The organism is Streptomyces sp. NPDC002643, from assembly GCF_053592555.1.
Genome location: NZ_JBSFVY010000029.1, coordinates 1 through 57274 on the forward strand (window position 1 = coordinate 1; position 57274 = coordinate 57274).

Here is a 57274-nt window from a genome sequence, read left to right on the forward strand (position 1 = left end):
GGCCGGGTCTGCCACCGCGTCAACGACGAAGCCTCCGCGAAGATGGCACTCGGCGACATCGCCCCCGAGGCGGTCTCCGCCGCCTGCGCCATCGCTCCCGAACTGCCCGGCCTGGCCGTGGCCGGTGACACCTCCGGCGGCTGGTCACGCATCCGCACCCCGTACCTCTCCCTCGGCGACGCCGCCGAGATCTGCCGGGAGTCGGCCCACCTGGTGCCCAACCTGCCCGCGCTCAAGCCGTTCCAGCCCTACGTGCCCGTACGCCCCGTCGAGTCCCCCGCCCCGGCAGTGCAGCCGCGCCCGGTGACCGACTGAGCCTCGCTTCCCCTCCGGTCGGCGTGACCGTCTCGCGCCAAGTCCCTACCCCTGCCATGCCTGAACCAGAAAAGGAGCCGCATCATGCGCGCCCAACTGGCACGTGTCGACGCGGTGCTCGTCCAGGCGCTCATCGCCGCCGCACTGTCCTTCGCCCACCTGCACGACATCGCCCTGGCAGCGGGTCAGGACGGGTGGAAGGCGTGGGCCTACCCGGTCTCGGTCGACCTGCTGCTCGTCGCCGCCTGGCGCCGACTGCGGTCCGGTGAGGCAAAGGCGGCTGGGTGGTGCTGGTTCGTCATCGCGCTCGCCGCCTCCCTCGGCGCGAACGTCGCCACCGCCGGCCTTCTCGACCTGAGCGACGTACCCGCCTGGCTTCGCATCCTCGTCGCGGGCTGGCCCGCCGTCGCCTTCCTCGGCGGGACCCTCCTCGCCCACTCCAACCGCGCGACGACCGACGCGGACTCCAAGGACACGAACGACCCCGTGGACCAGGAGGACGCGCCCGATCCCACCCCAGGAGAACAGCCGCCCGCACAACCGGCCATCGAGCCACCGCCGCCCGAGCGCCCCGCCATCCCCGTCCCGGCCGCCCTCGTCGAACACGCCCGCAAGGTCGCCGCCGAACACCGCACCCGCACTGGAACCCCCATCGACACCCCAACCCTCCGCGCCCGCCTGGGCGTCCCCGCGCCCTTGGCCGAAGCCATCGCCGCCCAACTCTGAAGGGAAGCCTGATGTCCGCCAACCGCCGCTTCCGCAACGTCACCCGAATCGGCCCCGTCCAGGTCGGCACCTCATACGACGGCCGGGGCCGCGAGAAGCACACCGCCGCCTGTACGGCCCCGCGCTGCAACTTCTCCGCCGACTACGACAGCCGCGCCGCCGCCGAGTTGGCGGCCCGTACCCACCGCTGCCCCGTCCGCTGATCCGTTGAAAGGACCCTCCACACCGTGACCGTCAGCCTTCCGCTCGTCGTCGTCCTCGGCCTCTTCGCCTGGGGCGCGGTCAAGTTCCTCGGCGTCCGTCCCTGGGTCGTCGTCCTGATCGCTCTCTTCGGCTTCTGGCTCTCACAGACCTTCCTCGCTCCCGTCATCGAGTCCGGCACACGTTCCGGCGTGGACGTCATAAACGGCCAACATGTCTAGACGAGTAGATGAGAAAAGGCCCCTGGCCATGCCCTAACCAGAGCCCGCAACCCCGGGGCGGCACACACGACCAAGCATCTGCTGCCCCGGGGCCATCACTCCTGACCAAGCCAGTCAGAAGGAGACCGCCATCTTCACCCGCACCACCCCGCCCCCGCTACCGGAACTCGCGAAGCTGGCCGGGCACGGAACCCTGCCCGGTATCCTCCGCCAACTCTCCGGACTCGGCGGCTGCACCCACCCCATCCGCCTCGACGGCCACCGCACCGAGTACGACCTCGACACCACAACCGGCGAGATCGGCCGCATCCTCCAGCACCTCGACTCCACCGACCTCCCGGCCGGGAACCTCCTCGTCCGCTGCAACAACCGCCGCACCACCCGCTGCCCGGCCTGCTCCGAGGTCTACCGCCGCGACACCTTCCACCTGATCACCTGTGGCCTGCGCGGCGGCAAGGGCATCCCCGAACAGGTCGCCGCCCACCCTCGCGTCTTCGCCACGTTCACCGCCCCCAGCTTCGGCCCGGTCCACAACCGCCCTTCCAGCGGACGTGCCTGCCGCTGCGGTGCCCGGCACGACCAGGAGGACGCCGTACTCGGTACCGCGCTCGCCCCGGACACCTACGACTACGAAGCGGCCGTTCTCTGGAACGCCCACGCAGGTCCGCTCTGGCGACGCTTCTCCACCTACCTCCGCCGGGAGGTCGCCAAGCGCGCGGGCCTCTCACAACGTCGCTTCCGCGACCACGCCCGCGTGTCCTTCGCCAAGGTCGCCGAGTACCAAAAGCGCGGCGCCGTCCACTTCCACGCCGTCATCCGCCTCGACGGCCCCACCGGCGGCGACACCCCACCCCCGCCCTGGGCCACCGCCGAACTCCTCACCGACGCCATCCGCACCGCCGCCGCGAAGGTCCGCGTGGACGGCCCGGTCATCGACGACCGCGCCCACACCTTCACCTTCGGCCGCCAACTCGACGTACGCACCATCCGCTCGGCCGACTTCAACGACGGCCATGAACTGACCGAGCGCGCGGTCGCCGCGTACATCGCCAAGTACGCCACCAAGGGCGCCGAAACGGCGACGGGCGCCCTCGACCGCCCACTGAAGTTCGCCGCCGAACTCGCCCAACTCGACATCAGCGACCACGCCCGCCAACTCATCCGCACCGCCTGGACCCTCGGCGCCCGCAAAGACCTCGAACACCTCCGCCTGCGCGCCTGGGCTCACATGCTCGGCTTCCGCGGCCACTTCTCCACCAAGTCCCGCCGCTACTCCACCACCCTCGGCGCCCTCCGGAACGCCCGCGCCGAATGGCGCCGCGCCCAAGCCACAACAGCCAACGGCCCCGACCGCGAGAACGGCACCACATACGTCCTCGCCCACTGGTCCTTCGCCGGAACCGGCCTCTCCGACGTCGAAGCCTGGCTTGCCGCATCCCTCGAACCCGCCCCCGGAACGGAAGGAGAACCCACCACATGAACGACCGCTACCTGTCCGTGGACCAGGTCGCCGAACTGCTCGGCACGACCGCCCGGTTCCCCCGGCGGCTGATCGAGGAGCGGCGCATCCGGTACGTGAAGCTCGGCCGGCATGTGCGCATCCCGGAAAGCGCGGTCCAGGAGTTCATCCAGTCCCGCACCGTCGAGCCGATCAGGGCCCGCCGCGCCGGGCTTCGGAGGGTCGCCTGATGGCCAACAAGAAGGGCAGGAGACGCCGTTTCGGCGCGGTGCGGCAGTACCGGTCCGGCCGCTGGACGGCTTCGTACCTCGGGCCCGATGGTGAGCGCATCCGAGCAGAGGAGACCTTCGAGACCAAGACGGACGCGGAAGTCTGGCTGTCTCAGGTAGAGGCAGATCTCACGCGTGGGGACTGGCGCGCTCCCGACGCCGGGGCGGTCAACTTCCGTGTCTACGCCGAGAAGTGGGTCGAAGAGCGAGAGCTGTCCGTCCGCACCGTCGACCTCTACGAGGACCTGCTACGGCTCCACATCCTCCCGACCTTCGGCGCTCTCGACCTGGACGAGATCACCGCTCCTCGCGTCCGTGAGTGGCGCGCTGAGCGCCTACGCACCACCAAGGCAAAGACGACCATCGCCAAGGCGTACCGCCTTCTCAAGGGCATCCTTGAGACCGCCGTCGACGACGAGCTGATCAGTCGCAATCCATGCCGGATCAAGGGTGGCGGGAAGGAGTCGGCCGCCGAGCGGCGCATTGCCACCGTGGCCCAGGTCGATGCGCTCGCCGAAGCGATCGGTATCCGCTGGCGGCTCATGGTCTACCTCGGCGCGTACGGGCCGATGCGTCCCGAAGAACTCGCGGGTCTCCGCCGCCGGGACGTCGACCTCGACAGGCTGGTGATCCGCGTCCGCATCGCTGAGCCGGAACGGACCAACGGCAAGCGTGCGCCTGGCGAGACCAAAACCGACGCGGGTGTCCGGGCCGTGGTCCTCCCGGCCTTCCTGCACAAGGAGGTGAGGCAGCATCTCGCCTGGTTCGCCGAGAAGGGACCTGATGGCCTGGTCTTCGTCGGCGAGAAGGGGGCGCCGTTTCGGCGGACTTCGTTCGGCCGGAAGTGGCGGCGGGCTCGCGCAGTTGTCGGCCTCCCGGACGGCTTTCGCTTTTACGACCTTCGTCACACCGGACACACGCTCTCGACCCGTTCCGGCGCGACCCTGAAGGACACGATGGTTCGGGCTGGGCAGTCCTCCGAGAAGGCCGCGCTGATCTATCAGCACTCGGATGAGGAGCGGCAGCGGGACGTGGCGGCCGGGCTCGACGACATGGTCCGGGCCGAGCGTGCGAAGCACCACAAGGGCAACGGTGCGCACCACAACGAGGAGGCCACTGGAAGCTAGCGGCGACCTTATGGTGCGGTTGTGGTGCGCACGCCGCCCACTGGTCTAGACAACAAAGAACCCCCGGGTCTCTGACCTGGGGGTTTCGCGTGGAGCGGGTGACGAGAATCGAACTCGCGCTCTCAGCTTGGGAAGCTGATGTTCTACCATTAAACTACACCCGCGTAAGACGCCGGTTCGTGCCGGTGTCGGGACGCGTCGTTACTTTACCTCATGTCGGGCCCCCGTGTTGAAGGCGTGGGGCCCGAGGTTGTTTCGGGGGTGGGGACGGGGCTGCGGTGGGCGGGAGTTGGGGCGTACGGTGGGGGCGGGGAAGAGGGTCTGGGTGGGCCTTCGGGGGACTCGGAGTGCCGCCTGGAGGGCCGTCCCTTTCATCCCGTAATGTGGCTTTCGTCGTCCGGTCGACGTCAGGTCGGCCATCAGACGCGGCTCTTGGGGAAGGGACTCTTGGACTTGATGGAGCGCACCGTCGTCCGTTGTGCCGATGGGCACGTGTTCAGCACCGCTTCGTTCCCGATGCAGCAGGCCGAGCGCCTCGGTCCCGGTCGGCTCATCCGCTGTCCTCGCTGCGCCCGGCTCCGCAATGTCGTGCCGGTCGCCTTGGAGAAGCGGTAGCGACAGCGGTCGTAGCAGCGGTAGTAGTGCGGTAGCAGTAGCTTGGGGGCGGTGGTCGTGTGACCGCCGCCCCTCGTCTTTGCGTATCCTCGGGGCGTGCTTCTCTCAGACAAGGACATCCGGGCCGAGATCGACGCAGGCCGGGTGCGGATCGAACCGTACGACGAAACCATGGTGCAGCCGTCGAGCATCGACGTCCGGCTCGATCGGTTCTTCCGGGTGTTCGAGAATCACCGTTACCCCCATATCGATCCCGCCATCGAGCAGGCCGATCTGACGCGGCTCGTGGAGCCGGAGGGGGACGAGCCGTTCATCCTGCACCCCGGGGAGTTCGTGCTCGCCAGTACCTATGAGGTCATCACACTGCCCGACGATCTCGCTTCCCGGCTGGAGGGGAAGAGTTCTCTCGGGCGGCTCGGGCTCGTCACGCACTCCACCGCCGGGTTCATCGATCCCGGCTTCTCCGGGCATGTGACCTTGGAGCTGTCGAATCTCGCGACGCTTCCCATCAAGCTCTGGCCGGGGATGAAGATCGGGCAGCTGTGCATGTTCCGGCTCAGTTCGCCGGCCGAGCATCCGTACGGCAGCGAGCGGTACGGGTCGCGCTACCAGGGGCAGCGGGGGCCGACCGCCTCCCGGTCCTTCCGCAACTTCCACCGGACCCAGGTGTGAGCATGTCCCAGAGCATGTCCCAGCAGCCGCAATCCCCGGTGTCCGAGGGGTCCCACGCCGTCCAGGTGCGAGAGAACCTCAGTTACGACCTCTTCGGCTCCGCCGTGCGTGAGCTCGCGCAGGTCATCGCCGATGACGGGTACGAGCCGGACATCATCCTCAGCATCGCGCGCGGCGGCGTCTTCGTCGCCGGCGGGCTCGCCTACGCCCTCGACTGCAAGAATCTGCATCTGGTCAACGTCGAGTTCTATACGGGTGTGGGCACCACCCTCGACATGCCCGTCATGCTCGCGCCCGTCCCGAACGCCATCGACTTCACCGACAAGAAGGTGCTGATCGCGGACGATGTCGCCGACACCGGGAAGACGCTGAAGCTCGTCCGCGACTTCTGCCTCGACGCCGTCGCCGAGGTCCGCTCCGCCGTGATCTATGAGAAGTCCCACTCTCTCGTGAAGTGCGAGTACGTGTGGAAGCGGACCGACGAGTGGATCAACTTTCCCTGGAGCGTCGAGGCGCCGGTCGTGCGGAGAGCCGGGCAGGTTCTCGACGCCTGAGAGCGGCCGTACTCATACGCGTAGGGCCCCCGGCGGTTGTTCACCGCCGGGGGCCCTATACGTATGTGCGTCGCGCGTCGTCCCTAGAACGTGCCCAGCTTGATCAGCGACAGGATCGCGACCAGCTGGATCGCCGAGGCGCCCAGGGCCTTCGGCCAGGGGAGGTCGTGGGACTTGGAGACCATCAGGGTGAGGAGGGCGCCGGCGGCCACCCAGGTGATCCAGCCGAGGATCTGGACGAACGAGGCGTCGCCGCCCGCGAACATCGCGACGACCAGCCGGGGCGCGTCGGTCAGGGCCATGATCAGCATGGAGAGGCCGACCGTGGGCTGCCAGGCGCCGTCACCACCGAGCTGACGGGCCAGGGTGTGGGTGACCACGCCCAGGATGAACGTACTGACGACCATGGTCACGGCGGTGACGAGGACGATCGGTATGGCGTTCGACAGGGTCGCGTTGATCGCGTCCTCGCGGGCCGTGTCGAAGCCGAAGACCGCCAGCAGGCCGTACAGGAACGTCACGATCAGGGCCGGGCCCCACATCGCGTAGTCCCGCATGGCCATGAACGTCTGGCTCGGGCTGGTCACGATGCCCTTGAGCAGGGCCTTCCAGCCGAGGCGCGGACCGACCGGGGCCGCCGGGGCGTTGCCCGCGCGGTAGGTGTCGCTCTGGTGGTACGGGTCCTCGCCGACCGCGAACGTCTGGGTGTGGCCGGGGTCGTTGGCCGCGTACGGGTCCGCTTGGGCACCCGGGTGGGCGCCGTCGTCGCCGAAGTACTCGGGCTCACCGTGGTTGCCGTGGTTCCCCGGACGGCCGTGGTTGCCATAGCCGCCCGGGCGGCCGCCGCCGTGCGTCTGGGGCCAGCCTCCGCCCTGGGTTCCGCCGTACGGCGGCCCGGGGGGCGTCTGGGGGTAGCCGTACGACGGGCCGCCGGCCTGCGGGGCCTGCCGTCCGTACGGGGGGTTGTGCGGTCGCGCTTGAGGAGCGCCGTTGTCCCGGCCGCGTCCGATCCTGAATCCAGCCACGCCATCGAACGTACCTGGTCCCGGCGACCGGTGTGCCGGACCGGGGGGAACCGGTCCGGCTTTGCGGCCGAGCTGTGACATCCCCTAAGGGTTCGTCAGCGGGTGAGTCAGGGTGTGAGTCAGGGGCCGTCAGGGTCCCGCCGCGGAGCGGTCGCCGACGGCTGCCCCTGGCGCCCTTGGCTGTCCCTGGCGCCCGTGGCTGTCCCTGGGCTGCCCCTACGACCAGAACGCGTCGGCCTCTTCGATGTCCGTCTCGCACTCGTCGATGTCCGTGATCTTGTCGCCGACGATGCGGAAGATCAGGGCGCCGTACTGCTCGATCCGCTTGCCGCCGCGTTCGGCTCTGTAGAGGTGCATGGAGACGGCGTGGCCGCGGCCGTCGACGAGGACGTGCTTCAGGTCCGCCTGGAAGGTGCCGCCGGTCTCCTCGAAGAGCCTGCGGTACAGCTCCAGGACGTTGTCCTGGCCCTTGTAGTCGCCGGAGAGCGGGTTGCCGCCGGGTACGTGGTGGGCGCAGTCCGAGGTCATCAGGGTGCGCAGGGTGTCCATGTCGCCGCGTGAGAAGGCGTCGTAGCCCTTGCGGACGAGAGTGGCGTGGGGGTGCTCGGCCATGAGGATCACCGGGTTTCCATGGGTCGACGGGGCATGTGACGCGAAGCGCGATGCGCGACGGCGCGACGGTGCGACAGCGCCATGCGCGACGGTTCGACGCGAGATCGCGCGCTGCGAATTGCCTGATATCAGGGGATATTCAGCTCTATGGGGAAAATTATCCGCGCGGTCGGCCGTAGTCGCGAGCGCGCCCGGTGTGCGAGCGGGCGCACTTCCGTCGCCTTCTCGCCGATTCATTACGCTCTGCAAAGAGTTGCGTTCGCAGTGTGAGGATCGCGGTGGATCGCCATCGGGCGGGCGGGAGCCCGTGCGGCTCGTACGGAAGGGGAGGGCGCCCATGACGCGCTACCTGTTCGACAACGCGGACGATCAGGCGAAGGAGCGCTTCTCGGTCCTGGAATCGCGGTACGACCCCTGGTCGCGCAGGACGTTGGGGCTCACCGGGGTGGGGGCGGGCTGGAGATGCCTGGAGGTCGGGGGCGGGGCCGGTTCGGTCGGGGCCTGGCTGGGGGAGCGGGTCGGGGCGGACGGGGAGGTCATCGTCACCGACCTGGACCCCCGTTGGGCTGTGCAGAGGCAACTGCCCGCAAATGTACGGCTGTTGGCCCACGACATCACCCGCGACCCGATGCCCGACGACGGCTTCGACCTCGTGCACGCCCGGCTCGTCCTCGTCCATCTGCCGGAGCGGCTACGGGTATTGGAGCGGCTGGTCTCCGCCCTGAGACCCGGTGGCTGGCTGGTGCTGGAGGAGTTCGACTGCGGCTGGACCCCGGTGCTCGCCGCGCCCGACGACGAGGCCGGTGTGCTCTTCGAGCGGGTGCACGCGGCGCTGCTCCAGGCGCTGGAGAGCGTCGGGGCCGAGCCGTTGTGGGGGCGGAGTGTCGTCGGCGAGATGATCCGCGCCGGGTTGGAGGGCGTCACCGCGACGACCTACGCCGAGACCTGGGCCGGCGGCGGCGAGGGCATCCGGCTCCACCGCGCCAACATCGAACAGACGGCGCGGCGGACGGGGGAGGCGGAGGTCCGGATCGGCGCGACGCGGATCGGCGACACCTGGCTCGGGGACGGTGAACTGCGCCGGTTCATGGAGCTGTTGGACGACCCCGGATTCGTCGTCACCTCGTATCCGCTGGTCAGCGCGCGGGGGCGACGGGGTGGGGGACCGGGCGTGGGGGAGGGCCGGGTCGTGGTGGGGAGCCAGGCGATGCGGGGGCGCGGGGTGGTGGGCGGCCAGAAGAGCCGCGGAAGGGCGGCGGAGGGGATGGCGGAAGGGGTGGCAGAAGGGCTGCGGAAGGGCTACAGAGGGGCCGTAGGCGGTCTGTAGGCGGTCTGTAGGTGGTCCGTGGAAAGCCCATGGAAGGGCTGTGGCGGAAGGGAGTTCGGTCATGTCGCTTGTCCGTGTTCATAACTTCTCCATCTCTCTGGACGGCTTCGGTACCGGTGAGGGGCTGAGCCGTGACGCGCCGTTCGGGCACGCCGGGGAACGGCTGCACGAGTGGATGTTCGCGACCAAGTGGTGGCGCGAGAGGGTGGGTGAGCCCGGGGGGTCCAGTGGTCTCGACGATGTGTTCGTACGGCAGCACGAGCCCGGGATCGGTGCGGAGATCATGGGCGCGGGGAAGTTCGGTTACCCCGGATGGCACGAGGACCCGGAGTGGAAGGGCTGGTGGGGGCCGAATCCGCCCTTCCACACGCCGACCTTCGTCCTCACGCACCACCCCCGTCCGTCGATCGAGATGGAGGGCGGTACGACGTTCCACTTCCTGGACGCCTCGCCCGCCGAGGCGCTCGACGCGGCCCGTGAGGCGGCGGGCGGCCAGGACGTACGTCTCGGCGGCGGGGCCACCGTGATCCGGGACTTCCTCGCCGCCGGGCTCATCGACCATCTGCATGTCGTGGTGGTGCCGATCCTGCTGGGCCGGGGGGTACGGCTCTGGGACGGGCCGGGTGGACCGGGTGGACCGGGTGGGTTGGAGGGTGTCGAGAAGGAGTACGAGGTGGAGGCCGTGTCCTCGCCGAGCGGGGTGACACATGTGACGTTCGCTCGGGCGGGGTAACCGGATTCGTATCCCTCGACGGGTGTGGCTAGGGCTGGGTGCGGGCTATGAGGAGGATCTGGTTGGGGATGTCCAGGGTTGGGTCGGCGTGGTCCAGGGCGAGGAGGCTGTCGTAGGTCGTGAGCAGTGCTTGGACGGCTGCCCGAAGCGTCACGTCGTCCGGTGACATGGTCGAGAGGGCGGCCAGCACCGTCGTGCGAGCGCAGGCGAGTACCCGGGCGTCGGTGGGTGTTCTTCGGTCGTGCATGGCGGTGAGAAGTTCCACGGCGGCGGTGATGAGCGCCCGTGTCCGGGTGAGTTCGGGGCCGGCTGCGTCGGTTTCTGGAAGGAGGCGGCGTGCGGCGCGAAGATGCTGGACCGGATTCTCCGGACTGCGCACTCCGGCTCTTCGCCGCCACTGGGCCGTGCGCGTCGCATGGCTGTTCAGGCTCTCCATGACGGATGGCCCGGTGGCGATACGGCGGGGCATGGTGTCGAGCAGGCCGCGCAGAGCCATCAGGGCGACGTTGACCATGCCTCCCCGATGATGCCGGTCGACATCGAGGACGAGGTCGAGAGCAAGCAGCGGGTCCAGGGTGACGGAGAAGTCGTTGCCGAGGTAGGCGGCCCGCTCGGAGGTGAGTTCGAGGACGGGGGGAAGCCCCGCCCCGAGGTCGAGCGTACGAGCGCGCGCCAGGGCGTGGTCGCGGTCGGGGAGGAAGTCGGCGTCGCGATGTGTCGCGAGGTCGGGGTCCAGGTTACGGGCGTGGGACAGGCACCGCCCGCGCGCGATGCCGAGTTGGTTGGTGGCCTGGGTGGCGAGGGCGAGGGCGGTTCGCCGGTCCAGACCGATGAATGAGCCGGCGATCAGCGAGGGCTCAAGGCCGATATGAAGGCCGAGGTCCGAGAAGAGGCCGGTGGCGGGGACGAGGGCTTCGGCGAGGCCGACGACACGGTCGAAGTTGCGTTTGTAGTCGGGGCTCGGGTGCGAGGCGAAGACCAGGGCGGGAACGGTGCCCACGAACGGGCCGAACGTGGAATCGAGATGGCGTGCGAAGTCAACGGTATGGGCCAGGGCGAAGTCGAGGGCGAGCGCGGTGGCGATGGTGAGCGGCAGCTCCAAGGCGGCGAGCTGAGCCGAATCGCGAAGGTCCGGGGCCCGCTTGAGGGCCATGCTCAGGGCCCTGGCCCAGTGTTCCACCCGTGCTCGTTGCGCGGGCTCCATACCCACGAGTTCGAGGTAGGGCTTGAGCAGTTGGAGATCGGAGGCCGGTATGTGCGCGAGCGAATCGAAGACGGGTGTGTAGGGCCATGACACACCCTGCGGCTGGTGGAGGATCGGACCGAGGTCGCCCTGGGCCCAGACGGTGTGGCGGGTGAGGTCCGCCGCCATCGCCGCGGCGGGATCGCGGAGTTCGTCCGGTGTGGGCAGGCGGTACGCGGGCTCCTCGGTGACGGTGTTGAGCCAGTCGACGAAGCCTTCGGCGTCTCCGGCCTGCATGCCCACGGCCAGTGGACGCGGGCCGGGGCGGGACGAGTCGTCCGTCTGGCCGAGCCGCGGATGATGGAGCCCGGCCTCCTGCTCATGGCGGACGAACTGCTCGTAGAGATCGCGCGGTACGGCGCTCGCGCACAGCGCGGTCGTGTCGTTGAGTTGGATCTGCTCGCGCAGGGTGCGGGTCGCCAGGATTCCGGTGAGGAGGCGTTGGCGGGCGGGGTCGGGGGACGCCTCGGAGGTGAGCAGGGCGTCGAGTTCGTCCCTGACGTCCGGGTCGACGGTTCTCGCCGGGACGGCGCAGTCGAAGGCCAGGGCGAGGGCCGGGACCGTGCCTCGGGTGAGGCAGGCCGTGACGACGGGGGTCGCGTCGTTGCCCGCTGCCCAGAGCAGGACCGTCTCGCGCCACCAGGGGTCGTCGACGATGCCGTCGATCGAGGTGATGTCGGCGCGGGGAGTGCTGAGTTGGGCGGCGGCCAGATACTCCTGAAGGGTGAGATGGGCGAAGCCGTGGACGCCGTGTTCGCGTTCGACGAGGAGGCCGCTCTTGCGGGCCTCCTCCAGGAAGACCTCGGCGGTGACACCGCCCGGGACCTGCCGCAGTGCCCGGCGGATCGCCCGGGCCGCTTCCCGTAGGGGCCAGTCCCTGACCTTCGCCTTCATCATGGCCAGCGCGAGGTGCTGGGCGACGTGCTGTTTGTGCTGGCCGCCGAGGCCGGTGGCGTCCCGCAGGCCCCGGGCCTCGGAGCGGCGGTGGAGGAGGACGTCGGCCATCTCGGCGTACAACTCGGCGCGGCTGCCGGGGAGTTGGCCTCGGTAGCGGTGGACGTTCGCCGTCATCGTCAGAAGGAGGGGGTTGGCGGCGAGGTCGTAGAGAGCGCCCTGTTTGCGGAGGCGGGCGAGCAGATCGGCGGCGTTGCGGTCGGCGGCGAGGCGGACCTCGCGGCCGGTGCCGCCCCGGGCTCGGCTCTCCGTCGCGTACGACCACTGGCGCAGGAACTGGTCGATCTGCTGCCAGGTGAACCGGCGTACCTGGAGGACCTCCGCGCCGGGCAGCGGGTTCGTCTCGTAGCCGTGGGGGCGGGAGGTGACCACGTACGTGTTGTTCGGGTGGCGCTGGATCTGGCGGGTGACCCAGCCGACCACCTTCTCGCGGTCCTCGCGGGCGGCCACCTCGTCCAGGCCGTCGAGGAGGACCACGCATCCGCCCCGGTCGAGCCGGCGGTTCAGCCAGCGTTCCGCGACCTTGCCCTCCAGCCAGCCGGCGGAGACCGCGACCGATTCCAGGGGCGGCGGGTCGTCGGAGAGAAGGGTCGTGGTGTGGTCGCGGAGGTAGAGCAGGACCGGCAGACGGCGTCTCCACAGGCGCCAGTTGTGGCGGCAGAGTTCCAGGGCCGTGTTGCGGGCCAGCGTCGTCTTGCCCGAGCCGGGGCCGCCGATCACCGCCAGGACGCGGGAGGCCTCGCCCCGGTCGGCGGCTCGGAGCACCGACTCCAGGGTTCGGCGTTCACCGCCGGTCACCGAGCCCAGATACGGTTCCCGCGCCGCGTTGTGCAACGGCTGCGGGACCACGGTCACATCCACGTACACCTGGCGCATCCGGAACACGAACTCGCTCTGTGTCGCGATGCCGACCGTCTCCATGTCGCGTACGCCGGCGCGCAGTTGACGGAGGTAGACCCTCCGGCGGCCTCGGGGAGCGGGGGCCGGGGCGGGCGGCGGGGTGGGGCCCAGCTCCGAGTGGAGGAGGGTCACCACCGCCACCGCGTAGGAGACGTACAACCAGGTCCAGCTGAGGTCGCCGTCGTTCAGGACCTGGTTGCCCGTCACACCGAGGCCCAGCGTCAGGGCCCCGAGACCCAGCACTCTGAGCGCGCGCCGTCTGCCCTCCACCGACCCCACCCCCGTGTCGTACGCCTCCAGTCGGGTCTTGTCTCCGTACCCAGTTCACCGGGCTTTCTCGCGTACTTCCCGGTGGCCCGTGTTACGGCTGGAGCATCCCCGCGATGATGTCGCCCTTCACCGACTGGGCGCCCGTCGTCGTGATGCCCTTCGTCGAGCCCCTCAGCAGGACCGAGCCGTAGTTCGCGGTCACGTACAGGTCGGCCTTGCCGTCGCGGTTGGTGTCGCGCAGGCGGACCGTGCCGCCGAAGGTGTCGTCCGAGGTCAGGTCGCCGGGGACGCCTTGGGTGTTGCGGGCGAACCACTGCGCACCCGTCCCCGTCAGGCCCGACTTGGTGCCCTTCAGTACGTGGACCGCGCCCGCGTACGACTTCCCGCTCAGCGTCTCGCCGTACACGCCGATCGCCAGGTCGCGGTAACCGTCGCCGTTCACGTCGCCGGCGGACAGGGACGCGCCGAAGGAGTCGTCCGCCTCCGGGGTGTCCTTGATGCCGGTGGTGGACTGGGTGAAGCGGGCCGACCTGGAGGGGCCCGAGGCCGAGCCGTACCACACCGTCACCCGGCCCTTGTACTTGTCGTACAGCGGGGTTCCGATGGCGATGTCGCCGTAGCCGTCCTTGTTGAAGTCGGCGATCAGGCCGTCTCCGCCACGGTCGGCCTGGCCGCCGTTCGACTTGATCGACTCGATGCGCAGGGTCTTGCCGGGGTACAGCTTCTTCTCGCCGCCCGCGATGAACCACGCGTCCGACGCGAGCGTCGTGTCCGTCACCACGTCGCCGATCACGACCAGGTCCGTCTTGCCGTCCTTGTTGACCTTTCCGGGGATCAACGCGGTGGCGTAGAAGGGGGAGTTCGACTTGTCGAGGACCGTCACCGTGCCCTTGACGCCCGACTTCGAGATCGAACCCCGGTAGACGTACGCCTTGTTGTCGCGGATCAGGGCCAGGTCCTGCTTGCCGTCGCCGTTGAAGTCGCCGGTCGCCAGGTCGGAGGCGCGGCCGGCGACGCCCTTCGGGCCCTTGTTCGGGACGGTCGTGCCGCCGGAGAGGCCCTTCGACGAGCCCCACAGGATCGTCACCGTGCCGCTGTTCTTCGCGCCGGTCACGTCCTCGCCGTTCGCGGACACCGCGAGGTCGCCGTAGCCGTCCTTGTTGAAGTCGGCCGCCGTACGGAACTCGCCGAAGAAGTCGTCGGTCTCGTCGGCGCCGGGGACGCCGGCGCTCGCCTGCGAGATGAACTGGGTCTTCGTGCCGGGGCCGTTCGCCGTGCCGAACGTGACCAGGACGCCGCCGCCCTTGCTCTCGTCCAGGTCGCGGCCGTACGCGAACGCCGCGTAGTCGCGGTGGCCGTCGCCGTTGAAGTCGTCGGCGTATTTGGCGGGGGCGGCGGAGGCGGGGGCCGCGAGGGTGAGGGTGCTTGCCAGCAGGGTGGTGGCCAGGAGGCCGGCTGAGGGGAGGTGTGGGCGTGTGCGCAATGGGGGCTCCGGGAGGGGAAGTGGAGTGGGGTGCAGTCGCCTATTGGGTGGGGTGGTGGGGCTTGTTTCGCGGCTGCGGGTGGTGGGGGCTTGTCGCGCAGTTCCCCGCGCCCCTGGAAAAGCGGCCTGCGGCCTGCTTTTCCATCGGCGCGGGGCGCGACAGGGCGTCGGACTCAGTTCGCGGCGTTGCCGCCCAGCCTCGCGTCTCCGGTCGTGGAGATGCCGAGGCCCTTGGGGCCGAACAGGCGGGCGCCGGAGGTGGTGATGCGCTTGCCGTCGGAGCGGAGGTAGGTCAGGGAGCCGTTGAGCGTGTTCTCGCCCATCGCGCCGATGACGAGGTCCGCCTTGCCGTCGGCCGTGACGTCGGTGAGCTTCACGTCGGAACCGAAGATGTCGCCCTTCTCCGCCGAGTCGGGGACACCGGCCCGGTTCTGCGTGAAGTACTGGGCGTTCGACTTGAGGTTGATGCCGGAACGCGAGCCGTACAGCACGGTCACGGCGCCCGCGTCGCTCTTTCCGTTCACGTCCTCGGCGTACGCGCCCACCGCCAGGTCGGCGTACCCGTCGCCGTTGATGTCGCCGAGCGACAGCTCGCCGCCGAAGTGGTCGCCGGACTCGGACGAGTCGGGCACGCTTCCGCTGTTCTGGGTGACGGCGACCGCCTTGCCGGGCCCGGAGCCGGTGCCGTACACGATGTGCACCTTGCCGCCCTTGGCCGCGCCGGACGGGTTGCCCTCGGTCGGGTCCCACTCCTGGCCGGTGACGATGTCGCCGTAGCCGTCGCCGTTGATGTCGGCGATACCGCTGATGTAGCCGCGCTTCAGCTCCTTGACGCCGCTCGCGCGCAGGCCGTCGGACGAACCCGGGAAGTAGAAGTTGGTGTCCCAGCCGGTCGAGCTGTCGGTCTCGTAGCCGTTGACGATGAGGTCGGTCTTCTTGTCGGCGTTCACGTCACCGGCCGTGAGGACCATCGCGCCCGTGTCGCTGCCCGTCCGGATGTTCGCCTTGATCGTGTACGTACGGCCCGCCGCGCCGGACTTGGTGATGCCGCGGGAGAAGACGTACACCTTGTTTCCGGAATGGCCGACCGCCAGGTCCTCCTTGCCGTCGCCGTCGAAGTCGCCGGCGGCCAGGGACTTGCCCCACTTGGTGTGGGACGAGGGCGCCGGGTCCTTGATCGTCGTACCGCCTGACAGGCCCTTCGCCGAGCCCCAGACGACCGTCACGGTGCCGCCGTCGGCGTCCTTGCCCACACTGTCCAGGTAGGCGGAGACGGCCAGGTCGTCGTAGCCGTCGTCGTTGAAGTCGCCGTAGGCGCTGACCCAGCCGAAGCGGTCGCCGGTCTCGGCCGAGTCGGGGATGCCCGTGGTGTTCTGGCTGATCGTGGTGCGCTTCGCGGCGGTCAGGCCACTCTTGGAGCCGTACAGGGCGACGATCTGCCCGGCGTCCTTCTTGCCGCCGACGGTGGCGTTGCCGGCCGAGAACGCGACATCGCCGATGCCGTCGCCGTTGAAGTCCGCCCGGGTGTGGAGCACGCCGTCGGCCGCCGTCGCCGACGCGGCCGAGAACGTCAGCAGACCGCCCGTCAGCGCGACCGTCGTGGCCGTCGCGAGGGCGAGTCGCAGGTGGTGCTGCTTGCGCATGCGGGAGTCTCCTGCTGCACGCGGGAGCCCGCACATGGACCCCCGCAGTCGATGTGGTGCCGGCCGGCGCCGCCGCGCTCGTGGGCGGGCCGGGGTGGCTTACAGGAGACCGGTGGGGGTGGGGGAGGGTTGTACGGGAGTTCGAAGAATTTTTGGGGTTGTTGGGGGGTGAGGGGGCGAGGGGGGGTGTTGGTTCTTGGGGGCGTTGGGCGCGTGGTGGCTCGGGGGTGGTGTGGTCGGCGGGGTCAGTCCGGCATCGGCGTCAGGCTGTAGCGCAGCTTCTCCTTGGCGCGGGCGCCGAGGCGGTCGTAGAAGCGGATCGCGCCCTCGTTCCAGGTGGGCGTCTGCCACTGGACCTCGTCGAGGCCGAGGGCGCGGGCCTCGGCGGCCACGGTGTCCATGAGGAGCGCGCCGAGACCCGAGCCACGGCTGTCGGAGCGGAGGAAGAGGCAGTCCATGTGGAGGTACTCGCGGCCCTGCCAGGTGGAGAGTTCGGGCGAGCAGGTGGCGTAGCCGACGACCTCGCCGCCGGGCAGTTCCGCCACGAGGCAGCGCAGCCGTGGTGCCGCGGTGCCGAAGAGCAGCACGGCCAGCCGCTCCGCGAGGTCCGGCACCGGCGGGGCTGCGCGTTCGTAGAGGGCGTGCTCGGCGGCCAGCTCGACGATCCGGGGGAGATCGCCCGGGCGGGCGTGGCGGACGGAGGGGGTGGTGGGGGAGAGGGGCGCGGGGGTGGTGGGTGGGGTGGTGGGGGTCGCCGGAGCGACAGCAGCCATCGGAGCGGCGGCAGCCACCAAGCCCTCGGCAACCGCCGGGCGGTCGCCGGCCGCCGGTCTGGTGCCGGTTGCCGGTCCGCCCTTGGTCACCGGGCCGTCGCTGGTCGCCGGTCCGCCTTTGGTCACCGGGCCGTCGCTGGTCGCCGGGTCGTCGCTGGTCGTCGGTCCGTCGCCGGTCGCCAGGCCCTCGGCTGTCGCCGGGCCGTCGCCGGTCGTCGGTCTGGTGCCGGTTGCTGGTCCGCCTTTGGTCACCAGTCCGCCCCTGGTCGCCGGTCCGTCGCCGGTCGTCGGTCCGTCGCCGGTCACCAGGCCTTCGGCTGTCGCCGGGCGGTCGCCGGTCGTCGGTCTGGTGCCGGTTGCTGGTCCGCCCCTGGTCGCCGGTCCGTCGCCGGTCACCAGGCCCTCGGCTGTCGCCAAGCCCTCAGCTGTCGCCGGGCCGTCCCCGGTCGTCGATCCGTCCCTGGTCGTCAGGTCCTCAGCTGTCGCCAGGCCCTCGGCTGTCGCCAAGCCCTCGGCTGTCGCCGGGCCGTCCCCGGTCGCCGGTCCGTCCCCCGTCGCCAGGTCGTCGCCGGTCACCCGGCTCCCGTCGGCATGTCCCTCTCGCGCGGGCACGTCGCCGCTCATCGGCGGTCGCCCCCCAGCACATCGTCCCGCCAGGCCGTCAACCGGTCGGGGATCGGGCCCTCGCCGTCCAGGACATGCTGGGAGAAGGCGTCGCGTTCGTGGGCGAGGACGGCCGCCTCCCAGACACAGGGGGCCAGCCCGGTCCGCCCCGGCCGCAGCAGTTCGGGCTTCCCGGCCGGTCCCGTGAACACCGCGAGGTCGGACATATAGCCCTCGATCCAGGTGTGGACGAGGACGTAGTCGCCGTCCCCGCCCGCGTGCACGATCACCACGGCGAGGCCCAACGACCCCCGGGCGGGCCCGAGTTCGAGATGCGCCCCGGCGATCCCAAGGGCCGTGTCGGCGTCCCGCTCCGTCACCTCCCGGCCGGGTGCCTCGACGGCGTACACCTTGACCAGGTGGCCGCCGGCCTCCCGCGCCCCCATCGGCCGTACCGCCCGCCCGTGATGGCCCTCGGCCAGGGCGAGCAACGCCTGAGTGTCCACAGCGGCCGGCAACGCGCGGGCGGCTCCCACGGGCAGTTCCTGATCATCCATACGCCCATCATGGCCACCGACCGACACCGGAACCAGGGGTTTCCCAGCAACCCCGGCCCGCCTCTCACCCCCGTCCCCTCTCTCACCCTCACCCGCCCCTCACCCCACCCGCCGCCGGACCGCCAGCGTCTCGGGCCGGTGTCGGGGGCCGGGGGCGGCGGAGCCCCCGGGGGACGGGAACGGGTAGGGGCGGCGGGGGCGTGGACCCACCCCGTACACCTGCACCCTCAGCAACCCGGCCACGACCACCACCGCGCACCCCACCACCCACCACACCCCACTCCCGGCCATCCACACCATGTGGACGGCCACCCCGACCCCCACCGAGGCGACCGCCGCCACCCCCAGCACGACCACCACCCCCACCGGCGTCAGCCCCAACCTCCGCAACCGGTGCGCGAGATGATCCGGCCCGCTGCGCCACAGCTCCCGCCCGGCGAGCCTGCGCGACACCACGACCAGCACCGCGTCGGCGCTCACCAGCGCGGTCAGCGCGAACGGCGCCCCGATGCCGACCCCGTGCTCCATGGCGTACGCGTACACCTGTACGACACCGCCCGCGAGCAGAAACCCCACGAACAACGCCCCGCACTCGCCGAGCGCGACCCGCGCGGGCGGCCAGTTCCGCATGAGGAACCCGGTGAGCGCGGCGGCCAGGACGCTGAGCAGCGCCGCGAGCCCGTCGACGACCTCGGCGGCGGCACAGGCGCTGAGCGCGAACGCGGTCACCACACCCACGACCCCCAGAACGCCGTCCGGGCGCCCCAGCCCCTTGAAGCCGTGCACCACCAGCACGATCCACACCACCCCCGCCGCCCCGCCCAGCACCCCGGTCTCCTCGTACGGCACCACGAACGCGGCCGCACAGGCGATCCCCACCGCGCGCGGCACCACCGGCAGCCCCCACAGATCCCCGACCAGCCCCAGCCCGCCCACGGCCGCTCCGGCCACCAGCAGACGCGCCCCCTCCACCCCCAGCGGAGCGACCCCGCTCCACTCCCCGAACCACGCCACACCCCCGACCCCGCCGATCACCGCCAGGCCCCCGAGCAACGGCACCGGCCGCATCCGCCGACGCTCCACGACCCCGAACCGCAGCGCGGGAACACGCACGACCGCCGCGAGAACAGCGGTCAGCACCAGGGCAGACGCGGAGGCGAGGATTCCGTACAGCACGCATCCAAGTTAGGTGTGAATGTCGTAATTCCGTGCGCATAACACGGTGGTTTTGGAAGGGCACGGTCATTTTGTGTGCCTGGTGGGGTACGCAGGACGCCCACGGGGCACACAAGGCTCAGGGGGAGGGCTCGATGGGGGACGGGGATCTGCTGACCGGCTGGCCGATCGGCGTCGGGGGCTTTCTCCTCGGCATCCTCGTGCTCGCCCTCAAGGACTGGATCGTCGACAGGCTCAAGCTGGTCCTGGACTTCGTCTACGCACGCCTCGCCGACAGCGCCCTGTTCCGCCGTACCGCTCTCGCGAAGTACACCCGCGCCCTGTACGAGCGCCACCGCCGGTTCGCCGTCTCCTTCCAGATCGACGACGACCTCAAGCTCCCGATGGAGTCGGTGTACGTCCCCCTGCGCGGCGCCCGCACGGACGGCACCCCCGGCGAACTCGCCGCCGACCTCCGGGCTGAGCGGCACAGCGTGGTCCTCGGTGTCCCCGGCTCGGGCAAGACGATGCTGCTGCGGCACCAGGTGCTGATGTGGGCCCGGCAGCGCATCCGCGACCCGCACCACCCTGATGCGATCGGCTCCCCCGACGGGCAGGCCACCCCCGGCCGCCGCGCCCCCCGCCCCCGCGTCGACCTCGGCGAGCTGCGCGACATCCCCGTCCTGCTGGAACTCCACCGCCTCAACAAGGCTCCCGAACTCACCCTGGAACAGCACATCGTCCAGCACTTCGCACGGCACGACTTCCCCGGCGCCGACAAGTGGGTCGCCCGGGCGCTGGACCGCGGCGACCTCGCCCTCTACTTCGACGGCCTCGACGAGGTCTCCTCCGACCTGCGGCCCCGGGCGGTGGAACTGCTGAAGGAGTTCGTGGAGAGATACCCCTCCTGCCGGACCGTGGTGACCTGCCGGGTCGCGGTGTACGAGGGCTGGTTCGCGGAGCCCTTCGGCCAGACCCTCCGCGTACGGGACTTCGACGAGCATCTGATCCGCCGCTTCCTCAACGGCTGGCCCTGGCGCACGGCGACCGCCGCCGAGCGGACCCGTACGGTCGACCAGGTCCTCGGCGCGCTCCGCGACACCCCGCAGATCATGTCCCTGGCCCGCAACCCGCTGCTGCTGACGATGATCGCGTACCTCTACGACTTCGTGTACGCCCACACGGACCAGGTCCTCCCGCACACCAGGGCCGAGTTCTACCGGCAGGTCATCGACAGCCTGCTGATCGACCGCCGCCGCCAGTCCGCGTTCCCGTTCCCCCTGAAGAAGGCGATCCTGCAGGAGTTGGCCCTGGTCGCCCAGGACATCCCGTCGGGGACCCACGACCGGCTGGCCCTGCCCCACGCCAGGGTGCTGGAGACCGTCCGCGCCGTGCTGGAACGGCAGCAACGCGATCCGGCCACCGCCGACGAGGTCCTGAACGAGATCGTCCACCGCAGCGGACTGCTGCTGGCCGTGGACAACGGCGAGCGGTACCAGTTCGCCCATCTGACCCTCCAGGAGTATCTGGCGGCCGTGGCCCTCGCCGCGAACCCGACGGGCCTGCTGCGCCGCTACCACGACGATCCGGCCGCCTGGCGCGAGACCGTACGGCTGTGGTGCGGGGTCGAGCCCCGGGACTGCACCCAGGTGGTGCGGGAGGTGTTCGCGCGGGACGAGGTGCTGGCGTTCCAGTGCCTGGCCGACGCGCACACCGTCGAGGACGGTCCGGCGGAGGAGATCCTGGACCACTTCCGCCGGATGCTGGGCCATGCCTCGCAGTCGTTCGGCAGCGTGTCCGTCACGGACGAGGCGGTGATCGCCGCGTTCGGCCTGGTCGCGGGGGACCGGCGCAGACGGGGCGCGGAGGTCTTCGACTTCCTGGCCGAGACCGTACGCGCGGACGCCGACCCCGACCGGGTCCGGGCCGCGGCCCACGCCCTGGCCGAGACCAACCTTCCCAGGGCCGCGGAGACCTTGGCGGCCATCGCCGAACCGGCCGGTCCGGCCTGGTACGCCCTGGTGGACATGGGCGACCTCGCGGTGGACGCGTTCCGGGAGCGGGCGGTCGGGCATCCCTCGGCGGTGACCGCGCTGTGGACCATCCGGACCCCCAAGGCCGCACTCGCCCTGGCCGGTCTGCTCTGGCAGCACACGAGGATGGACGTGCGCGTCACCACCGCCTTCTGCCTGGGTGAACTGCTGACCGTCCCGGAGATCGCCGAGGAACTGCGCGGCGGGCCTGTGCCGTCCTACGCCCCCGAGTCCCTGGACTGGGTCTGGCGGCCGTTCGCGCGGGGTGCCGACGACGCGCTGGTGCGGATCGCAGGGAGGATCGCCGCGATCGTCGACGCGACGGACGGCGACGCGTGGACGGGTCTGCCGACGCCCGATCCACGGATCGTCGCCGCGCTGGCCGCCGTCAGGCAGAACGGTGTCCGCCCGTCCGACGATCTGCTGCCCGAGGTGCCGGCGGGGGACGAGTTGGCGGAGTGGCTGCGGCGGCGCCACATCGATCGCGGTCATCTCACCTCGCCCGTCTCGGACAGCGGCGAGGTCGAGACGACCACCCTGGCCAGATATCTGGAGGACGAGTTCGACGCGGGCGGCCCGTTCGCCCTTCACCAGGCCCGGGCGGCGCTGACCGCCGCCGGGCTGGCCCCGGGGCGGCTGGCGAAGCTCCTGCGGCTGCCCGACCCGCTCCAGCTGAGGGTCGCCGTGGCGCTGCTCAAACAGCACAGGTTCGCCGAGGTCCAGAGCTGGGACGTACTGCCGCCGGAGTCCGAGGAACGGGGTTACGACTACAACCGCAGCCCCCACTATCGCCTCATTCTGCTGCTCGGCCTCGTGGTGTCGGGCTTCGCGGCCTGGGGAGCGTGGGGCGCGGCCACGGGCGACATGCCCTGGGGTCCTCAGTGGCTCTCAGTGGCCGTGCTCGTCCAGATCCCGATCGGGTGGGTCCTCTTGGTGGCGTTCGGCGACATACTCACCGACAGCACGAGCTTCGTCGCTGTCGGCCTGCTGGGCCTGCCGGCGTTGGTTCTGGCGCTCGCGACACGCCAGTGGGTCGCCTTGATGACACTGGGCACCGTGGGCCTGTTCCCCGCCGTCTCGGTCTACTCGTACGTCGTCGTACGGCACCACTGGGGCGGCCCCGCCGCCGTCACCGCCGCCGTCCTGGTCGTCGGCGTGTGTGTCGCGGCGGCCGTCCGGGGCTCGCTGCTCACCCGCCGCGAGGAAGCCCGCACCCACCCCGTTCGTGAGCTGGTCCTCAAGGCCCTGCTCACCCCTTAGCGGTCTGCTCGGGGCCCCGGCGGTCTTCTCCGGGCCCCTCGGCGGTCTACTCAGGCAACCCTCAGCGACGCAGATCACCGCGACCCTGGCTACAGTGCGGACACAGATGCGGGTAGTCTCAGAGAACTGCATAAGTTACCGCTTAGTAATTTCGCTTGAGCCGGGCTCGACGTCGTTCGGGCTTCGCTCGAAAGACCTCGCAGGCCCGAGGAGCCCTCCATGCAACTCGCCGCGATCATCGTGTCGCTGGTTCTGACCGTGGTCGGCGTTGCGCTGCTCGCACGCGCCATCGGCCAGTTCGTCCGGTACTTCAAACTCGGCCAGCCGGTCCCGGCCGGCAGCCGGAACGACAACCCCTACGCGCGCAGCGTGACGCTGGTGCGGGAGTTCCTCGGCCACACCCGGATGAACCGGTGGGGCATCGTCGGCGTCGCCCACTGGTTCGTGGCCGTCGGCTTCCTGACCCTGCCGCCGACCCTCGCCCAGGCGTTCGGGCAGCTCTTCCAGGCCGACTGGACCCTGCCGGTCATCGGCGGGTTCCTGCCGTTCGAGATGTACATCGAGTTCATCGGCGTGATGACGATCCTGGGCATCGCCGTGCTCATGGTCATCCGGCTGCTGAGCCTGCCCTCGCGGGCCGGCCGCAAGTCCCGCTTCGCGGGCTCCAAGTCCGGTCAGGCGTACTTCGTCGAGTACGTCATCCTCACCATCGGCCTCGCGATCTACGTGCTGCGCGGCCTGGAGGGCGCGATCCACCACGTGGAGCACTACGAGGCCGCGTACTTCGCCTCGTACCCGCTGGTCCTGGCCTTCAAGGGGCTGAGCGTCCCCACTCTCCAGACCCTGGTCTACTTCACCGCGATGGTGAAGATCAGCACCTCGTTCATCTGGATGATCGTCGTCTCGCTCAACACCAACATGGGTGTGGCCTGGCACCGCTTCCTGGCCTTCCCGAACATCTGGTTCAAGCGCGACGCCACCGGTGGGACCGCCCTCGGCGCGCTCCAGCCCATGACCTCCGGCGGCAAGCCGATCGACTTCACCGACCCCGGTGACGACGACGTCTTCGGTGTCTCCCAGGTCGAGCAGTTCTCCTGGAAGGGCCTGCTGGACTTCTCCACCTGCACCGAGTGCGGTCGCTGCCAGTCGCAGTGCCCCGCCTGGAACACGGGCAAGCCGCTCTCCCCGAAGCTGCTGATCATGTCCCTGCGGGACCACGCGCACGCCAAGGCGCCCTATCTGCTCGCGGGTGGCGGCAAGACCATGGAGGGCGAGGAGAAGGCGTCCGAGGAGCAGCTCAAGGACGTCCCCGCGGCCGCCCTCGCGGAGGCCGAGCGTCCGCTGATCGGCACCGTCGAGGCTGCGTCTGACAGCGGCTTCGCCGCGGGCGGCGTCATCGACCCCGACGTCCTGTGGTCCTGCACCACCTGCGGTGCCTGTGTCGAGCAGTGCCCCGTCGACATCGAGCACGTCGACCACATCGTCGACATGCGCCGCTACCAGGTGATGATCGAGTCCGCGTTCCCGTCCGAGGCGGGCACGATGCTCAAGAACCTGGAGAAGAAGGGCAACCCCTGGGGTCTGGCCAAGAAGCAGCGCCTGGAGTGGCTGAAGGAGGTCGAGTTCGAGGTCCCGGTCGTCGGCAAGGACATCGAGGACCTGACCGAGGTCGAGTACCTGTACTGGGTCGGCTGCGCGGGCGCGCTGGAAGACCGCGCGAAGAAGACGACGAAGGCCTTCGCGGAACTCCTCCATATGGCGGGCGTCAAGTTCGCGATCATGGGCGGCGACGAGAAGTGCACCGGTGACTCCGCCCGCCGCCTCGGCAACGAGCCCCTCTTCCAGGAACTCGGCATGGAGAACGTCATGGCGCTGAACATGGCGTTCGGCGAGGAGATGGACGACGACGGCAAGGTGACGGAGGAGTCCCGCAAGCCCAAGTCGGCCAAGAAGATCGTCGCCACCTGCCCGCACTGCCTCAACACCATCGGCAACGAGTACCCGCAGCTCGGCGGCGACTACGAGGTCATCCATCACACCCAGCTGCTCCAGCACCTGGTGGACGAGGGCAAGCTGATCCCGGTGACCCCGGTCGAGGGCATCATCACCTACCACGACCCCTGCTATCTGGGCCGCCACAACAAGATCTACACGCCCCCGCGCGAGATCATGACCGCCGTCCCCGGCCTGCGCCAGCAGGAGATGCACCGCCACAAGGAGCGCGGCTTCTGCTGTGGTGCCGGTGGTGCGCGGATGTGGATGGAGGAGCGGATCGGCAAGCGCATCAACGATGAGCGCGTCGACGAGGCCCTCTCCGTCAACCCGGACATCGTCTCCACCGCCTGCCCGTTCTGCCTGGTCATGCTCACGGACTCCGTGAACGGCAAGAAGAACGAGGGCAAGGCCAAGGAGTCCATCCAGGTCGTCGACGTCGCCCAGCTGCTGCTGGAGTCCGTCAAGACCCCGGTCCCCGACGAGGACGAGCCCCCGGCGGGCGAGTCCGAGACGGAGAACGAGCCGGAGCCGGCCCCGGTGAAGTAACCGCACCCGCCCCGCAAGCCCACCACCGACGCCCCCGCGCTCGCCCCCCGAGCCCGGGGGCGCCGCCGTTCACCGCGCCCGGCACAGGTATCGCTCGTACGCCTCCCGGGCGTCCGGGACGAACTCCGGATGCCGTACGAGATCGCCCAGCCCGGCTTCCGTCACCCAGTCGTGCCAGGCGATCTCCGAGGGGTCGGGCCGTATCGCCTCCGCCTCCGCGACGACGACTTCGTGCAGCCCCAGCCAGTACGGGCTGATCGCCCCCGCGCACCGGAACTTGAGCACGAACCGGGGGTGCCCGCGAACCCCCAGCTCCTCCGCCAGCTCCCGGGCGGCGGCCTCCTCGTACGACTCGCCCACGTCCGTGGCACCGCCGACCATCCAGTTGAACTGCCCCGGGAAGCGCGACATATCGGCGGCGCGGCGATGGACGAGGAACCGCCCGGCCGTGTCCCGGCACACGACCGTCGCTATCCGGTGCAGCCAGCCATGCCGGATCGCATCCCTCCTGTCGACGACGCCCACCACGCCGTCTCCCTCGTCGACCCGCTCGACCGGCTCCCGCAGTTCACCCATGCGCCAACGGTGACAGGAGGCACTGACAATCGGGGCCGAGCGGTCGCGCCGACGCGGGTCAGCGTGCTGCTGGGGCCTCGTCAGGTGTCTCGTCGTCCCAGTTCAGAGGGGTCATGCGGATAAGTAGCAGATAAAAGTTGAGCCCCCTCGACTCAGCTCTGTTGACCCAAATCCAAGGGTCGTGCACACTTGAGTCCGTTCCACTCAAGTCAGCTGGAGGAATTGACATGGCACGTGCGGTCGGCATCGACCTGGGCACGACTAACTCCGTCGTCAGCGTTCTGGAGGGCGGCGAGCCCACCGTCATCACCAACGCCGAGGGCGCCAGGACCACGCCGTCCGTCGTCGCCTTCGCCAAGAACGGTGAGGTGCTCGTCGGCGAGGTCGCCAAGCGCCAGGCGGTCACCAACGTGGACCGGACCATCCGGTCCGTCAAGCGTCACATGGGTACGGACTGGAAGATCGAGCTGGACGGCAAGCCGTTCAACCCGCAGCAGATCTCCGCGTTCATCCTGCAGAAGCTGAAGCGGGACGCGGAGGCCTACCTCGGCGAGAAGGTGACCGACGCGGTCATCACCGTCCCGGCGTACTTCAACGACTCCGAGCGGCAGGCGACGAAGGAAGCCGGTGAGATCGCCGGTCTCAACGTCCTGCGCATCGTCAACGAGCCCACCGCCGCCGCCCTGGCGTACGGCCTCGACAAGGACGACCAGACCATCCTCGTCTTCGACCTCGGTGGCGGCACCTTCGACGTGTCCCTCCTGGAGATCGGCGACGGCGTCGTCGAGGTGAAGGCCACCAACGGTGACAACCACCTCGGTGGTGACGACTGGGACCAGCGCGTCGTCGACTACCTGGTGCAGCAGTTCCGCGCCGGCCACGGCGTGGACCTCGCCAAGGACAAGATGGCGCTCCAGCGGCTCCGCGAGGCCGCCGAGAAGGCCAAGATCGAGCTGTCCTCGTCCACCGAGACCTCGATCAACCTGCCCTACATCACCGCCTCCGCCGAGGGCCCCCTGCACCTCGACGAGAAGCTCACCCGCGCCCAGTTCCAGCAGCTGACGGCCGACCTGCTGGAGCGCTGCAAGACGCCGTTCCACAACGTCATCAAGGACGCCGGGATCGCCCTCTCCGAGATCGACCACGTCGTTCTCGTCGGTGGATCGACGCGTATGCCGGCCGTCGCCGAGCTGGTCAAGGAGCTGACCGGTGGCAAGGAGGCCAACAAGGGTGTGAACCCGGACGAGGTCGTCGCCATCGGCGCCTCGCTCCAGGCCGGTGTGCTGAAGGGTGAGGTCAAGGACGTCCTGCTCCTCGACGTGACCCCGCTGTCCCTCGGTATCGAGACCAAGGGCGGCATCATGACCAAGCTCATCGAGCGGAACACGACGATCCCGACCAAGCGGTCCGAGATCTTCACCACCGCCGAGGACAACCAGCCGTCCGTGCAGATCCAGGTCTACCAGGGCGAGCGCGAGATCGCGGCGTACAACAAGAAGCTCGGGATGTTCGAGCTGACCGGTCTGCCGCCGGCGCCCCGCGGTGTCCCGCAGATCGAGGTGTCCTTCGACATCGACGCCAACGGCATCATGCACGTGACCGCGAAGGACCTGGGCACGGGCAAGGAGCAGAAGATGACCGTCACCGGCGGCTCCTCGCTGCCGAAGGACGAGGTCGACCGGATGCGCCAGGAGGCCGAGCAGTACGCGGAGGAGGACCAGAAGCGTCGCGAGGCCGCCGAGACCCGCAACCAGGGCGAGCAGCTCGTCTACCAGACCGAGAAGTTCCTCAAGGACAACGAGGACAAGGTCCCCGGTGACATCAAGACCGAGGTCGAGGCCGCCGTCGAGGAGCTGAAGGGCACCCTCAAGGGCGAGGACACCACCGAGATCCGCACCGCCACCGAGAAGGTCGCGGCCGTCTCGCAGAAGCTCGGCCAGGCCCTGTACGCCGACGCCCAGGCCGCGCAGGCCGCAGGCGGTCCGGAGGGCGCCGCCGGCGGTGGGGCCAAGGCCGCCGACGACGACGTCGTGGACGCCGAGATCGTCGACGAGGACCGTGACCGCAAGGACGGTGCCGCGTGACGGAGGAGACCCCGGGCTTCGACGAGCAGCAGCCGCAAGGTCAGCCGCAGCAGCCCGACGTCCCCTCCGGCTCCGAGGACGCCGAGCCGAAGGCCGCCCCCCAGGAGGGGGCGGCCCCGGCCGGGGACACGGCGGCGACGGCCCAGGTGGCCGGGCTGACGGCACAGCTGGACCAGGTGCGTACGGCGCTCGGTGAGCGCACGGCGGACCTCCAGCGGCTCCAGGCCGAGTACCAGAACTACCGCCGCCGGGTCGAGCGCGACCGGATCACGGTCCGGGAGATCGCCATCGCGAACCTCCTGACCGAGCTCCTGCCCGTCCTCGACGACGTCGGCCGGGCGCGGGAGCACGGCGAACTCGTCGGCGGCTTCAAGTCGGTCGCCGAATCGCTGGAGACCGTCGCCGCCAAGATGGGCCTGCAGCAGTTCGGCAAGGAGGGCGAGCCCTTCGACCCGACCATCCACGAGGCCCTGATGCACAGTTACGCGCCGGACGTCACGGAGACCACGTGCGTGGCGATCCTCCAGCCGGGGTATCGCATCGGCGAACGCACCATCCGCCCCGCGCGGGTGGCCGTCGCCGAACCCCAGCCGGGGGCGCAGACCGTGAAGGCCGACGAGGGCACCGAGGCGGCCGACGACAAGGAGAGCGGTGGCCCGGAGGAGGGCTGACGCCGACGCCGCGCACGGCAGGCACGGCGAGGTCGCTAAGCGGAACACCGGAAAGGGGGTACGTCGAGGATGAGCACCAAGGACTTCATCGAGAAGGACTACTACAAGGTCCTCGGCGTCCCCAAGGACGCCACCGAGGCCGAGATCAAGAAGGCGTACCGCAAGCTCGCCCGCGAGTTCCACCCGGACGCCAACAAGGGCAACGCCAAGGCGGAGGAGCGCTTCAAGGAGATCTCCGAGGCGAACGACATCCTCGGCGACCCCAAGAAGCGCAAGGAGTACGACGACGCCCGCGCCCTCTTCGGCAACGGCGGCTTCCGCCCCGGGCCCGGAGGCGCGGGCGGCTCCTTCAACTTCGACCTGGGCGACCTCTTCGGAGGCGGGCCCCAGGGCGGCCAGGGACAGGGCGGCTTCGGCGGCGGCCTCGGCGATGTCTTCGGCGGCCTGTTCAACCGGGGCAGCTCCGGTACGACGCGGGTGCAGCCGAGGCGCGGCCAGGACATCGAGTCCGAGGTCACCCTCAGCTTCACCGAGGCCATCGAGGGCGCGACCGTACCGCTGCGGATGTCCTCGCAGTCCCCGTGCAAGGCATGTTCCGGCACCGGCGACGCCAACGGCACCCCCCGGGTGTGCCCGACGTGCGTCGGCACCGGCCAGGTCGCGCGGGGCTCCGGCGGCGGCTTCTCACTGACCGACCCCTGCCCCGACTGCAAGGGCCGGGGCCTGATCGCCGAGAACCCCTGCGACATCTGCAAGGGCTCCGGCCGCGCCAAGTCCTCGCGCACCATGCAGGTCCGTATCCCGGCCGGCGTCTCCGACGGGCAGCGCATCCGGCTGCGCGGCAAGGGCGCCCCCGGCGAGCGGGGCGGCCCGTCCGGCGATCTGTACGTCGTCGTGCATGTCGACCCGCACCCCGTGTTCGGCCGCAAGGACGACAACCTCACGGTGACCGTACCGGTGACGTTCACCGAGGCCGCGCTCGGCGGGGAGGTCAGGGTCCCCACCCTGGGCGGCCCCCCGGTCACCCTGAAACTGCCCCCGGGCACCCCCAACGGCCGTACGATGCGGGCCCGGGGCAAGGGCGCCTTCCGCAAGGACGGCACCCGAGGGGATCTGCTGATCACGGTCGAGGTGAGTGTCCCGAAGGACCTGTCGGGGAAGGCTCGTGACGCGCTTGAGGCGTATCGCGAGGCGACCGCCGGCGAGGACCCGCGGGCGGAGCTGTTCCAGGCCGCGAAGGGAGCATGAGTGTGATGGACGGCCGCCGGAGAAACCCCTACGAGCTGACGGAAGAGACACCGGTGTACGTCATCTCGGTGGCCGCCCAGCTCTCCGGTCTGCATCCGCAGACCCTGCGTCAGTACGACCGTCTCGGCCTGGTCTCCCCCGACCGCACCGCCGGGCGCGGCCGCCGCTACTCGGCCCGCGACATCGAACTGCTCCGCCAGGTGCAGGCGTTGTCGCAGGACGAGGGCATCAACCTGGCCGGCATCAAGCGCATCATCGAGCTGGAGAACCAGGTCGCCGCGCTCCAGGCGAGGGTCGCCGAGATGGAGGCCGCGCTGGACGGCGCCGCCGCGGCGATGCGGCAGCGCGAGGCCGCCGTCCACGCCTCGTACCGCCGCGATCTGGTGCCGTACCAGGATGTGCAGCAGACCAGCGCGTTGGTGGTGTGGCGGCCGAAGAAGGCCAAGGACTGAGCGGAACGAGCAAAGGGAAGGGGCCCGGAGGTTCTGATGAACCTCCGGGCCCCTCCTTCATGCGGTCGTGCGCTCAACCGGTCACAGCCAGGAGTCCCAGATGCCGTAGGCCTCCTGCTCCACGACCTCCTCCTTGCCGGTGGGGTCGATGTAGACGGCCCGGTAGTAGTACAGGCCGAGGCGGTCCTGGTTCACCGTTGTGTCCATGTGGAACCGCGGGTCGTCGACCTTGCCCGTGGCGAACGTGGTCCAGGCGGCGGTGGCCGGGTCCCAGCGCTCCCAGCGGTAGTCCGTGTAGTCGCCGCACGGCATGTCGTAGATCGTCACGCCGCAGCGGACGTACAGCTCGGGGTACTGGTCCTCGATGATCCCGGTACCGGTCCAGCCCGGCGGCAGGGTGTCGGGCAGGGTGACGGCGACCTCGGCGTGGTGGAAGGTCTCGGGACCTTCGTCCAGGTACGTGCGGTCGGTCGCGGCCACGCGGTAGACGTGTTCCTTGCCGTCGGGCAGCGTCGGACAGAGGATCTCGGTGTCGGCGAGGGAGTCACCGCCCCAGCAGTTCTGCTTCCACACCGTCTCCCCGGTCTCCGGGTCGGTGGTGCCCTGCCAGACGTAGTAGGCGATGACGTCGTCGTCGGCCGGCGGGGTCCAGGTGAGCCGGACGCCCAGCGGGATGGTCTCGGCGCTCAGGTCGGTGACCGCGGCGGGGCGCTGGGTGTCGTCGGTGGTCCCGGTGATCGGCTCGCTCGGCTGCGAGCGGTGCCCGAACCGGTCGACGACGACGATCCGGTACTCGTACGTCGTCTCGGAGGCGCCGGTGCCGTCCAGACAGTGCGAGTGGATGACCTGGTCGGCCGTCGCGTAGGCGGGGTCGTTCGCGTCCTTGCTGCTGTACGTGTAGCTGTACGGCGCCTCCAGCGGACCCTCGCCGGTGATCTGCGGGGAGCACTGCGTCACGGTCGTGGACTGCCCGGTCGCCGGGTCCGTGCGGACGATCTCGTACGTCGACAGATGGTCCTCGTCGGCGGCCCACGGGTCGGCGCTGCGCCAGGCCAGGTTCACGCCCTTCTGCCAGACCAGCCGGATGTAGGGCTTGTACGGGGCGATCGCCTCGGGCCGGTCCGCCATCGTCAGGGTGACCTCGGCGGGCGCGGAGGCGTTGCCCTTGGCGTCCAGCGCGCGGACCGCGTACCGGTACGTGTCGGCCGGGGCCAGCTTCTGCAGGGGCACCATATCGGTCGCCGTGGTGGTGGCCGTGTCGAGGGCGTTCTGATAGGCGCCGGTGGCGGGGTCGTACTGGAGCACCTCGTACTTGGCGGCGTCCGTGTCCGCCGTCCACTTCAGATGCGGCACGCCACCCTCGTAGGCGATGCGCAGGTCGGCGGGGGCCGCCGGCGGGACCGTGTCCCAGAGGGTGAAGGTCGTGGCGGCGGAGTACGCCGACCAGTTGCCGGCGGCGTCACGGGCACGGCCCCGGTAGGTGGCCTGGCTGCCGTCGGCCGGCTGGCCGGCATCGCAGAACGGGCCCTTCGTGCCCTCGTACACCTGGGTCCACGCACCCGTGGCGGCGTCCTTGCGCTGCGCCTGGTACAGGACGATGTCGGCCTTGTTCTCGGCCGTCGTGATGAGCTGGGGCCCGGCGAGCTTGTCGTCGGTCGCGCAGACGTCCTGGTCGATGAACGGCGCGGCGGGCGGGGTCTTGTCGACGGTCGTGACCGCCAGGTCCGCCGTGCCGCCCGACTCGTTGCCCGCCTTGTCGTACGCCCGCACCTCATAGGTGTAGATCTGACCGGTCGGCGGCGGGGTGTCGGTGTACGAGGTCGATGTCGTCGAGGCCAGCCGGGTCCAGCTGTCGGCGCCCTTGAGCCGGCGGTAGACGCGGTAGCCGGCGAGGTCCATCTCCTTGTTCTTCGCCCAGGTGACCTTGGCCTTGCGGGTGGCTTTGTCGTATGAGACGGCGGCGCCGGTCGGGGTGAGGGGTTTGGTCTTGTCGATGGTGGCTGAAGTGCGGGGTGTGTAGGTGAACTTGACCTTGGCGGAGCCGGTCCAGTTGACGTAGTCGATGCGGAGGGTGTGTTTGCCCTTGGGGATGGTGAGGTTGATGGTCTTGGAGACGGTCGAGGAGACGTTCTTCCAGAGGTTGATCTTGCGGGCGTTGGTGGTGCCCGGGTCGAGGTAGACGCGGATGCCGTCCAGGGCGGAGGCGGAGAGGGTGAAGGGGCCGCCGGAGCCGAAGTCCCTGGTCACCGTCCAGCGGACGCCGAAGTTGTTGCCGGGCAGGCCGGAGGCCGGGGCGCCGGTCCCCCAGTTCTCGTTGACCGCGGAGTCGCAGTCGGTCTTCTTCGGCGTGCCGGAGAAGGTGGTGTTGGCGAAGAACTGCCGTTTGAAGACGGGGGACGCGCAGCTCGTGGCGGCGCTCGCGGGCGCGGCGGTGACGGCCAACAGGCCGCTCGCGGTGCTGAGTGCGACGGCACCGGCGATCGCGGCGCTCGTGGCTCTGGCCGGGTTCATGGGCTCCTCGGACATGGTCGCGGGCGGCCGGGAGAAGGCCGCCGACGATCATGACTCGTGGAGGGGGCGAATGGTTGTACGAGGGCCGGAGGGGGCGGGGCCCTCTCCTGGTCGGAAAGGGTCAGTGGGTCCAGAAGACGAAGTCGGCGGCGCCCTGGGCGGTGAGCAGCCAGGTGGGTTCGGCGCCGGTGCCGTACGCGGTGGCGAGGGCGTAGCCGAAGGCGGCGTCGAGGGGGGCCGGCTCGGCTCCCTCGGCCCACTCGGCCTCGACGCCGCCGTCGCCCTCGGAGATGAAGTCGCCGAGGTGCTCGGTGCCGTCGCGGTACAGTCCGCTGCCCTCCATGGAGTTGGGGACCAGCCGCCAGAAGTGCTCGCCGTGCCGGACGTCGACACGGAACGAACTCCGGGTCAGCCGCCCCTTGGCGGGCTCGATGACGGCGTCGGTGCCGTCGACGGTGACGGTGAGCAGGGAGGCGTCCCGCGTCCCGATCGGGCTGTTCCCATCGTCCTCGCTGCCCTCGGCCCGCCGGATCTCGATCCGGGGGACCCGCTCGCCCACCACCACGACCTCACCCCGTGCGGCGTCCAGCCGGACGGTCAACTCCCCGAAACGCCCATCCTCGACGAGACTCTCGACGACCGGTTCGGCGTGGGGGGCCGGGTCCTTCGGCATGGCGGTGGTCCTTCGCTGGGTGCGTGCGGGGCCGACGGGTGATCGGCATGGGCACCCGGTAGGACGAGCGATACGCGGTACGAGGTTGCCCCGTACCCCTCAACTGCCTTGCGTCACCGCGCCGGTGGGCTCGCTCGGTGTGTCCAGCTCGGTCGCGACCACGATGTTCGGCTCACGGGTCCACTCGTAGTGGGAGTTCCAGTCGTCGTCCACGGCGTCGATGAAGAAGCAGCGCTCCTCGCCGTCCGGAACGGTCTGGTACTCGTACGAGGTGGTGTCGGCCCACAGCCACTCCACCGCGTGGGCGGAGCACACCTTCTCCTCCTCGTCGCCGATGATCACGCCTCCGTAGACGACGTAACGGGCCAGGTCGGGCGTCGGGTTGGCGTCCCAGTTCAGCTCGAAGCCGTACTCGGTGGGGGTGGCGGTGAGGCCGGTGACGGCGGACGGCGGGGTGAGGTCCTCGCGCTCACCGGCGCCGGCCACGGAACGCGCGGACTCGTTGCCCGCCGCGTCGAGGGCGGTCACCCGGTAGTAGGAGGTGACGCTCTCGGCGGCCGAGGTGTCCAGGTACGAGAGCTGATCCGTACTGCCCACCTGGGTGTACACACCGTTCTCGCTCGCCGCCCGGTAGAGGCGGTACGACACGGCTCCCGCGACCCCGTTCCAGTCGAGCCGCAGCCCGGTGTCGGAGGAGGTGACGGTCAGCCCCGAGGGCGCGGCCGGTGCCGTCCGGTCGACGGTGGTCACGCTCCGGTCCGCCGTGCCCGCCGACTCGTTGCCCGCCTTGTCGTACGCGCGCACTTCGTAGGCGTACGCCTCGCCGGTCGCCGGAGGTGTGTCGGTGTACGAGGTGGCGGTCGTCGTGGTCAGCCTCGTCCAGGTGGTGCCGGCCTCGGGACGGCGGTAGACGCGGTAGCCGGCGAGGTCCATCTCCTTGTTCTTCCCCCAGGTGACCTTGGCCTTGCGGGTGGTTTTGTCGTATGAGACGGCGGCGCCGGTCGGGGTGAGGGGTTTGGTCTTGTCGATGGTGGCTGCGGTGCGGGGTGTGTAGGTGAACTTGACCTTGGCGGAGCCGGTCCAGTTGACGTAGTCGATGCGGAGGGTGTGTTTGCCCTTGGGGATGGTGAGGTTGATGGTCTTGGAGACGGTCGAGGAGACGTTCTTCCAGAGGTTGATCTTGCGGGCGTTGGTGGTGCCCGGGTCGAGGTAGACGCGGATGCCGTCCAGGGCGGAGGCGGAGAGGGTGAAGGGGCCGCCGGAGCCGAAGTCCCTGGTCACCGTCCAGCGGACGCCGAAGTTGTTGCCGGGCAGGCCGGAGGCCGGGGCGCCGGTGCCCCAGTTCTGGTCGACGGCGCTGTCGCAGACGGTCTTCTTCGGGGTGCCGGAGAACGAGGTGTTGGCGAAGAACTGCTGCCTGTAGACGGGCGAGGCACATGTCACGGCTGCGGTCGCGGGCGTGGCGGTGGCGGTGAGCAGAGCGCCTGCGGTCGCGAGTACGACGGCGGTCGCCACGGCGGCCGTACGTCTGGGTGGGGTCACTGAGGTCCTCGGAAGTCCTTGGCTGATGATGCCTGTGTCTGATCGTCGGCGGCCGGGCATGCCGCCGCCGACGATCAGACGGCTGAGGTGGGGGATTGGTTGTACGGGACGCGTGGGGCGCGTGTGTCAGTCGAGGTCCGGTGTCCAGTCGCCCAGGTAGTCGGCCTTCTCGTACGAGGTGGCCTCCTCGGCGGTGAGCTGGGGACGGTCCTCGGTGGCCGAAGCGACGGACCCCGGGCCGGTGTTGGCGTACTCGCGGAAGAAGGAGTCTTTCCAGGAGTACGTGGTGGAGCCGGAGGTCCAGTTCTGGTACGGCGCCGCCTTGATGGCCGCAGGGAGGGACGACTCGCGGATCACCAGGCTGCCCTTGGCGCCGCCGAAGGCGGTGACCCAGGGGCGGCCGAGGTGGTAGGTCGCGTCCGGGGCGTCGCTCGTCAGCGTCGAATGGGTGATGAGGAAGCCGTAGTCGGTGGAGGAGTCGGTGGACGGGGCGGCGACGTAACCGTTGTTGCTGTTCGAGCCGCGGGTGAGGAGCTTGAAGGTGGAGTTGTCGAAGACGGCGGTGGCGTAGCCGCAGAGGAAGTCGACGTCGCCCTCGATGTACGAGTTGGTGATGGAGACCCGGTTGGGGGTGGTCGTGGTCGTCGACTTCAGGAAGAGGGTGTCCTGGTTGCCGAGGAAGCGGACGTTGTCGAAGGCGAGCCGGTCGGCCTGGGTGAGGAGGGCGACGGCCTGCTCGGCGTTGTAGTCGTGCGCGGCCTCGTCGAAGGAGTTCTCGATGGTGAGGTTGCGGGCGACGAAGTCCGAGCCCTTGACGTACATGGTCCGGCTGTTCTGCGTACCGAGGGTGCCCGTGCCGTCGGCGGTCGGGGTGCCGGCCGCGTTGTCGTAGGTGATGACGGTCTGGGAGGGGTCGTCGCCGGCGCCTATGAGGTGGACGTACTTGGCGGCGACCTCGACGAGTTCCTTGTACGTGCCCGGGTTGACCTGGATGACCACCGGGTCGGCGGCGGTGCCCGCGCCGAGGGCGTCGAGCGCGGCCTGCACGCTGGTGAAGTCGCCCTCGCCGTTCGCGTCGACGACCGCGTCGGCGCCGGCGACCGGGGTGTACTTGTGCGGCCGGGTCGCCAGGACCGTGGCGGAGCCGGCGGAGACGTTGCCGGCCTCGTCGACGGCACGGAGGAAGTAGGCGGACTCGGTGCCGGGTTCGGCGGCCGAGTCGAGGTAGCCGGTGGTGGCGGCGCCGGTGACGGAGTCGAGGTAGACGAAGTCGCCGGACCCGGGCCGCTTGACGAAGACCTGGTAGGCGGTGGTGTCGTCCGCGTTGGCGGTCCAGGTCAGGGTGGTGCCGTCGGTGGTGCCCTCGGCGGTGAGACCGGTGGGGGCGGCGGGATCGGTACGGTCGGCGCGGGTCGAGGTGACGGACGCGGTCCGCGCGGAGACGTTCCCGGCGGCGTCCACGGAGGCCAGGGCGTAGTGGTACGTGGACTTCTCGGCGGCGGTGTCGTCGTAGAAGGAGGTACCGGTGGAGGAGCCGATCTCGGTGTACGTGCCGTCGGCGGTGGCCGCCCGGTAGACCAGATAACTCTCGGCCTCGTCCGCGCCCTTCCAGGTGAGCTTGTTGCCGTCGGTGGCGTCGAGGACGGCGAGGTCGTAGGGGAGGGCGGGCGCGGTCCTGTCGACGGTGGTGACGGCCTTGGCGGCAGTACCGGCCGACTCGTTGCCGGCCTTGTCGACGGCGCGGACCTGGTACTCGTACACGTCACCGGTCTTGGGGAGGGCGGTGTCGGTGTACGAGGTGGCCTGGGCCGTGGTGGTGGCGAGGGCGGGGCCGAAGTCGCCGCCCTTCAGGCGCCGGTGGACGCGATAGCCGCCGAGGTCCATCTCGACGTTCTTGGCCCAGGTCAGCTTGGCGCGACCGGTGGAGGCGTCGTACGAGAGGGCCGTGCTCTTGGGGGTGAGGGGCGCGGTCCTGTCGACGGACGCGGTGGTGCGGGGCGCGTAGGCGAAGGAGACGTCGGCGGAGCCGGTCCAGTTGACGTAGTCGACGCGGAGGGTGTGCTTGCCCGGCTTGAGGGTGAGGTCGACGGTCTTGCGCTGGGTGGAGGAGACGTTCTTCCAGATGTTCACCTTGCGTTCGCCGTCGACGTAGACGCGCAGGCCGTCCTGGGCGGAGGCGGTGAACCGGAAGGGCCCGCCGGAGCCGAAGTCCCGGGTGAGGGTCCAGCGGACGCCGAAGTTGTTGGAGGGGAGCCCGGAGGCAGGGGCCTTCGTCCCCCACTTCTCACTGATCGTGGCGTCGCAGGCGGTCTTCTTCGGGGTGCCGGAGAAGGTGGTGTTGGCGTAGATCTGCCGCTTGAAGGAGGGGGAGGCGCAGCTCACGGCGGCTTCGGCGGTGAGGCCGTAGACGGTGCCGGTGGTGGCGGCGAGCGCGGTGGCCACGGCGGTGGTGCGCAGCCGGCCGCGTCGGCGGCGGCGCCGGGGTGCGGTGGTCGTGCTCGATCTGGCGGAGGGGGAGGTTCCGTCGGTCATCGGAGGCAGCCCTTTCGGCCCATGGGGACGGTGTGAACGGTGTCGGCATGGGGGAGTTGAGGCGCCACAGCACAGGTGGGGCTGTTGAGAGAGCTGTGCACGTTGGGGGGAGGATAAAGGATCAAGGTGTCGGGGGGAACGCGGGGTGCTCCGCTTCGACGTGGAGCCGGGCCCGGTGAGGACTGTGTGGAGGTGCGGACTTTCCTGGAGGCTTTGTCGGAGACATCCGTTTCAAGATCAAGAAGTGATCTATGATCGCGATCTGTCATGTCTTGATCACGGGATTCGCGGGGGATGCCACATGTTGTCGAGCGGCGGAGTACGTCTGCGTACGCGCGGGATCGCCACGGGGCTGGTGCTGTCGCTGGCGTTGCTGACCGGGTGCGGTGGCGAGGACACGGACGCCTCGGGAGGCGGAACAGCGGAACCGACGCCGAGTGGAACGGGCAGCGACAAGCCCAAGTCGAACGGACCCGCCTACAAGGGGCCCGCTCTGCCGGGGTTCGCGAAACAGGCGGCGTGGAGTCTGTCCGCCGGCAGCAATGCCGAACCGCTGGACCTCGGCGGCACCCTGCTGTTCGCCAGGAACGCGAGCGGCGAGTACCTCAACAGCAACAGCCTGGACGCTCCCGCGCAGCCCGCGAACGCCCTGTACACCAACAACGACGAGCCGGAGGACCTCACGCTGGAGTTCCGGGACACGAAGACCGGTGAGGTGCGCAAGACCATGACGGCAAAGGCCGTACTGGTGGAGCGGACGACCTGGCTCGGCGGCACCCCGGCGATCGCGGTCGTCACCTCCGCCACCACCGAGTCGGACGGTCTGACCGAGGCCAAGACGACCACGACGGCGACCCTGTACGACGCGGACGGCGAGGAACTGGCAGAGGTCCCGGGGTACGAGGAGGGCACACTGCTCGACGGCTACCGTGTCGAGACCGTCGACAAAACCCTGCGCCTCACCCCGGTCGGCGGCGGTGCCGCGCGAAAGATCACCTGCACCGGCTTCATGGCGGATTGCGATTTCGACGCGGAAACCGGCCTGGCCCATGGATTCGCCACACAGGCTCCGCTGATCACGGGCACGTACTACGCGGGCTTCGAGAACGCCACCAACTACGAGAACGACCCCGAGCACATCACCCTCAACGACCTCACCACCGGCAAGAAGGTCTGGTCCACGGCCGATGCCGAGGTGCCGCAGGGCGTCGACGTGGACGACGAGGGCGAACCGGAGTCCGGCGACTACGACATCATCCGCGTCGCCGACGGCAAGGTGCTGGTCGCCTGGCAGGCCGGCCTCCTGTCGGAGACCCGGATCGACGCCTGGTACGACCTGTCGAGCGGAGCCCTGCTGACGGCGTACGAAGCGACGGAGGAAGTCCTCTTCGCGCCCAACGGCGAGTTGGCCGCCAAGAAGAAGCCCGAGTTCGACACGGACTACGTGGGCACGGCGGTGTGGCAGGTGGCCGACGGCAAGCGGCTGTGGGCCCAGGAGGAGGGCGAGACGAGCCTGGACCCGGTCCGCTTCACGGCGGACGGGTCGGTGCTGTACGGGCTGACGGGGGACGCCGCGCTCGCCGTGGACGCCCGTACCCGCGAGGTGCTCGCGAAGGACCTGCCCGAGGAGTCCGTGCCACTCGTCGAGGCGACCACGGGCTACGGCTACCTGAACACGGATGACGGCTTCTTCGTCCTCGCCCCGGCGTAGCCGTGAGCGCGGACGTCGGGGCGGGAACGGAGTGACCTCCGCCATCCGCCTCCGTCCCGGTTCGCCGGACGGAGCGGGGCGCCGGGGCCGCTGATCATCTGGTCACTGGAAGCCCCCCGGCTGCTGCCCCGGCTGGCTCGGCGGCGGCCCCTGGGTCCAGCCGCCCGGGGGCTGCTGGGGAGGGGCGGGCTGCTGGGGCATGCCCCAGGCACGGCTGTCGGCCGGCTGCCCCGATGACGGCCACCGGTTCCCCGGGACCTGCGGCGCCACCGGGGTGTACGGCTGCTGCTGCGGCACGGCTTGAGGGGCGGGCGCGTACGGCTGCCGGGGCGGGGCGGCGTACGGCTGCTGGGGTGCCCCGGGCTGCTGCGCGGGTGCGTACGGCCGCTGCGGCAGGGCGGCGTACGCCTGCTCGGCGGCGACGGCGGTGATGGCGGGGGCAGGGCTGTGCTGCGGCACCGCGTCGAAACGGGGCAACGGCTGGGTGCTGACCCGGTCAAGCAGGACGACGTTGGGGTTGCAGTCGGCGGCGTGCACCAGCACGGCACCGCCGGGCTGCCGCTCCACCACCAGCAGGTTGAACTCGGCGAGTGACTGGAGCTGGGTGGGTTCGAGGGCGTACTCGTAGACGCGCTGACGCCCGGTCGCCAGGCTCGTGCTGTCGCTGTCGCCGGTTGTGTGGGCGGTGGACTCGTTCGTGGAGTGCGTGACGCTGGTGGACGTGCCGGTCGTCCTGCTGTGGCTGCCGCCGGAGTTGGTGGAGTTCGACGTCGAGAGCGGGTTGAGGAAGTCCTGGTAGGTGGTGGAGCCACTGCGGCCCCAGTTCCGCCCGTGGGTGACGGAGTGGCTGGCGGTCGTACCCCTGCTGGTGGAGGAGCCGACCGTCTTGGCGACGGACGTGTTGACGGTCCGGCCCTCGGTGTCGGTGAGGGAGTGCAGGACGAACGAGTGGTGACGGCCCAGGAAGTCGGCGGCGATCGTGGCCTCCTGATGGTTGCCGAGCCGCATGAAGGCGACCGTTCCGCCGCCGATCAGCTCCTCTCCGGCCTCCCGCAAGTGCGGGTGTACGAAGACGAGTTGGGCGCCGCGTCGTTCGCAGACCTGGGCCAACTGTTCGAGATGGTGCCGCTGGAGGCCCTGTTCGCCGAGCGCCACGACGACGCACGGTGGCTCCTCCTGGAACGAGGAGAGCCGTCGCATCACGCTCTGCATGGCGAGGTCGGCCAGCATCTCCGTGCTCGCCGAACCGGCGCCGAAGTCGAGGGCGACGCACGTCAGATAGCCGGGCCCATGGCCCTCACGGGCGGTCCCCAACTGCTCCAGCGGGTGCACGAAGGAGGCCAGCCGGAAGACGCGGTCCCGTATCTGGTCCTTGTTCTTGTCGCTGAACAGATCGTCCGCGATGCGGTTGCGCTCCTCCCTGCTCAGCGCCTTGGCGTCGTCGGTCTCCCCCACCAGGACCCGGAGCCCGGCACCGAGCCGCGCCAGGGACACGTCCTCGCCCAACGCGCCGCACAGCTGGGTGAGTATCCGGGTGTACACGGCACGCTCGGCCCGGTCCGACTCGGGGCTGTCCCCGTGCATGGCCTCGACCAGGGCCTGCACGAGTTCATGCGGTGCGAGCCCGCTCATGATGCCGCTCTCCGCCATACGGCTGGGCAGCAACTGCACGTCCAGGGGTACGCCGCCCGCCTCGGCGAGCACCGACAGGTCACGGCACACCAGGGCCTGGGTCAGGTCCAGCACGATCAGCGGCCGCTCCCGCAGCGTGGACGCGCCGAACACCGTGAGGAAGCCCTCGCGGCCGCGCTGGCTGCCGCCGAAGACGTCCAGCCGCCGGGTGCCCGCTCCGAAGGGCAGCGCGCCCCAGGCGTCCAGGCCCGCGACCCACTGCCTCTGCTGGGCCTCGTGGAGCGTCCGGCGCTGGTGCCATGACTGCCAGTCGTAGTGAAAGCGCTGTTCCTGAGCGGTCTCCTGGGCGGCACGGGCACGGGTGGCGGCACTGAACCGCCACGCGGCATAGGCGACGCGCATCACCAGGATGCCGACCACGACCCCGCCGACGGTGAATATCACCGTGCCGACGACGACCCCGCCGATGGTGGGCGTCACCATGCCGAGGAGGAGGTTCAGCAAGTAGCACACGGCCAAGAAGGGGATACCGATTCTCAGCGCGCCACGTATGTGGTCCTTGCGTTTGAGCCGGGCGGCCCGCACACGGTCCTCATAGCCGCCGTCCAGCTCTTCGCGCTGCGGCTCGGGTTCGACGAACGGCTGACGCAGCGACTCGGGGTCGCGGTAGATCCAGCCGACGCGCTGGCCGGCATCGAACAGTCTCAGATACCGGCCCGGCTGCCCGGCCTCGGTGCTTTCGATCGTCATGGGAAGGCTCCAGGCCGGTCAGGCGACGAAGGTCTCGAACGCGGGTATGCGCTTGTGGAACGGCGGATGTGTGCACAGCCGAACGGGCGCCGAAGAGGCCCCCGCATATGGGCAGTTGAGAAATGACCGGCTTGAGGGCGGTGGTAAAGACGCCTCTTGTGATGGAACTCGCCCCCGTGACCGCCGAAGCGGAAAGCCAGTCATTGATTCGCAGCCGAAACATGCTGCACGAAATTCGCCTTCCGAGTCCAGTTGGAACCGCCGGGAGGGAGGTCACAGTTGCAAGGCTTGGCCTGGGAATACGACCGGCCCTAAGGTGTAGGCGCAAGATCGACAACGGGGGAGACGTGCCAACCACACTGCTCGCGCACGATCCTGGCAGCCAAGTGAAGGATGCGGCCCCTTTCATCGCACTGCCGGACATCTCCGGCAGCTGGGGGTGCCCTCCCGTTCGCCGGAGTGAACTCGCCGTGGGTGGCGCGAGATGCGGCGCCGGATGAGCACCGGCCAGAGCATGGGAGCGGTCTGACCGCATGGACAACACCCCCTTCGGCGGCACATGGCAGCGCTTCGTCGGCATGGAGGCCTGTCTGCTGCGCGAGGTCCAGCGCCAACGCCTCACGGACGACCGGGCGGGCGGTACCGGCGACGACCTGAGTGCCCAGCGGCTCGCCGCCCTGGTCTCCGCGCATCACGCACGGCGCCCGGACGACCCGACGGGCGGCGCGGTGTTCGTCGGCTGGGCACGCCGGGCGGCGGACCGGCCCATCGATGTGCTGATCGGGGGCGACACCCTGCTCGGCGGCCGTGCCGACGCGGACGCCGGTACGACGCTGCTGCGCCTCCCCGCCGGAGCGCGCGGACTCGCCCAGCCGACGGGAACGGCTGCTTCCCTGCTCGGAGAGTTCCCGTGTTGGAGCGCCGTCGCGGGGGTGACCGACGGACTGCTCGTCGACGCCGAGCCGAATGCCACGGGGGCGGGCGCCGCCCGGCAGCGGCCCAGCCTGGAGGACTGCCTTCTCGCGGTGTGGCAGGAACCCTTCGCCTGGCTGGTGTTCGCCGAGCCGGTGCCCGCCGCCGAACTCGACGACCTCACCGGTGACATCGCCGACGAACAGCGCCGCGCCATGTCCAAGGCGGACAGCTCACCCGAGTACGCCCTCGCGGCCGCCCGGCTGGAACGTCGGCACAAGGACCTGGCCAAGGCATCGGCCACCGGGCTGTGGCGGATACGTCTGCTGGCGGGCGGCCGTACGCCCGAGGAGGCGACCCGCGTCGCCGCGCTCGTCTGCGCGTCGGCGGACCTGGAGGGACTGCCGTACGCGCTCCGGCCGACCGGGCGGGTCGGAGACCTGTCCACGGTCCTCGGCGGAGTTCTCCCGGCACCCGAGGAGTACCCCTTCCACGCCGGATCGGATCTGTTGGCGGCACTGGCCCGGCCTCCCGCCGAGGAGATACCCGGCGTACGGTTCGCGCTGCGCCCGGAGTTCGACGTCACCCCGGAGACCACGGGCCGGCCGTCCGCGCCGGACGCGCCCCCGGTCCGGCTCGGCTCGGTTCTCGACCGCAACCGCAACCCCGTCGGCGACCTCGAACTGACCCGCTCCACCCTCAACCGCCACACCTTCGTGTGCGGGGCCACCGGCGGCGGCAAGTCCCAGACCGTACGCGGACTGCTGGAGGCCGCGACCCACGTGGGCATCCCCTGGCTGGTGGTCGAGCCGGCCAAGGCCGAGTACCGGTTCATGTCCGCACGGCTCGGCGACACGGGCGAGGTCGTCGTCATCAAACCCGGCGACCCCGACACGCTCCCGGCCGGCCTGAACCCCCTGGAGCCCTCGGCGTACGCGAGCGGTGAGCGCTTCCCCCTCCAGACGCACCTCGACATGGTGCGCGCCCTCTTCCTGGCCTCCTTCGACCCCCAGGAGCCGTTCCCCCAGGTCCTCAGCGCCGCGCTCACCCGCTGCTACGAGGACCTCGGCTGGGACCTCACCCTCGGCGAGCCCGCCGTCCCCGGGACCGAGCCCCGCTACCCCACCCTGGAGGACCTGGAACACACGGCCCTCAAGGTCGTGACGGACATCGGCTACGGCAAGGAGGTCGCCGACAACGTCCAGGGCTTCATCAAGATCCGCCTCGCCAGCCTGCGCCTGGGCACCACGGGCCGCTTCCTGGAAGGCGGACGCCCGCTCGACTTCGGCGAACTCCTGCGCCGCAACGTCGTCTTCGAGATCGAGGACGTCGGCGATGACAAGGACAAGGCGTTCCTGATGGGCACGATCCTCATCCGGCTCGTCGAGTATCTGCGTATGGAACAGCGCGTGACCCGCCGACTGTCCTTCCCTCTGCGCCACTTGAGCGTCTTCGAAGAGGCACACCGCCTGCTGCGCCGCGCGGAGGAAGGTGGCGCGAGCGGCCACGCGGTGGAGATGTTCGCGGGCCTGCTGGCCGAGATCCGCGCGTACGGCGAGGGCCTGGTCATCGCCGACCAGATCCCCTCCAAACTCCTCCCGGACGTCATCAAGAACACGGCGGCCAAGGTCGTCCACCGCCTCCCCGCCCAGGACGACCGCGAGGCGGTCGGCGCGACGATGAACATCACGGCGGCCCAGTCCGAGTACCTGGTCACCCTGCGACCGGGCGAGGCGGCGGTGTTCACGGACGGCATGGACTACCCCCTGCTGGTCCGCATGCGCGACGGGACGGACCGCGAGGACGCGGCGGCGATCCGGGCGGCTTCGGCGGCGGCGATGACCGGGGCGCGCAGCCGCGCGTGCGGCACGGACTGCTCGGCGACGCCGTGCACGCTTCGTGACCTGCGCGGGGCTCAGCGGCTGACTGAACAGGCCGAGCTCCGGATCACGTTGTGGGCGGAGATGTCGGTGGCGGCTCATCTGCTGGGCTGGACGACGCCGCTGCCGGGCGAGGCCATGAGGCGCGACCTGGAGCCGTACCGGGGGCGTGTCCTGGACTGCGCGATCGGCCAGGCCGTGGACCGTGCGGTGCACAGCCGTGTCGGTGCGCCGACCGCTCCCGACGCCCTCGCGGACCATGTCGCCGCGATGATGCGCGCCCAACTGGACGGTCACGACCCGTGCCCGGTCGGAGAGCCGCGCTTCAAGGCGCGGAAGGGGACAAGGACGCGGGAGTACTACCACGGGCGGTACACGCCGTCCGTGCTGGAGAAAATCGTCGGATGCGCTGATCCGTCGGAGGAGTGGGGGAAGCGCTTCTCTCTGACTCTCTCCTGCTTCGAGCGCAAGATCCGTAAGCCTGTCCCATCAGCGGCGCGCGGGGGGAATACGGGATGAGTGAGCTGTACACGGCTGAGAAGAGCCCTGATGCGGCTGATGCGGCGACGGACGATCCGACGACGAAACCTGGAGCGGCCGACTACGGAGACGTATCGGGAGAGCCCGAAGAGGTCGAGGAATTCGGAGGGCCGGAGGAATTCGGAGGGCCGGCGGAACCCGGAGAGCCGGAGGAACCCGGAGAACCGGCGGAACCCACGTCGGAGACGCTCTCGCACCACGATGAGCCGGATTCCGTCGGCGAGCCCCAGGAGCCGGTCGAGCCGGTCGAGGACGTCGATGATTTCGCAGCCGGTGACGACATGGGGGACACCGGAGATCCCGACGGCCATGACCTGGGCTCCGACGAGGCCGAGAGCGGGGAGAGCGAGCAGAGCGGGGAGAGCCAGCTTCCGGCGGACGGACCGGAAAAGATCGAGGAAACGGTTGACCGTCCCAGCGCGGAGCACATGTATGAGCGCCCGCTCCCGCCTTCGGAGTACGGAGACCCGATCAATGCCGGTGACAAACCGATTCCGCTCTTCGACGGCCCACCCACACGCGAACAGACCGCACAGGGATCGCTGTACGACTGCGGTGTGATCGCCACGCTCGGCGCTGTGGCCGGGCATCGTCCGGATGCTATCTCCAGCAGCATCCGGGAGAACGGCGACGGGACATACTCGGTCTCCTTGCACGAGACGGTGCGTGGTGCCGACTTGATCGCGCGCCCGACCGGTCGACAGATCGAGCTGGCTCTGACCCCGGACCTTCTTGCCTTCAAGGATCATCCCGGGGCTCCGGTGCTCGCGAGAACAGAGGGCACGGCATGGTGCGCTCTGATGGAGAAGGCGATGGCCGGTGTCGACCAGACGTGGAGTTCCGGCCGGCGTGAGGAGTGGGAAGCGCGTTGGGGCTGGGAGAAATCGAGTCAGGGGCTGCAGGACGGCCCGACGCCCGAGGGATATGAGCGCCTCAATCGTGGGTCGTCATCATGGGATCGCTCGGAGATGCTCACTCAGTTGACGGGCCAGGAAAGTGGCGTATATCCCTTCCCGACGGGCCCTGGTGCGCAATCAAGCATGATGTACCACTTCGCGCATCAGCTGGCCCAAGGAAAGCCGGTCTTGACGGGGAGTCGGGGCTTGGACGCGAACAGCGGGGAGATCGAGCTTCCCGGTGGTGTGGTCGAAGGCCACGTGTACGAGGTCGTCTCGGTGCAGGACGACAAGATTCATCTGCGTAATCCATGGAACACGATGCATCCGGAGCCGTTGACCATGGACGAGTTCGTGAACGCATTTCAACCGAAGGGCGGCCGTGGTGATTACACCACGCTCCTGTAGAGAGGACGATGCCAGATGACAGCCGAGGAACTGACGGTTCAACGCGGCACGGTCGCCGGTGCGCGGGCGGGAAGAATTGGCGGAATGGGCAGTGTTCCCGCGACTGCGGAGCGGCCTGCTCGGGTGAAGCTTGCCATCATTCCCGCTGACGGAGAAGAGCGGACGGAAATCCTGACCGAAGGAGAGACATTCCAGTTCGGGGCGGAGGTCTGGGAGGTCGTGCAGATCGAGCACCCCAACCAGATCTCCTGGAACGTCACCCTGCGTCGCGTGCGGTAGCGACCGGGGTCGCGCCCGAGAAAGCCCGTGCGGACCTCCCGGCCACCGGAGGCACCCAAGAAGGAGGAGGGAAGAGGGGCAAGGAGGAGCAACGACGTGACGTCGGCCACCCGGGCCCGCTCCGTCCGTCGGCCGTGGAGGGGGCACCCTTCCCCCACGAACGGTGACCGCCCCGCTGCCGCCCCGATCCCTCCCGGTACTCTCTGCCCTAGTCGTCGCCCTGAAGGCGTCGTGCCCCGGCCGTCCCCGCGCGGCCACCCGTCCTCTGCCGGGCGCATCTTGGGGACCGTCGGCGCGGACCGTCCGCCGGTGGGTGGTGAAGGGCGCGCAGCGACACGCGGAGCCCTGTGCTTTACCCTCTTCACACCGAGACCACACAAGGCTGTTGTCATCTCGTTAAGTGATTGATCCTTGACGCTGAGGTGATCACCGCGTTGGCTTTCAGCCACCTGGGTCGCAGTGCTGCGCCCACGCCCGGAAGGCCCTTGATGTGAACGCCCGTACCACCCGCACCACCCTCAGCAACGGAATGCCTGTGCGTATACGCCGCCGTACGGTTCTGCGCCGTACCGCCACCACGCTCGCCGCGTCCGCCGCGGCGGTCTCCCTCGCCGCCTGCGGGGTCGTGGACGTCGGTGACACCGCCGAGGCGAGTCCCACGAAGGGTGACGACATCACGGTGGGCGTGCTGTTCCCGGACAAGGAGACCTCGCGCTACGAGCAGTTCGACTACCCGATCATCAAGTCGAAGATCGCCGAGCTGACCGGCAACAAGGGCGTCACCAAGTACGCGAACGCCGAGAAGGACCCCGAGACCCAGAACGCCCAGCTGGAACAGATGGTGGCCGACCAGGTCGACATCATCATCGTCGACGCCGTGGACTCGGAGAAGATCGCGACCGCCGTGCAGAAGGCCGACGACGCGGGCATCCCCGTCATCGCCTACGACCGCCTCGCCCAGGGCCCGATCGACGGCTATGTCTCCTTCGACAACGAGCTGGTCGGACAGGTGCAGGGCCGCGCGCTCGTCGAGACGCTCGGCAACAGCACCGCCAACAAGATCGTCATGATCAACGGGTCCCCGGCCGACCCCAACGCCGCCATGTTCCGTGAGGGCGCCCTCTCCGAACTCCAGGACAAGGTGACGATCTCCGAGTCCTACGACACCAAGGACTGGGACCCCAAGGTCGCCAAGACCAACATGGAGGACGCGGTCGAGAAGCTCGGCATCGACAACATCGACGCCGTGTACGCCGCCAACGACGGCATCGCCGGTGCCGCCATCGACGTACTGAAGACCGCCGGTGTCTCCAAGGTGCCGCCGGTCACCGGGCAGGACGCCGACCTCGACGCGGTGCAGCGGATCGTCGCCGGGGACCAGTACATGACCGTGTACAAGTCCTTCCCGCTGGAGGCGAACGCCGCCGCCGAGATGGCCGTCGCCAAGGTCCAGGGCCGGTCCATCGAGTTCGACGCCCTGGCCAAGGACACCGTCGACTCCCCGACCGACAAGAACATCCCGGCCCAGCTGGTGCCCCCGGTCGCCCTGACCAAGGACAACATCAAGGAAACGGTCATCGCGGACGGCATCTACAAGGTCAAGCAGATCTGCACCGCCGCCTACAAGGCCGACTGCGACGCCATCAACCTGGACTAGTTTCCGGCCACTTCAGGAGCGCTTGCCGGACCCGCGGGCCGTCGCGGCCACGCGGCGCGGCCGCATGCCGACGCGGCCCCTCCTGCTCGCGTAAATCCTGTGAAGGACCGTCGTCCCGTCGCCTCATGATCATGACATGGTCTAGGGTTGCCCTCTGTCATGTCGTGATCACGGGGGACGACGGTCTGATGCAGGACAACGGGGACAGAGCCGCGACGCGTACGCGCGTCGCCGCCGCACGCTTCACGGGAACGGTGCCGGCACTCGCGCCGGTCCCGCTCACCGACCGCACGGGCGGGCCTGACGACGACGGCCCCCGACTGCCCGGCTCCGTCGCGAAGCCCGCGCGGCGCCCCGTCGCCGACGGCGCCGAGGCACACAAGTCGCTGACGGCGACCGCGGTTTCGGCCACCCTCACCAGGTGGCACGGCGGTGCCCCGGCCGTCGCCGTGGTCATGTCCGAGACCTCCGCCACGGTCCCCTGCCACGTCACCACCGCCACGGGCCTCCTCGACTCCGCCCCGGCCGCCTGCTGACCGCCAACCCGCTTTCCCCTCGCGTCTCCCCTTCGCTCTCCTCTCGCGTCTTCCCTTCCCCTCCGCTCACCCGAATCCCGAAGGACCCCCCTTGCGTACCCGTACGTCCCTCTCCGCGTGTGCCCTGCTGCTCGGACTCACCCTCACCGCCTGCGGCGACGACGAACTGTCGCTGCCCATGGCCCAGGACGTGGACGGCGTCGCCCAGTTCCTCGACAAGAACCTCGGCTGCGCGGACATCGACTACTACGGGCAGCAGGAAGTGCTGCTGTACCGCGCCGAGGTGAGCTACGCCATCGAAAGCGGCGGCGAGTGCGATGTCGACGAGAGCACCGACATCGAGTTTCTGACCTTCACCGAGATGAACGGGTTCCAGAAGGACCTGGCCTCGTCCGACGAGAACGACGACACCGGTCTGATGGTCGGTATGGACTTCGTGGTCGACGCCGATGACGACGACCACGCCAGGGCCCTCCTCGACGCCGGTCTCCTCTACGTCGTCTGCGATCCCGGTGTGGTGATTCCGGAGACCTACAAGCAGTACGAGGGCGAGGCGGGCTGCGTCATGACCGACTACCCGTGGGAGGCCCCGGACGAGTCCTGACCGCCGACGGACGAGGCCTGACCACGACCGGCCCGGTCCTGACCACGACCGGCCCGGTCCTGACCACGACCGGCCCGGTCCTGACCACGACCGGCCCGGTCCTGATCACCACCGGCCCGGTCCTGATCACCACCCGTCGACCGCTCACGCCACCCTGGTGAACTCCACCGTCACCTCCGGCGGCCCCCCGGGCACCCCCCGGTAGATGCCCTTGTGCGGGGTGACGTCGTCGTAGTCGCGGCCCCGGCCGACGACGACATGGGACTCGTCGGCGGGGACCCGGTTGGTGGGGTCGTAGCCGGTCCAGTCGCCCGCCCAGTAGTCGATCCAGGCGTGGCTCTGGCCGGCGACTGGGCGGTGGAGGTCGGCGTCGCGTTCCGGGTGGAGGTAGCCGGAGATGTAGCGGGCGGGCAGGCCGAGGGCGCGGAGCAGTCCCAGGACGAGATGGGCGATGTCCTGGCAGACCCCGGCGCCCTGCTCCCATGCCTCGGCGGCGCTGGTGTTCACCCCGGTCGCGCCCGGGACGTAGGAGACATGGTCGGCGACCATCGACGACACCGCGACCGCCGTCTCGTGCGGGTCCAGCCCGGCCGCCAACTCCCTTGCCCGCGCCACCAGTTCGTCCGGCACCGTCGTACGGCCGGTCGGCGTCAGATACTCCAGCAGCCGCGAACCGGCGCTCGCCGCGCCGATCTCCGCCCAGCTGGGGGCCTTGCCCGGCGGCTCCGGCGGGGCCGTCTCCACCAGGCTGGACGCGGTGATCGTCAGATGCGAGTGGGGGTCGATCAGATCGAAGCCGGTGACCTGGGTGCCCCAGTAGTCCCAGTACGACCAGGTGGGCGTGGAGGGGTTCACCAGCACCCGCGCGTCCAGGGTGGTCTGCCCCGGCAGCGTCAGCGGTGTCATCCGGACCTCGTTGTGGGAGGAGGCCGCGGGCTGGGCGTACGCGACCTGGGTGATGTGCCGGATGCGCAGCCGCCGGGGCGCCACGGGCCCCCGCGTGGTGCCGCTCGCGTTCGTGCTCATGGTCGTGCTCACGCTCCTTCCTGGGCCCACTCGACGGGACCTTGGTACGGGAAGAACCTCTCGGCCACCGCCTCCGCCGACGACATGCACGCCTGCTGCAAGTCCCGCAGCAGCGTGGGCAGTCCGGCCTCCAGGGACTCGGAGTCGAGATATTCGAGATGGGTGCGCAGGGCCCCGATCGGGCGCCGCGCCGGGTCCTGACGGGGGCGGCCGAGCGCGGCCAGGCACTCCTCCGCCGTGGTCAGCGCGTGCAGCGCCGAACGCGGGAAGTCCCGGTCGAGGAGCAGGAATTCGGCCACCTTGGGGCTGTCGCCGAAGCCGCCGTGCACCCGCGCGTACGCCTCGTCGGCGCCGCTCGCGCTCAGCAGGGTCGGCCAGTCCGGCGCGTGCGCCGCGTCCAGCACCCGCACCGACAGCAGCCGTACGGTCATGTCGACCCGCTCAAGACTCCGGCCCAGCACGACGAACCGCCAGCTGTCGTCCCGGCTCATCGTGGAGTCGGCGAGCCCGAAGAACAGGGCCGCTCTCCGCCGTACCAACTCCAGATACGCGTACGGGCCACCGGTGCGGCGCGCGGCCGTGCGCTGGTCGGCGAGGGCGTGCCAGGTGGAGTTCAGGCACTCCCACATCTCGGAGGAGACGGCCTCACGGGCGCTGCGGGCATTGAGCCGGGCCGCGCCGAGGGCTCCCTCGATGGACCCCGTGGATCTCGCGTCGAACGCCAACTGGTCCAGCACCTGCTGCATGTCGACCGCCCGCGCGCCCGCGTCCACGCCGAGGATCGCGTACAGCGAGCGGCAGGCGGCGTCCTCGTCGCGCCAGGGGTCTTCGAGGAGCCGGTGGAGGTAGGCGTCGAGGATGCGGCCGGTGGCGTCCGCCCGCTCCACATAGCGCCCCGTCCAGGTCAGGGCCTCGGCTATCCGGGAGAGGATCACGTCATTCACTGCTGCTGTGCTCCTTCCTGTACCACGGGCCGGGTGCCGTCGGGTCCGAGCTGACGCGGTGCCTTCTCCGGCAGGGGGCCGCCGACCGTCTCGTGGCGCTGCTCGGCGGGGCCCTCGGCGAGTACCCAGGTGTCCTTGGAGCCGCCGCCCTGGCTGGAGTTGACGATGAGGTTGCCCTCCTGGAGGGCGACTCGTGTCAGCCCGCCGGGCAGGACCCACACCTCGCTGCCGTCGTTGACGGCGAAGGGCCGCAGATCGATATGGCGCGGGGCCATACGGTCGCCGGCCAGGGTGGGGGAGGTGGACAGGGCGACGGGCCGCTGCGCGATCCAGCCACGGGGATCGGCGATCACGGCCTCCCGCGTCCGCTCCAGGGTCTCGGCGTCGGCCTTGGGCCCGATGACGATGCCCGAGCCGCCGGCCCCGTCGACGGGCTTGATGACGAGCTGGTCGATCTGGTCGAGGACGGCCTCCAACTGCCCGGGCTCATCCGGCCGGAAGGACTCGACATTGGGCAGAACCGGTTCCTCACCGAGGTAGTACCGGATGAGATCGGGCACGTACGTATAGAGCAGCTTGTCGTCGGCGATGCCGTTGCCGACGGCGTTGGCGAGGGTGACGTTTCCGGCCATCGCGGCGCTCATGATGCCGGGGCAGCCGATCACCGAGTCGGGCCGGAAGTGGAGCGGGTCGAGGAAGTCGTCGTCGAGTCGCCGGTATACGACATGGACCGGCATCTCCCCGCGTGTCGTACGCATCCACACCCGGTTGCCCCGGCACATCAGATCGTGCCCCTCGACCAGCTGGACGCCCATCAGCCGGGCCAGCAGGGCGTGTTCGAAGTAGGCGGCGTTGTTGGGGCCGGGGGTGAGCACGACGACCCTGGGGTCCCCGATGCCGCCGGGCGCGGCGGCCCGCAGCGCGGCGAGCAGCTTCTGCGCGTACCCGTCCACCGGCAGTACGTGCTGCTCTGCGAAGAGGGACGGGAAGACCCGGGTCATCGCCCGCCGGTTCTCGATGACGTACGACACCCCGGACGGCACCCGGACGTTGTCCTCCAGCACCCGGAAGTCGCCCGCCTCGTCCCGTACGAGGTCGATGCCGGCGACATGGATACGGACCCCGCCGGGTGGTTCGACGCCGTGCGCGGCCCGGTGGAAATGGGGGGAGTTGAGCAGCAGCCGCCAGGGCACCACCCCGTCCTCGAAGGCCCGGCAGGGCCCGTAGGCGTCGGCGAGATACGCCTCCAGGGCCCGCACCCTCTGCGCCACTCCGCGCTGGATGAGATCCCACTCCAGCGCGTCCAGAATCCTCGGCACCAGGTCCAGTGGCCAGGGTCTCTCCTCGCCCGCGAAGGCGTAGGTCACGCCACGGTCCGTGAACGCCCGGGCCATCTGGTCGGCCCTGAACCTCAGTTCGGCCGGTTCGATGGGCTGCAGCGCGGCCAGCACCGGCTCATAGGCGGCCCTGACCTCACCCGGCCGCTCGAACATCTCGTCCCACGCGTCGGCCAACGCGTACGCGTCAAATATGTCCGCCATGGCCTGACGTTAAGTGCGCGGTGTAACAGGCCGGTCACTGTCTCATTTCCGCCAGTTGACGGGGGTGATCGTGATCGGGGGAAATGGAGGGTTTGGAGTACGGCCGAGAGGGGGAGGTGCTCCTCTTCCTCCCTCCTTCTTCAGCTTCTTGCAAGGCGGATTACCTGAGGGGTGTACGGAGTGGGGCGTTCCGGTGTTTTTCGGGGCATCGAGGGGGTGATGGTGTGTTGCGGAGTGGGTGCGGGCCGCGCATAGTTGCGCTGCGAAGGGCGGAACCGGGGGTGAGTTGGGCGATGGCCGGGCACGCGACGGACGAGCACCCGCACGGTGCCGACCGGCTCTGCGAGGCCGGGGACCGCGTGTACTCCAGGGCCGTACGACATGGCCGGCTGCCGCGTGAGGACGCCGAGGCCGTGCCCTGTCTGGTCGAACTGGCTCTGCTGCACCCGGACCCCGACGACATGGGCTGGCTGGTGCCGACCTCACCGCAGGAGGTCATGACCCGGCTGCTGCGGGACGTCCACGCCGAGGTCAGCGCGAGCCAGGCCCGGATGGGGGCGGCGGTCGACGCCGTCGAGTGGTACGCGGGGCTCGGCGGCGCGCTGGAGCGCAAGTCGGCGGAGAGTACGGCGAGTACGGCGATCCGAGTGCTGGACGGGCTGTCGCGCATCCGGGCGGCGATCGACGAGGCGACCGAGCGGTGCACCACGGAGGTGATGACCGTCCAGCCGGGCGGCATCCGCCGGGAGGACGAACTCCGCGAGGGGCTGCACCGGGCGCTGGCGATGTGCCGGCGGGGGGTGCGGATGCGGGACCTGTACACGCATGTGGCCCGGCACGGTCAGGGCCTCCACAACTACATGGAGATGATGGGGGACTCGGCGCAGGCCAGGACCCTCGACGAGGTCGTGGAGCGCCTCATCGTCTTCGACCGCACCGTGGCGTTCATCCCCGCCAACTCCGACCGCACGATGGCGCTGGAGATCCGCCACCCCGCGCTGGTGGAGTACCTGGTCGTCGTCTTCGAGCGGCTGTGGCGCCTCGGCGTCCCGTTGACCGCCCCGCTGCCCGCCACCGGCATCGACGGCATCACCCATCGCGAACGTTCCATCGCCGCGCTGCTGGCGGAGGGCCACCAGGACGCGGTCGTCGCCGAACGCCTCGGCATCAGCGTCCGCACCTGCCGCGCCCATATCGCCCGCCTCTCGGAAACCCTGGGCGCGGCGAGCCGCACCCAACTGGGAGTCCGCATCGCGGAGGCGGGCCTGAACGGGCCACCGGGGGACGGAACGGCGGGCGCGCTGCTGACCCCGCCGCTGCCATCTCCGCCGCCGGGGCCGACCGGTCATGTCGGGCTGGAACAGGGGTCGGCGGCGGGGTCGGGAGCCTGAGGTGAGCAGTGTCCAAGTGTCCGTGTTCTGCCGGTAGGTGAGGGATACACCCCCTCCGGGGTGTCACAAGATGAGGGTGGTGGCGGTGGGGCGGGCCGCCTAGGTTTCTTGAGCCGGCATGTCGAGCGTCATGACCGCGTGATGGGCGTCGCCCGCTGGAACACGGGGGTTTCCAGCGGGCGTCAGCTCCGGCGCCGGCTTGTCACTCCCGTGCCTGCGGCTCCCCTTCCAGAATCCCGGACCGGGCGATGAGGTAGCCGAGTTGGGCCCGGCTTTCGCTGCCGAGTGTGGCGGCGAGTTTGGCGATGTGGACGCGGGCGGTGCGGACGTTCATGCCGAGGCGGTCGGCGATGGTGGTGTCGGTGTGGCCTTCGACGAGGAGGGTGGCGATGGCGTGTTGGCGGGGGGTGATGCCGTTCACCGAGGGCTGTCGCGCGGCTTGGGGGTACATGGGGACGGCCAGGTGCCACAGCCGGTCGAAGACGGTGACCAGGTAGTCGACCAGTGCCGGATGGCGGATCTCCACAGCGGCGGTACGGTCCCTGCTCGCGGGGATGAAGGCGACGGTTCGGTCGATGATGAGCAGTCGCTCGATGACCTCGTCCAGGGTGCGGGCTTCGGCGTCGCCGTCGAGGAGTTCGTAGCGGGCGATGACCGGAGGTGAGTGGCTGAGCGTGTGCGGGTAGATGGTACGGATGCGGCCACCGCGGCCGAGGAGCGCCTGGTCGCGTTCCAGGGAGCCGTGTACGTCTACAGTCTTGCGGCCGTTTTTGGGCTGGATGGCGAGAAGTTCCTGCGTTCCATTAGCCATGGCTTCGGCGACAGCCCGATTGATGTGTTGGAGGCCGTCGAGAAGAGTGATCGTCGGAGTCTCTGTCGGAGCCCTGTGCTGGCCGTCGATCCGCAGCAGGGGCTCGAATATCTCAGCCAGCCGGGCTTCACGATGTCGCTCGTCGAAGATGCGTTTCTCGACATTGCGCAGCAGCCGGTGGAAGGCCACGGTCGGGGCGACGGGCTTCAGCCGACTCGCATCCTCGACGGTGGGGCGGAGGAACCCGAAGGCGATGAGACAAGGTGCCTCGGCCGCGTCCTCGTGGCACATATGTCCGTCACGGAGGGCTCGTTCGTATAGCTGTGCCCCCTTGGCGCACAGGTCCTCCGCGCCGTGCTCCGGATGTGAGGGGGTGTTCACTGCGCGGTTTCTTCCTCTTCCAGGATTCCGGACCGGGCGATGAGGTAGCCGAGTTGGGCGCGGCTTTCGCTGCCGAGTGTGGCGGCGAGTTTGGCGATGTGGGCGCGGCAGGTGCGGACGTTCATGCCGAGGCGGTCGGCGATGGTGGTGTCGGTGTGGCCTTCGACGAGGAGTGCGGCGATGGCGCGTTGGCGTGGGGTGATGCCGTTCACCGAGGGCTGTCGCGTGGCTTCGGGGTACATGGGGGTGGCCAGGTGCCAGAGGCGGTCGAAGATGTTGGCGAAGAAGGTGACGAGTGCGGGGTGACGGATCTCCAGAGCGAGCTTGCGGTCCTCGCTGGCAGGGACGAAGGCCGTCGACCGGTCGACGACCATGAGGCGGTTGGTGACCTCGTCGAGGGTGCGGACCTGGACATCACCCACCAACCGCTCGTAGTGGGCGACGACTCCGAGGTCGTGGCGCGTGGTGTGCTGGTACAGCGTGCGGATGCGGCAGCCCCGGGCGAGCATCCGTTGTTCGCGGGGAAAGCCGACGTTGCGAAGGCGCACGGCTGAACGTCTGCCTCCGGGCTGGATGGTGAGCAGTTCCTCGCGGGCCTCATCCATGGCCCGGCCGATGGCGTCGTTGATACGGTCGAGTCCAGTCAGCAGGCTGATGCCCGGGACGTCCGCTGCCGCCCTGGCGGGCCCGTCGAGAGTCAGGAGCGGTTCGAACGCTTCGGCCAGCCGGGCCTCCTGGCGTCGTTTCCGGGCGATGTCCTGGGCGCTTTCGTGCAGGAGACGCGGTAGGGCGAGGGTCGGCGCCAGCGGAAGCAGCCACTGCGGGTTCTCACTGTCCGGGCGGAGAAGCCCGGAGTCGAGCAGGCAGGGGACGTGAGCGGAGTCGTCGGCCGGGACCCCGCCTTCTCGCAGGGCGCGGTCGTACAGGATCAGCCCTGTCTCACATAACTCACCCGCCCCGTGCTCGTGGACTTTGGAGATCATGCGCGGCCCGCCTCCATGGTGGTCAGCTTTCCTGCTCCAGCATTCCGGACTGGGCTATGAGGTAGCCCAGTTGCGCCCTGCTGCCGCTGCCCAGGACCGTGGCCAGTTTGGCGATGTGGGCGCGGCAGGTGCGGACGTTCATGCCGAGGCGGCGGGCGATGGCCTCGTCGACGTGGCCTTCCACCAGGAGTTTGGCGATCGAGTGCTGGATGTCCGTGATGCCGTCGGGGGCGGTCTCGTACGGGGCGCCGGCGCTCAGCGGGACCGCGCGGGACCACATGAACTCGAAGACCTTGATCAGGTAACGCACGAGGCCCGGGTGACGGAGTTCCAGGGCGACCTGACGGTCGTCACGGGTAGGGATGAAGGCGACCGTCTCGTCGCAGATGATGAGCCGTTCGACCAGTTCGTCGATGGTCCGTATCTCCACCTTGCCGGCCACCTGGTCCACATATGCCAGGTTCGCGGGGCTGTAGCGGGCGGTGTGCTGGTAGAGGGTGCGGATGCTCACTCCCCTCTCCAACAGGGGCCGGTCACGCTCCAGCCCCTGGACGGCCCTGCGTTCGGGGCGAGCGGCGCTCGGCTGGACCGTCAGCATGTGGCTGTGGCACTGGGAGGTGGCCAGGTCGAGCGCGGAGTTGATCCGGTCGCTGCCCTCCAGCACCGTGATCGCGTGCGTGTCCGTCGTGGCCTGGGCGCTGAGTGCCATGAACGGCTCGAACGTCTCGGCCAGTTCGGTGGTGATCCGTCTGCGCTCGGTGATCTCGCGCTCTATGGGGTGCAGCCGCTGGGCCAGCGCCACATACGGCGGAACCGGACGAAGGCAGTTCAC

At 69.8% G+C, this 57274-nt stretch carries 46 protein-coding genes, 1 tRNA gene and 1 pseudogene (1 of these 48 cut by a window edge); 27 read left to right on the forward strand and 21 right to left on the reverse strand.

Annotated elements, in window-relative coordinates; translation table 11 throughout:
* The 7 genes and pseudogenes from ACWD4G_RS34100 to ACWD4G_RS34130 form a co-directional block, all read left to right on the forward strand.
* Positions 1-315, forward strand: a pseudogene (locus ACWD4G_RS34100) (FtsK/SpoIIIE domain-containing protein); the annotation flags it as partial.
* Between the two features lie 84 nt (positions 316-399).
* Positions 400-1041 (forward strand): DUF2637 domain-containing protein, encoded by a 642-nt coding sequence (locus ACWD4G_RS34105; protein WP_451300417.1) that lies wholly within the window; start codon positions 400-402, stop codon positions 1039-1041.
* Between the two features lie 11 nt (positions 1042-1052).
* Positions 1053-1244: a mobile element transfer protein gene (locus ACWD4G_RS34110; protein ID WP_451300419.1), complete on the forward strand. Its 192-nt coding sequence runs from the start codon at positions 1053-1055 to the stop codon at positions 1242-1244.
* 24 nt (positions 1245-1268) lie between these two features.
* Positions 1269-1463 (forward strand): hypothetical protein, encoded by a 195-nt coding sequence (locus tag ACWD4G_RS34115; protein WP_451300421.1) that lies wholly within the window; start codon positions 1269-1271, stop codon positions 1461-1463.
* A gap of 175 nt (positions 1464-1638) precedes the next feature.
* On the forward strand, positions 1639-2943 hold the full coding sequence (locus tag ACWD4G_RS34120; RefSeq protein ID WP_451300604.1) for a replication initiator: 1305 nt from the start codon (positions 1639-1641) through the stop codon (positions 2941-2943).
* On the forward strand, positions 2940-3152 hold the full coding sequence (locus ACWD4G_RS34125; protein WP_451300423.1) for an excisionase family DNA-binding protein: 213 nt from the start codon (positions 2940-2942) through the stop codon (positions 3150-3152). Before ACWD4G_RS34120 ends, ACWD4G_RS34125 begins: the two co-directional genes overlap by 4 nt.
* Complete coding sequence (locus tag ACWD4G_RS34130) at positions 3152-4318, forward strand: tyrosine-type recombinase/integrase (protein WP_451300425.1); 1167 nt, start codon at positions 3152-3154, stop codon at positions 4316-4318. Before ACWD4G_RS34125 ends, ACWD4G_RS34130 begins: the two co-directional genes overlap by 1 nt.
* A gap of 90 nt (positions 4319-4408) precedes the next feature.
* Here the strand turns inward: ACWD4G_RS34130 and ACWD4G_RS34135 are convergent.
* Positions 4409-4482: transfer RNA gene (locus ACWD4G_RS34135), tRNA-Gly, on the reverse strand.
* 328 nt (positions 4483-4810) lie between these two features.
* Here ACWD4G_RS34135 and ACWD4G_RS34140 point away from each other — a divergent pair.
* The 3 genes from ACWD4G_RS34140 to ACWD4G_RS34150 all read left to right on the forward strand — a co-directional run bounded on the left by ACWD4G_RS34140 (position 4811) and on the right by ACWD4G_RS34150 (position 6159).
* Positions 4811-4933, forward strand: a complete 123-nt coding sequence (locus ACWD4G_RS34140; protein WP_451300616.1) for a hypothetical protein — start codon at positions 4811-4813, stop codon at positions 4931-4933.
* A 96-nt stretch (positions 4934-5029) separates the two neighbouring features.
* Entirely contained in the window at positions 5030-5605 is a 576-nt protein-coding gene (dcd, locus tag ACWD4G_RS34145; RefSeq protein ID WP_451300427.1) for a dCTP deaminase, read from the forward strand.
* Between the two features lie 14 nt (positions 5606-5619).
* Positions 5620-6159: a phosphoribosyltransferase gene (locus tag ACWD4G_RS34150; protein WP_451300606.1), complete on the forward strand. Its 540-nt coding sequence runs from the start codon at positions 5620-5622 to the stop codon at positions 6157-6159.
* Between the two features lie 83 nt (positions 6160-6242).
* Here ACWD4G_RS34150 and ACWD4G_RS34155 read toward each other — a convergent pair whose 3' ends face one another.
* Together ACWD4G_RS34155 and ACWD4G_RS34160 are read right to left on the reverse strand one after the other, a co-directional pair.
* Complete coding sequence (locus ACWD4G_RS34155; protein WP_451300429.1) at positions 6243-7265, reverse strand: Yip1 family protein; 1023 nt, start codon at positions 7263-7265, stop codon at positions 6243-6245.
* A gap of 135 nt (positions 7266-7400) precedes the next feature.
* On the reverse strand, positions 7401-7796 hold the full coding sequence (locus tag ACWD4G_RS34160) for a nuclear transport factor 2 family protein (protein ID WP_451300431.1): 396 nt from the start codon (positions 7794-7796) through the stop codon (positions 7401-7403).
* 337 nt (positions 7797-8133) lie between these two features.
* Here ACWD4G_RS34160 and ACWD4G_RS34165 point away from each other — a divergent pair, with 337 nt between their 5' ends.
* Together ACWD4G_RS34165 and ACWD4G_RS34170 are read left to right on the forward strand one after the other, a co-directional pair.
* Positions 8134-9123: a class I SAM-dependent methyltransferase gene (locus ACWD4G_RS34165; protein WP_451300433.1), complete on the forward strand. Its 990-nt coding sequence runs from the start codon at positions 8134-8136 to the stop codon at positions 9121-9123.
* Positions 9124-9184: 61 nt separating this feature from the next.
* Positions 9185-9856, forward strand: a complete 672-nt coding sequence (locus ACWD4G_RS34170) for a dihydrofolate reductase family protein (protein WP_451300434.1) — start codon at positions 9185-9187, stop codon at positions 9854-9856.
* A gap of 28 nt (positions 9857-9884) precedes the next feature.
* On the opposite strand, the gene ACWD4G_RS34175 is transcribed toward ACWD4G_RS34170, so the two are convergent.
* The 6 genes from ACWD4G_RS34175 to ACWD4G_RS34200 form a co-directional block, all read right to left on the reverse strand.
* Positions 9885-13223: an NACHT domain-containing protein gene (locus ACWD4G_RS34175; protein WP_451300436.1), complete on the reverse strand. Its 3339-nt coding sequence runs from the start codon at positions 13221-13223 to the stop codon at positions 9885-9887.
* 91 nt (positions 13224-13314) lie between these two features.
* On the reverse strand, positions 13315-14706 hold the full coding sequence (locus tag ACWD4G_RS34180) for an FG-GAP and VCBS repeat-containing protein (protein ID WP_451300438.1): 1392 nt from the start codon (positions 14704-14706) through the stop codon (positions 13315-13317).
* Positions 14707-14879: 173 nt separating this feature from the next.
* Positions 14880-16349 (reverse strand): FG-GAP and VCBS repeat-containing protein, encoded by a 1470-nt coding sequence (locus ACWD4G_RS34185; protein ID WP_451300440.1) that lies wholly within the window; start codon positions 16347-16349, stop codon positions 14880-14882.
* Positions 16350-16594: 245 nt separating this feature from the next.
* Positions 16595-17734 (reverse strand): GNAT family N-acetyltransferase, encoded by a 1140-nt coding sequence (locus ACWD4G_RS34190; RefSeq protein ID WP_451300442.1) that lies wholly within the window; start codon positions 17732-17734, stop codon positions 16595-16597.
* An 8-nt stretch (positions 17735-17742) separates the two neighbouring features.
* Complete coding sequence (locus ACWD4G_RS34195) at positions 17743-18282, reverse strand: hypothetical protein (RefSeq protein ID WP_451300444.1); 540 nt, start codon at positions 18280-18282, stop codon at positions 17743-17745.
* A 99-nt stretch (positions 18283-18381) separates the two neighbouring features.
* On the reverse strand, positions 18382-19458 hold the full coding sequence (locus tag ACWD4G_RS34200; protein ID WP_451300446.1) for an undecaprenyl/decaprenyl-phosphate alpha-N-acetylglucosaminyl 1-phosphate transferase: 1077 nt from the start codon (positions 19456-19458) through the stop codon (positions 18382-18384).
* Positions 19459-19592: 134 nt separating this feature from the next.
* Between ACWD4G_RS34200 and ACWD4G_RS34205 the strand changes: the two genes are divergently transcribed.
* Both ACWD4G_RS34205 and ACWD4G_RS34210 read left to right on the forward strand, forming a co-directional pair.
* A complete protein-coding gene (locus tag ACWD4G_RS34205) occupies positions 19593-22730 on the forward strand; it encodes an NACHT domain-containing protein (protein WP_451300448.1) in 3138 nt (1045 codons plus the stop codon).
* Between the two features lie 219 nt (positions 22731-22949).
* Positions 22950-25271 carry a heterodisulfide reductase-related iron-sulfur binding cluster gene (locus ACWD4G_RS34210; protein WP_451300450.1) on the forward strand — a complete coding sequence of 774 codons (2322 nt, stop codon included), beginning with the start codon at positions 22950-22952 and terminating at the stop codon, positions 25269-25271.
* Positions 25272-25340: 69 nt separating this feature from the next.
* Here the strand turns inward: ACWD4G_RS34210 and ACWD4G_RS34215 are convergent, their stop codons facing one another.
* The gene (locus ACWD4G_RS34215) at positions 25341-25847 is read right to left on the reverse strand and encodes an NUDIX domain-containing protein (protein WP_451300452.1); all 507 of its coding nucleotides are present in this window, start codon (positions 25845-25847) and stop codon (positions 25341-25343) included.
* Positions 25848-26074: 227 nt separating this feature from the next.
* Here ACWD4G_RS34215 and dnaK point away from each other — a divergent pair, with 227 nt between their 5' ends.
* From dnaK to ACWD4G_RS34235, 4 genes are all read left to right on the forward strand, one after another.
* The gene (gene dnaK / locus ACWD4G_RS34220) at positions 26075-27931 is read left to right on the forward strand and encodes a molecular chaperone DnaK (protein WP_451300454.1); all 1857 of its coding nucleotides are present in this window, start codon (positions 26075-26077) and stop codon (positions 27929-27931) included.
* Positions 27928-28602, forward strand: a complete 675-nt coding sequence (gene grpE, locus ACWD4G_RS34225; RefSeq protein ID WP_451300456.1) for a nucleotide exchange factor GrpE — start codon at positions 27928-27930, stop codon at positions 28600-28602. The genes dnaK and grpE overlap by 4 nt, the downstream gene beginning before the upstream one ends.
* A gap of 69 nt (positions 28603-28671) precedes the next feature.
* On the forward strand, positions 28672-29850 hold the full coding sequence (dnaJ, locus tag ACWD4G_RS34230; RefSeq protein ID WP_451300458.1) for a molecular chaperone DnaJ: 1179 nt from the start codon (positions 28672-28674) through the stop codon (positions 29848-29850).
* Between the two features lie 5 nt (positions 29851-29855).
* On the forward strand, positions 29856-30302 hold the full coding sequence (locus ACWD4G_RS34235) for a heat shock protein transcriptional repressor HspR (protein ID WP_451300608.1): 447 nt from the start codon (positions 29856-29858) through the stop codon (positions 30300-30302).
* A gap of 81 nt (positions 30303-30383) precedes the next feature.
* On the opposite strand, the gene ACWD4G_RS34240 is transcribed toward ACWD4G_RS34235, so the two are convergent.
* The 4 genes from ACWD4G_RS34240 to ACWD4G_RS34255 form a co-directional block, all read right to left on the reverse strand.
* Entirely contained in the window at positions 30384-32813 is a 2430-nt protein-coding gene (locus ACWD4G_RS34240) for a PA14 domain-containing protein (protein ID WP_451300460.1), read from the reverse strand.
* A gap of 121 nt (positions 32814-32934) precedes the next feature.
* Positions 32935-33486: a hypothetical protein gene (locus ACWD4G_RS34245; RefSeq protein ID WP_451300462.1), complete on the reverse strand. Its 552-nt coding sequence runs from the start codon at positions 33484-33486 to the stop codon at positions 32935-32937.
* A gap of 99 nt (positions 33487-33585) precedes the next feature.
* Positions 33586-35028: a fibronectin type III domain-containing protein gene (locus ACWD4G_RS34250; RefSeq protein WP_451300464.1), complete on the reverse strand. Its 1443-nt coding sequence runs from the start codon at positions 35026-35028 to the stop codon at positions 33586-33588.
* A gap of 126 nt (positions 35029-35154) precedes the next feature.
* On the reverse strand, positions 35155-37560 hold the full coding sequence (locus ACWD4G_RS34255; RefSeq protein ID WP_451300466.1) for a pectinesterase family protein: 2406 nt from the start codon (positions 37558-37560) through the stop codon (positions 35155-35157).
* Positions 37561-37861: 301 nt separating this feature from the next.
* On the opposite strand from ACWD4G_RS34255, the gene ACWD4G_RS34260 reads away from it, so the two are divergent.
* A complete protein-coding gene (locus ACWD4G_RS34260) occupies positions 37862-39271 on the forward strand; it encodes a hypothetical protein (RefSeq protein WP_451300468.1) in 1410 nt (469 codons plus the stop codon).
* Positions 39272-39373: 102 nt separating this feature from the next.
* On the opposite strand, the gene ACWD4G_RS34265 is transcribed toward ACWD4G_RS34260, so the two are convergent.
* Complete coding sequence (locus ACWD4G_RS34265) at positions 39374-41653, reverse strand: hypothetical protein (RefSeq protein ID WP_451300470.1); 2280 nt, start codon at positions 41651-41653, stop codon at positions 39374-39376.
* 533 nt (positions 41654-42186) lie between these two features.
* Here ACWD4G_RS34265 and ACWD4G_RS34270 point away from each other — a divergent pair.
* The 7 genes from ACWD4G_RS34270 to ACWD4G_RS34300 all read left to right on the forward strand — a co-directional run bounded on the left by ACWD4G_RS34270 (position 42187) and on the right by ACWD4G_RS34300 (position 49526).
* Positions 42187-44964: an ATP-binding protein gene (locus ACWD4G_RS34270; RefSeq protein ID WP_451300472.1), complete on the forward strand. Its 2778-nt coding sequence runs from the start codon at positions 42187-42189 to the stop codon at positions 44962-44964.
* Positions 44961-46289, forward strand: coding sequence for a hypothetical protein (locus ACWD4G_RS34275; RefSeq protein ID WP_451300474.1), 1329 nt, complete (start codon positions 44961-44963; stop codon positions 46287-46289). The genes ACWD4G_RS34270 and ACWD4G_RS34275 overlap by 4 nt, the downstream gene beginning before the upstream one ends.
* Before the next feature lie 15 nt (positions 46290-46304).
* A complete protein-coding gene (locus tag ACWD4G_RS34280) occupies positions 46305-46568 on the forward strand; it encodes a DUF6406 domain-containing protein (protein ID WP_451300476.1) in 264 nt (87 codons plus the stop codon).
* Between the two features lie 529 nt (positions 46569-47097).
* The gene (locus ACWD4G_RS34285) at positions 47098-48225 is read left to right on the forward strand and encodes a sugar ABC transporter substrate-binding protein (protein WP_451300478.1); all 1128 of its coding nucleotides are present in this window, start codon (positions 47098-47100) and stop codon (positions 48223-48225) included.
* 131 nt (positions 48226-48356) lie between these two features.
* Positions 48357-48761 carry a hypothetical protein gene (locus ACWD4G_RS34290; RefSeq protein WP_451300480.1) on the forward strand — a complete coding sequence of 135 codons (405 nt, stop codon included), beginning with the start codon at positions 48357-48359 and terminating at the stop codon, positions 48759-48761.
* A 91-nt stretch (positions 48762-48852) separates the two neighbouring features.
* Positions 48853-49365, forward strand: coding sequence for a hypothetical protein (locus ACWD4G_RS34295; RefSeq protein WP_451300482.1), 513 nt, complete (start codon positions 48853-48855; stop codon positions 49363-49365).
* Entirely contained in the window at positions 49341-49526 is a 186-nt protein-coding gene (locus tag ACWD4G_RS34300; protein ID WP_451300484.1) for a hypothetical protein, read from the forward strand. The genes ACWD4G_RS34295 and ACWD4G_RS34300 overlap by 25 nt, the downstream gene beginning before the upstream one ends.
* Here the strand turns inward: ACWD4G_RS34300 and ACWD4G_RS34305 are convergent.
* From ACWD4G_RS34305 to ACWD4G_RS34315, 3 genes are read right to left on the reverse strand one after another with little or no spacing between them, the layout of a single operon-like run.
* Positions 49510-50391, reverse strand: a complete 882-nt coding sequence (locus ACWD4G_RS34305) for a transglutaminase family protein (RefSeq protein WP_451300486.1) — start codon at positions 50389-50391, stop codon at positions 49510-49512. The genes ACWD4G_RS34300 and ACWD4G_RS34305 overlap by 17 nt on opposite strands.
* Positions 50392-50399: 8 nt before the next feature.
* A complete protein-coding gene (locus ACWD4G_RS34310) occupies positions 50400-51335 on the reverse strand; it encodes an alpha-E domain-containing protein (RefSeq protein WP_451300488.1) in 936 nt (311 codons plus the stop codon).
* On the reverse strand, positions 51332-52876 hold the full coding sequence (locus ACWD4G_RS34315) for a circularly permuted type 2 ATP-grasp protein (protein ID WP_451300490.1): 1545 nt from the start codon (positions 52874-52876) through the stop codon (positions 51332-51334). The genes ACWD4G_RS34310 and ACWD4G_RS34315 overlap by 4 nt, the downstream gene beginning before the upstream one ends.
* A gap of 293 nt (positions 52877-53169) precedes the next feature.
* Between ACWD4G_RS34315 and ACWD4G_RS34320 the strand changes: the two genes are divergently transcribed.
* A complete protein-coding gene (locus ACWD4G_RS34320) occupies positions 53170-54267 on the forward strand; it encodes a LuxR C-terminal-related transcriptional regulator (RefSeq protein ID WP_451300492.1) in 1098 nt (365 codons plus the stop codon).
* A gap of 202 nt (positions 54268-54469) precedes the next feature.
* Here ACWD4G_RS34320 and ACWD4G_RS34325 read toward each other — a convergent pair whose 3' ends face one another.
* The 3 genes in view from ACWD4G_RS34325 to ACWD4G_RS34335 are tightly spaced (at most 22 nt apart) and all read right to left on the reverse strand, a layout consistent with a single transcriptional unit that may run on beyond the window.
* Positions 54470-55459 (reverse strand): LuxR C-terminal-related transcriptional regulator, encoded by a 990-nt coding sequence (locus ACWD4G_RS34325; protein WP_451300494.1) that lies wholly within the window; start codon positions 55457-55459, stop codon positions 54470-54472.
* Entirely contained in the window at positions 55456-56442 is a 987-nt protein-coding gene (locus ACWD4G_RS34330) for a LuxR C-terminal-related transcriptional regulator (RefSeq protein ID WP_451300496.1), read from the reverse strand. The genes ACWD4G_RS34325 and ACWD4G_RS34330 overlap by 4 nt, the downstream gene beginning before the upstream one ends.
* 22 nt (positions 56443-56464) lie before the next feature.
* Positions 56465-57274, reverse strand: partial view of a helix-turn-helix transcriptional regulator gene (locus ACWD4G_RS34335; RefSeq protein ID WP_451300498.1) — the 3' portion only. Its footprint extends 198 nt past the window's final position; only the last 810 of its 1008 coding nucleotides appear in the window; its start codon lies off the right edge, out of view — the gene reads right to left on this strand; its stop codon occupies positions 56465-56467.

What these genes read in the sequence shown, in the direction of transcription:
- ACWD4G_RS34265 (WP_451300470.1), bottom strand. Translation starts at nt 41,653, where the DNA reads ATGACGATCGAAAGCACCGAGGCCGGGCAGCCGGGCCGGTATCTGAGA.
- dnaK (WP_451300454.1), top strand. Translation starts at nt 26,075, where the DNA reads ATGGCACGTGCGGTCGGCATCGACCTGGGCACGACTAACTCCGTCGTC.
- ACWD4G_RS34275 (WP_451300474.1), top strand. Translation starts at nt 44,961, where the DNA reads ATGAGTGAGCTGTACACGGCTGAGAAGAGCCCTGATGCGGCTGATGCG.
- ACWD4G_RS34330 (WP_451300496.1), bottom strand. Translation starts at nt 56,442, where the DNA reads ATGATCTCCAAAGTCCACGAGCACGGGGCGGGTGAGTTATGTGAGACA.
- ACWD4G_RS34240 (WP_451300460.1), bottom strand. Translation starts at nt 32,813, where the DNA reads ATGAACCCGGCCAGAGCCACGAGCGCCGCGATCGCCGGTGCCGTCGCA.
- ACWD4G_RS34155 (WP_451300429.1), bottom strand. Translation starts at nt 7,265, where the DNA reads ATGTCACAGCTCGGCCGCAAAGCCGGACCGGTTCCCCCCGGTCCGGCA.
- ACWD4G_RS34110 (WP_451300419.1), top strand. Translation starts at nt 1,053, where the DNA reads ATGTCCGCCAACCGCCGCTTCCGCAACGTCACCCGAATCGGCCCCGTC.
- ACWD4G_RS34285 (WP_451300478.1), top strand. Translation starts at nt 47,098, where the DNA reads ATGCCTGTGCGTATACGCCGCCGTACGGTTCTGCGCCGTACCGCCACC.
- ACWD4G_RS34320 (WP_451300492.1), top strand. Translation starts at nt 53,170, where the DNA reads ATGGCCGGGCACGCGACGGACGAGCACCCGCACGGTGCCGACCGGCTC.
- ACWD4G_RS34215 (WP_451300452.1), bottom strand. Translation starts at nt 25,847, where the DNA reads ATGGGTGAACTGCGGGAGCCGGTCGAGCGGGTCGACGAGGGAGACGGC.
- ACWD4G_RS34125 (WP_451300423.1), top strand. Translation starts at nt 2,940, where the DNA reads ATGAACGACCGCTACCTGTCCGTGGACCAGGTCGCCGAACTGCTCGGC.
- ACWD4G_RS34185 (WP_451300440.1), bottom strand. Translation starts at nt 16,349, where the DNA reads ATGCGCAAGCAGCACCACCTGCGACTCGCCCTCGCGACGGCCACGACG.
- ACWD4G_RS34195 (WP_451300444.1), bottom strand. Translation starts at nt 18,282, where the DNA reads ATGGATGATCAGGAACTGCCCGTGGGAGCCGCCCGCGCGTTGCCGGCC.
- ACWD4G_RS34260 (WP_451300468.1), top strand. Translation starts at nt 37,862, where the DNA reads ATGTTGTCGAGCGGCGGAGTACGTCTGCGTACGCGCGGGATCGCCACG.
- ACWD4G_RS34280 (WP_451300476.1), top strand. Translation starts at nt 46,305, where the DNA reads ATGACAGCCGAGGAACTGACGGTTCAACGCGGCACGGTCGCCGGTGCG.
- ACWD4G_RS34270 (WP_451300472.1), top strand. Translation starts at nt 42,187, where the DNA reads ATGGACAACACCCCCTTCGGCGGCACATGGCAGCGCTTCGTCGGCATG.
- ACWD4G_RS34315 (WP_451300490.1), bottom strand. Translation starts at nt 52,876, where the DNA reads ATGGCGGACATATTTGACGCGTACGCGTTGGCCGACGCGTGGGACGAG.
- ACWD4G_RS34130 (WP_451300425.1), top strand. Translation starts at nt 3,152, where the DNA reads ATGGCCAACAAGAAGGGCAGGAGACGCCGTTTCGGCGCGGTGCGGCAG.
- dnaJ (WP_451300458.1), top strand. Translation starts at nt 28,672, where the DNA reads ATGAGCACCAAGGACTTCATCGAGAAGGACTACTACAAGGTCCTCGGC.
- ACWD4G_RS34205 (WP_451300448.1), top strand. Translation starts at nt 19,593, where the DNA reads ATGGGGGACGGGGATCTGCTGACCGGCTGGCCGATCGGCGTCGGGGGC.
- ACWD4G_RS34255 (WP_451300466.1), bottom strand. Translation starts at nt 37,560, where the DNA reads ATGACCGACGGAACCTCCCCCTCCGCCAGATCGAGCACGACCACCGCA.
- ACWD4G_RS34150 (WP_451300606.1), top strand. Translation starts at nt 5,620, where the DNA reads ATGTCCCAGCAGCCGCAATCCCCGGTGTCCGAGGGGTCCCACGCCGTC.
- ACWD4G_RS34210 (WP_451300450.1), top strand. Translation starts at nt 22,950, where the DNA reads ATGCAACTCGCCGCGATCATCGTGTCGCTGGTTCTGACCGTGGTCGGC.
- ACWD4G_RS34160 (WP_451300431.1), bottom strand. Translation starts at nt 7,796, where the DNA reads ATGGCCGAGCACCCCCACGCCACTCTCGTCCGCAAGGGCTACGACGCC.
- ACWD4G_RS34290 (WP_451300480.1), top strand. Translation starts at nt 48,357, where the DNA reads ATGACATGGTCTAGGGTTGCCCTCTGTCATGTCGTGATCACGGGGGAC.
- ACWD4G_RS34165 (WP_451300433.1), top strand. Translation starts at nt 8,134, where the DNA reads ATGACGCGCTACCTGTTCGACAACGCGGACGATCAGGCGAAGGAGCGC.
- ACWD4G_RS34305 (WP_451300486.1), bottom strand. Translation starts at nt 50,391, where the DNA reads ATGAGCACGAACGCGAGCGGCACCACGCGGGGGCCCGTGGCGCCCCGG.
- ACWD4G_RS34170 (WP_451300434.1), top strand. Translation starts at nt 9,185, where the DNA reads ATGTCGCTTGTCCGTGTTCATAACTTCTCCATCTCTCTGGACGGCTTC.
- ACWD4G_RS34245 (WP_451300462.1), bottom strand. Translation starts at nt 33,486, where the DNA reads ATGCCGAAGGACCCGGCCCCCCACGCCGAACCGGTCGTCGAGAGTCTC.
- ACWD4G_RS34235 (WP_451300608.1), top strand. Translation starts at nt 29,856, where the DNA reads ATGGACGGCCGCCGGAGAAACCCCTACGAGCTGACGGAAGAGACACCG.
- ACWD4G_RS34105 (WP_451300417.1), top strand. Translation starts at nt 400, where the DNA reads ATGCGCGCCCAACTGGCACGTGTCGACGCGGTGCTCGTCCAGGCGCTC.